36 protein-coding genes, 1 tRNA gene and 2 pseudogenes are annotated in these 46419 nt (G+C 44.7%); 16 read left to right on the plus strand and 23 right to left on the minus strand.

Features of this window, described 5'->3' with window-relative positions:
* Positions 1-321 precede the first annotated feature (321 nt).
* From AB5903_RS13210 to AB5903_RS13235, 6 genes are all read right to left on the minus strand, one after another.
* Positions 322-394: transfer RNA gene (locus AB5903_RS13210), tRNA-Phe, on the minus strand.
* Positions 395-628: 234 nt separating this feature from the next.
* Positions 629-1690 (minus strand): thiamine-phosphate kinase, encoded by a 1062-nt coding sequence (thiL, locus tag AB5903_RS13215; protein WP_005656857.1) that lies wholly within the window; start codon positions 1688-1690, stop codon positions 629-631.
* A gap of 111 nt (positions 1691-1801) precedes the next feature.
* A complete protein-coding gene (locus AB5903_RS13220) occupies positions 1802-2611 on the minus strand; it encodes a purine-nucleoside phosphorylase (protein WP_005656855.1) in 810 nt (269 codons plus the stop codon).
* Positions 2568-3671 carry a tetraacyldisaccharide 4'-kinase gene (lpxK, locus tag AB5903_RS13225; RefSeq protein ID WP_272709580.1) on the minus strand — a complete coding sequence of 368 codons (1104 nt, stop codon included), beginning with the start codon at positions 3669-3671 and terminating at the stop codon, positions 2568-2570. The genes AB5903_RS13220 and lpxK overlap by 44 nt, the downstream gene beginning before the upstream one ends.
* Positions 3672-3677: 6 nt before the next feature.
* Complete coding sequence (sppA, locus tag AB5903_RS13230) at positions 3678-5444, minus strand: signal peptide peptidase SppA (protein ID WP_118206981.1); 1767 nt, start codon at positions 5442-5444, stop codon at positions 3678-3680.
* A gap of 220 nt (positions 5445-5664) precedes the next feature.
* Positions 5665-6156, minus strand: a complete 492-nt coding sequence (locus AB5903_RS13235; RefSeq protein ID WP_147331263.1) for a DUF6575 domain-containing protein — start codon at positions 6154-6156, stop codon at positions 5665-5667.
* Positions 6157-6489: 333 nt separating this feature from the next.
* Between AB5903_RS13235 and AB5903_RS13240 the strand changes: the two genes are divergently transcribed.
* Positions 6490-7785 carry a tyrosine-type recombinase/integrase gene (locus AB5903_RS13240; RefSeq protein ID WP_368117911.1) on the plus strand — a complete coding sequence of 432 codons (1296 nt, stop codon included), beginning with the start codon at positions 6490-6492 and terminating at the stop codon, positions 7783-7785.
* Positions 7786-7957: 172 nt separating this feature from the next.
* Here the strand turns inward: AB5903_RS13240 and AB5903_RS13245 are convergent, their stop codons facing one another.
* Positions 7958-8833: a helix-turn-helix domain-containing protein gene (locus AB5903_RS13245; RefSeq protein ID WP_368117913.1), complete on the minus strand. Its 876-nt coding sequence runs from the start codon at positions 8831-8833 to the stop codon at positions 7958-7960.
* Between the two features lie 416 nt (positions 8834-9249).
* Between AB5903_RS13245 and AB5903_RS13250 the strand changes: the two genes are divergently transcribed.
* Both AB5903_RS13250 and AB5903_RS13255 read left to right on the plus strand, forming a co-directional pair.
* A complete protein-coding gene (locus AB5903_RS13250) occupies positions 9250-9402 on the plus strand; it encodes a hypothetical protein (protein WP_368117914.1) in 153 nt (50 codons plus the stop codon).
* Between the two features lie 387 nt (positions 9403-9789).
* The gene (locus AB5903_RS13255; protein ID WP_368117915.1) at positions 9790-10140 is read left to right on the plus strand and encodes a hypothetical protein; all 351 of its coding nucleotides are present in this window, start codon (positions 9790-9792) and stop codon (positions 10138-10140) included.
* Between the two features lie 534 nt (positions 10141-10674).
* Here AB5903_RS13255 and AB5903_RS13260 read toward each other — a convergent pair.
* The 11 genes from AB5903_RS13260 to AB5903_RS13310 form a co-directional block, all read right to left on the minus strand.
* Positions 10675-11721, minus strand: a complete 1047-nt coding sequence (locus AB5903_RS13260) for a DUF5106 domain-containing protein (protein ID WP_368117916.1) — start codon at positions 11719-11721, stop codon at positions 10675-10677.
* Between the two features lie 19 nt (positions 11722-11740).
* Positions 11741-12124 (minus strand): hypothetical protein, encoded by a 384-nt coding sequence (locus tag AB5903_RS13265; RefSeq protein WP_368117917.1) that lies wholly within the window; start codon positions 12122-12124, stop codon positions 11741-11743.
* 333 nt (positions 12125-12457) lie between these two features.
* Positions 12458-13534 (minus strand): clostripain-related cysteine peptidase, encoded by a 1077-nt coding sequence (locus tag AB5903_RS13270; RefSeq protein WP_368117918.1) that lies wholly within the window; start codon positions 13532-13534, stop codon positions 12458-12460.
* Between the two features lie 127 nt (positions 13535-13661).
* Positions 13662-13877, minus strand: a complete 216-nt coding sequence (locus tag AB5903_RS13275) for a hypothetical protein (RefSeq protein WP_368117919.1) — start codon at positions 13875-13877, stop codon at positions 13662-13664.
* A 9-nt stretch (positions 13878-13886) separates the two neighbouring features.
* Complete coding sequence (locus tag AB5903_RS13280; protein WP_368117920.1) at positions 13887-16751, minus strand: LamG-like jellyroll fold domain-containing protein; 2865 nt, start codon at positions 16749-16751, stop codon at positions 13887-13889.
* Positions 16752-16776: 25 nt separating this feature from the next.
* The gene (locus tag AB5903_RS13285; RefSeq protein WP_368117921.1) at positions 16777-17667 is read right to left on the minus strand and encodes a hypothetical protein; all 891 of its coding nucleotides are present in this window, start codon (positions 17665-17667) and stop codon (positions 16777-16779) included.
* Between the two features lie 93 nt (positions 17668-17760).
* Positions 17761-19341, minus strand: coding sequence for a hypothetical protein (locus tag AB5903_RS13290; protein ID WP_368117922.1), 1581 nt, complete (start codon positions 19339-19341; stop codon positions 17761-17763).
* Between the two features lie 189 nt (positions 19342-19530).
* A complete protein-coding gene (locus AB5903_RS13295) occupies positions 19531-20520 on the minus strand; it encodes a FimB/Mfa2 family fimbrial subunit (RefSeq protein ID WP_368117923.1) in 990 nt (329 codons plus the stop codon).
* Positions 20517-22025, minus strand: a complete 1509-nt coding sequence (locus AB5903_RS13300) for a tetratricopeptide repeat protein (protein WP_368117924.1) — start codon at positions 22023-22025, stop codon at positions 20517-20519. Before AB5903_RS13300 ends, AB5903_RS13295 begins: the two co-directional genes overlap by 4 nt.
* 19 nt (positions 22026-22044) lie before the next feature.
* Positions 22045-22626: a DUF3575 domain-containing protein gene (locus AB5903_RS13305; protein WP_368117925.1), complete on the minus strand. Its 582-nt coding sequence runs from the start codon at positions 22624-22626 to the stop codon at positions 22045-22047.
* Between the two features lie 49 nt (positions 22627-22675).
* Positions 22676-23002 carry a hypothetical protein gene (locus AB5903_RS13310; protein WP_368117926.1) on the minus strand — a complete coding sequence of 109 codons (327 nt, stop codon included), beginning with the start codon at positions 23000-23002 and terminating at the stop codon, positions 22676-22678.
* A gap of 151 nt (positions 23003-23153) precedes the next feature.
* Here AB5903_RS13310 and AB5903_RS13315 point away from each other — a divergent pair, with 151 nt between their 5' ends.
* Positions 23154-24146: a helix-turn-helix domain-containing protein gene (locus AB5903_RS13315; protein WP_368117927.1), complete on the plus strand. Its 993-nt coding sequence runs from the start codon at positions 23154-23156 to the stop codon at positions 24144-24146.
* 226 nt (positions 24147-24372) lie between these two features.
* Here the strand turns inward: AB5903_RS13315 and AB5903_RS13320 are convergent, their stop codons facing one another.
* Complete coding sequence (locus AB5903_RS13320; RefSeq protein WP_368117928.1) at positions 24373-25581, minus strand: tyrosine-type recombinase/integrase; 1209 nt, start codon at positions 25579-25581, stop codon at positions 24373-24375.
* Positions 25582-25937: 356 nt separating this feature from the next.
* Between AB5903_RS13320 and AB5903_RS13325 the strand changes: the two genes are divergently transcribed.
* The 6 genes and pseudogenes from AB5903_RS13325 (at position 25938) to AB5903_RS13350 (ending at position 34282) form a co-directional block, all read left to right on the plus strand.
* Positions 25938-27746, plus strand: a complete 1809-nt coding sequence (locus AB5903_RS13325; protein WP_368117929.1) for a hypothetical protein — start codon at positions 25938-25940, stop codon at positions 27744-27746.
* Positions 27747-27751: 5 nt separating this feature from the next.
* A complete protein-coding gene (locus AB5903_RS13330) occupies positions 27752-29986 on the plus strand; it encodes a hypothetical protein (protein WP_368117930.1) in 2235 nt (744 codons plus the stop codon).
* 457 nt (positions 29987-30443) lie between these two features.
* Positions 30444-30941 (plus strand): annotated as a pseudogene (locus AB5903_RS13335) (restriction endonuclease subunit S); the annotation flags it as partial.
* Positions 30942-31103: 162 nt separating this feature from the next.
* Positions 31104-32096 (plus strand): site-specific tyrosine recombinase/integron integrase, encoded by a 993-nt coding sequence (gene xerA, locus AB5903_RS13340; RefSeq protein WP_117666688.1) that lies wholly within the window; start codon positions 31104-31106, stop codon positions 32094-32096.
* A gap of 69 nt (positions 32097-32165) precedes the next feature.
* Positions 32166-33044 (plus strand): DNA damage-inducible protein D, encoded by an 879-nt coding sequence (dinD, locus tag AB5903_RS13345; protein WP_117742685.1) that lies wholly within the window; start codon positions 32166-32168, stop codon positions 33042-33044.
* Positions 33044-34282 carry a restriction endonuclease subunit S gene (locus AB5903_RS13350; protein ID WP_368117931.1) on the plus strand — a complete coding sequence of 413 codons (1239 nt, stop codon included), beginning with the start codon at positions 33044-33046 and terminating at the stop codon, positions 34280-34282. Before dinD ends, AB5903_RS13350 begins: the two co-directional genes overlap by 1 nt.
* Here the strand turns inward: AB5903_RS13350 and AB5903_RS13355 are convergent.
* The 4 genes and pseudogenes from AB5903_RS13355 to AB5903_RS13370 all read right to left on the minus strand — a co-directional run.
* Complete coding sequence (locus AB5903_RS13355; RefSeq protein ID WP_368117932.1) at positions 34206-34808, minus strand: restriction endonuclease subunit S; 603 nt, start codon at positions 34806-34808, stop codon at positions 34206-34208. The two genes, AB5903_RS13350 and AB5903_RS13355, sit on opposite strands and share 77 nt — an antisense overlap.
* Before the next feature lie 350 nt (positions 34809-35158).
* On the minus strand, positions 35159-36790 hold the full coding sequence (locus AB5903_RS13360; protein ID WP_181979053.1) for a class I SAM-dependent DNA methyltransferase: 1632 nt from the start codon (positions 36788-36790) through the stop codon (positions 35159-35161).
* Positions 36791-36792: 2 nt separating this feature from the next.
* Positions 36793-39957: a DEAD/DEAH box helicase family protein gene (locus AB5903_RS13365; RefSeq protein ID WP_195658599.1), complete on the minus strand. Its 3165-nt coding sequence runs from the start codon at positions 39955-39957 to the stop codon at positions 36793-36795.
* Between the two features lie 363 nt (positions 39958-40320).
* A pseudogene (locus AB5903_RS13370) lies at positions 40321-40594 on the minus strand (hypothetical protein); the annotation flags it as partial.
* Positions 40595-41199: 605 nt separating this feature from the next.
* Between AB5903_RS13370 and AB5903_RS13375 the strand changes: the two are divergent.
* The 6 genes from AB5903_RS13375 to AB5903_RS13400 all read left to right on the plus strand — a co-directional run bounded on the left by AB5903_RS13375 (position 41200) and on the right by AB5903_RS13400 (position 46132).
* Entirely contained in the window at positions 41200-41868 is a 669-nt protein-coding gene (locus AB5903_RS13375) for a hypothetical protein (protein WP_117945779.1), read from the plus strand.
* Between the two features lie 16 nt (positions 41869-41884).
* On the plus strand, positions 41885-43270 hold the full coding sequence (gene dnaB / locus AB5903_RS13380) for a replicative DNA helicase (RefSeq protein ID WP_368117933.1): 1386 nt from the start codon (positions 41885-41887) through the stop codon (positions 43268-43270).
* A 203-nt stretch (positions 43271-43473) separates the two neighbouring features.
* Positions 43474-43959: an HU family DNA-binding protein gene (locus tag AB5903_RS13385; RefSeq protein WP_368117934.1), complete on the plus strand. Its 486-nt coding sequence runs from the start codon at positions 43474-43476 to the stop codon at positions 43957-43959.
* 115 nt (positions 43960-44074) lie between these two features.
* Positions 44075-44176 carry a smalltalk protein gene (locus AB5903_RS13390; protein ID WP_016661691.1) on the plus strand — a complete coding sequence of 34 codons (102 nt, stop codon included), beginning with the start codon at positions 44075-44077 and terminating at the stop codon, positions 44174-44176.
* Between the two features lie 63 nt (positions 44177-44239).
* Positions 44240-44716, plus strand: a complete 477-nt coding sequence (locus AB5903_RS13395; protein ID WP_117666696.1) for an N-acetylmuramoyl-L-alanine amidase — start codon at positions 44240-44242, stop codon at positions 44714-44716.
* Between the two features lie 138 nt (positions 44717-44854).
* Positions 44855-46132, plus strand: a complete 1278-nt coding sequence (locus tag AB5903_RS13400) for a PepSY-like domain-containing protein (protein WP_368117935.1) — start codon at positions 44855-44857, stop codon at positions 46130-46132.
* Positions 46133-46419: the final 287 nt, after the last annotated feature.

A 46419-nucleotide genomic window follows, 5' to 3' on the forward strand; every position in this document is an offset into this window, starting at 1 on the left:
TGAAATTCTTCATGTTCAGACTGGCTAGGCTATACGCTTAAAAGAAAGCTTGCCAACCGGGGAAATCCGCTGACCCGAAAATACACACGGTCATGGAGAGAAGGGTAGCAAGTGATATTCTGTTGAATGCTTTCCACGAAAGATATTCACCATTCGAAAAATGTGCTGTAAAATTCAGTACTGTTGCCAGAATTGTCAGGGCAGAAAGTGTTGCCGGAAAGATATACTGTGAGTCAATCATAGTTAAAAGGATTTGGTAAGGCCATTAACGAAAAATCCTTGAATTTCAATGAAATTCAAGGATTACATCATTTTTAAAAGTGGTGCCACCAGGAATCGAACCGGGGACACAAGGATTTTCAGTCCTTTGCTCTACCAACTGAGCTATGGCACCATTTTTATCTCTTTTGCGGTTGCAAAGGTAGTGAAAGTTTTGGACTATGCAAGAGGTTAGGAAATAAAAAACGCTGATAATTCTCTATATAGTTAATTATCAGCGTATATTTTTTTAGAAGAGTATGGAATAAATCCGTTATTTATGCCTTCTTCTTTTATTTTATTCTTGAGGTTTTGTCATTTTCGGATTTCTATTTGCTATCCTCTTTTCCCCGGTTTTGAGGCATTTTGTCTATTCAACCTCTTCCTGCTGAGCGGCAGATTCCTCTTTAAGCGGATTCCAGCCTTGTGCCTTCAGTTCAAATTCCTGTCCGTCGCGGCTGATGAGGGCGCATCCCAGTTCCGGTTTAGTGATATGGCCTATCAACTTAATGCCTTCCATTTCGGAAACCTTTTCATGGTCGGCAATGGGCACGGTGAACAGCAGTTCGTAATCCTCGCCGCCGTTGAGGGCGCAAGTCGTCAGGTTCATGTTGAACTCCTCTGCCATGACGGCCGTTTGGTAGTCGATGGGAATATGCTCCTCATAGATGCGGCAACCGACCTTGCTTTGCGTGCAAATATGCAGTAACTCCGAGGATAGGCCGTCGGAAACATCCATCATGGAAGTAGGCTGAATACCTTCTTTAGCCAACTTCTGAATAATGTCGCGGCGGGCTTCCGGTTTCAGTTGCCGTTCCAGCAGATACTCTTTGCCAGCGAAATCAGGTTGTAAATCTTTGTCACCCCCTTTAAGGACGCTCTTCTCACGTTCCAGCAGTTGCAAGCCCATATAGGCTGCACCTAAGTCGCCGGAAACACAGATAAGGTCAGTCTCTTTGGCGCCGTTGCGATAAACGACCTTTCCTTTCTCACCTTCACCGATACAAGTGATGCTGATTGTGAGTCCCGTATAGGAAGAAGAGGTATCACCGCCTACAATATCCACTCCATATTCCTCACAGGCAAGGCGGATGCCGGCATACAACTCCTCCATATCCTCTACGCTGAAACGTTTGGACAGTCCCAGCGAAACGGTGATTTGCCGGGGTGTACCGTTCATGGCATATATATCGGAAAAATTTACTACGGCCGATTTATATCCCAAATGTTTCAAAGGTACATACGTCAAATCGAAATGTACGCCTTCCAGTAACAAATCGGTGGTTACCAGCACTTCTTTGTCCGCCGGGTAGGATAGGACGGCGGCATCATCCCCGATGCCGTACCGGCTTGATTCGTTTTTTAATTCGATACTCTCGGTCAGGTGGCGGATGAGGCCGAACTCACCGAGAGTTGCTATTTCTGTTCTCATCTTAATTAGTTGAAAGGTTAAAGTTGATAGTTAAAAGCGAATAGTTACCGCGTACTTACACTGCACGGCAACTTTCAACTCCCGACTATCAACTTTCAACCATTTATTTACTTACGCTCTGTTAATCAACTCCCTCATAATCTCCGTCATCTTCGGCTGTGCGGCATCCGCAGCTTTCTGCACTTCTTCGTGGGAAACCTCTACAATCTTGCCTTCCACACCTAAGTCCGTGATAACCGATACGCCGAACACTTTGATACCGCAGTGGTTCGCTACGATTACTTCGGGAACGGTAGACATACCTACCGCATCCGCACCCAGGATACGGAACATCTTGTATTCCGCCGGAGTTTCAAACGTAGGCCCTTGCGTGCCGATGTACACACCGTGTTGCACCTTGATACCCTTTTCAGCGGCAATTGCATCCGCCTTGCGGATAAGCTCTTTATCGTACGCCTCGCTCATGTCCGGGAAGCGCGGGCCATACGGAATATTCCTGCCGTGCAGCGGATGTTCGGGGAAGAAATTGATGTGATCGGTGATAATCATCAGGTCGCCGATTTCAAAATCGGGATTCGTACCGCCGCTGGCATTAGAAACAAACAAGGTCTTGATACCCAGTTCCCGCATTACACGTACCGGGAAGGTCACTTCCTTCATGGAATATCCCTCATAGAAGTGGAAGCGTCCTTGCATGGCCATAATATCCTTATTACCCAGCTTGCCGAAAATCAGTTTGCCGCTGTGTCCCTCTACCGTAGAAACGGGGAAGTTGGGAATATCCTCATACTTTATTTCATACTTCTCGGTAATCTCACCTGCAAGGCTGCCAAGTCCGGTTCCGAGGATAATTGCTGTCTCAGGATGCGTGTGCATCTTACCTTTCAGATAAGCTGCGGTTTCTTGAATACGTTCTAACATAGCCAATAATGTTTTGGTTAAATATATATTGTTGATTTTGTAAAAACTCTATTTCGATGGGAAGCACATAAATGTACGGCTTCAGCGTTTCGTTCAGGTTGGGATGGTTCTTCAGTCGGGTAGCATCTTTTTCTGTCGTGATAATCAGCCTGTTGTTTCCTTTCAACAGGTTAAATTGTTTCTCGATGACCTGCAAGTCTTTCTCGCCGAAGTCATGGTGGTCGCCGAACTCCAGCAGATTGACGCTGGGGGTGTAGGCTTTCACTTCTTCCACCAGTGGGGCGGGAGAGGCGATGCCCGTAACGAGTAGCACCTGTTCGTCTCCGGTGCAGGTAATTCTGCCTTTTGCCTTTTCGGGAAACAGTGGCATCAGCGAGCCATAGCGGAACCTGGAGAAATACAATTGCTGGTACGGATACAGATTCAACCTTTTGGTGATGATGTTGAAATCTATCGGCTTGATATCATCCGGACACTTCGTTACAATGACTATCTGGGCGCGGTTTTTCCCGCAGGCGGGTTCGCGCAGTCTTCCGGCAGGCAACAGGGCGTCGTCACACAGCAACCGGTGATAGTCGGTCAGTAGGATATTCATTCCTGCCTTTACATGGCGATGCTGGAAGGCATCGTCCAGTAACACTGCATCCACGGCAGGACTCTTCAATGTAAGCAACTGCTCGATGCCGTGACAGCGGTTTTCATCTACCGCTACCCGTATATCCGGAAACTTGCTCTTTATCTGATAGGGTTCGTCGCCGATTTTCTGTACGCTGCTTTCGGCGGTTGCCAGTATGTAACCTTTGCTCTTCCGTTTGTATCCGCGGCTCAGTGTAGCTACGTTTATGCCCTCATTCTGCAATAACTTTATCAGATACTCCGTATGCGGCGTTTTGCCCGTTCCACCTACGGCGATGTTGCCTACACATATCACAGGAACGTCAAAACTCCTTGACCGGAGCCAGCCCCAGTCAAAGAGTTTGTTTCGCAAGCACACCCCTGCCCCGTAGAGCCAGGACAAGGGATATAGCCAATGATGTATTTTTACGGATGCATCTTTCATTTAAATTTATTGTATGTTCAGTTCAAACGGTACGCGTGCCTGTATGCGGTCTATCTTGTCAAAGTTCTCGATGATGCTGAACTGACGGTACATATCGCTCATTTTGCCGTTCAGCATGCGCCCCTTGATATAATTTCCGGGATTCGTATTCATCAGGCTTTCCAGGAAACCCTCTTTCTTGGGATAACTCATTACGGTGTAAGCGTCTACACCTGCTTTTGCAATGGCAATCTCCAACGCCTTGTCCAGGCCGCCCAATTCGTCCACCAGTCCCAGTTCTTTGGCGGTGCTTCCGGTCCATACACGACCTTGCGCTATCTTGTCCAGTTCTTCCATACTGATGCCGCGTCCGTCGGAGCAGCGGGTCAGGAAGAGTTCGTAGCCGTTGTTGACGTACATCTGCATCAATCCCTTTTCACCGTCGTTCATGGGGCGGGTCAGGTTGCCGAAGTCGGCATACGGGTTGGTCTTTACTACGTCGAAGTTCACACCCAGTTTCTCCGTCAGCCCTTTGGCGTTGGGCATCATTCCGAAGATACCGATAGAGCCGGTCAGTGTGGTAGGTTCGGCAACGATGGTATCGGCATTGCAGGAGATGTAGTAACCGCCCGATGCGGCATAATCGCCCATGGATACGATTACCGGTTTCTCCTTTTTCAGTTGGTTTACGGCGTACCATATCTGTTCGGAACCGTATGCGCTGCCGCCCGGAGAGTTCACACGCAGCACTACGGCTTTTACATTTTCGTTATCTTTCAGCTTACGCAGGTCTTTGATAACCTTTTCGGAGTTGATACCCTCGTCGGTAGAGGCGGACGAACCGCCGTCAATCTCACCATACGCATAATATACGGCAATTACGTTTCCGCTCTTGTCTCTGGGCACGTTCTTTTTCACGTTTATCATGTCCTGAATGCCCAGTATCGGCATGTTGTCGTCCTTGTCGATGCCTGCCAGGTTTTTCAGGTAGTCGCGTACATCATTCTTATATATTAAGGTGTCCACCAGTCCGTTCTTCACGCTTTCCTCTGCGGGGTAAAACATCAGCATGCGGTCGGCTTCCTTGTTCAATGCCTCTACGGACAGGTTGCGCGATTCGGCAACGGCGTTCGTAATCTGTCCCCAGATGGACGACAGGTATACATTTATCTGCTCGCGGTTGGCTGCACTCATTTCGGTGGAGATAAACGGCTCTACTGCCGATTTGTATGTACCCACTTTAAACACCTGCATCTCCACGCCCACTTTCTCCAATAAATCTTTGAAGAACATAGGAGTAGCTGCCAGTCCCCGCCATTCGAGCATACCTTGCGGGTTCAGCAGGACTTTATCGGCCACGCTGGACAGGTAGTATAACCCCTGCGTGTAGGCATCACCGTAGGCTACGACAAACTTACCCGATTCCTTGAAGTCTTTCAGAGCATTGCGAATCTCTTCCAGCGAGGCGAACCCCGCTCCCAGTGAAGTAGCCTGAATATAAATACCTTTGATATCCTCGTTCTCTTTCGCTTTCTTAATGGAAGAGAGAATATCGTCCAGTCCGTATGTCTTGTAATCATCCTTCATAATAAGGTCCAGTGGGTTTTCCTGGCTGCGTTCGACCAGTGTACCGTTCAAGTCCAGCATCATGACGGAGTTCTTACGTACTTGCGTTTCCGATTCCGAGGATGAAACCATACTGAAAACTACGAGAATACTGATGAAAAACAACACAACGCTCGATATAACAATACCGGTTACGGTGGCGAGTGTAAATTTCAAGAAATCTTTCATTGTCTTATTGTTTTTGGGTATGCTAACTTTTCAAGCTAACAAAGATAAATAATTAGGTTGATATTTTCCCTATCTGTCGCATGAATTTTCAGTTTGTCACATGGGGGGCTTTTATTCTGCATTTTTACCGGGGGATATAAATAAAAAGAGCCTGCCGCTTTTTTTGTGCGACAGACCCCTTTATGTAGAGAATGCAGTGAAGAATTCTTTCTCCTTATATTTAAGAGAGGGAATTCTTTGTTATAGGTTTCTCGCTTTCCGCTTCAACAAATGAGATAAGAATATCTTTTATTTTTTCTTTGTTTTGAGAAATAGCAGCTAAATCAATATTGTCTTCGATTTCAAAGGCATAGTAAGAATTTTCCGTTGGAGTGTATTCTTCTGGCAAGTTGGCAATCGGCACAAGTTTAATGTTATGATAATGTATCTTATCATCAATATCTACGGTGTATACAAATCCGTCATTAGGTTGTGTTATTATGGAATGTAGCGTACTTTTCTTTTCTAAATACTGTTGTATTGAAAAAATATCGGTTCTGATAACGACCCACCTGTTATATTCATTATCTACATCCACCCAGTAGAATAAGTAGTTTTCTCCCTTGTTGCTTACGTAATGAGACAATAAAGGGCCATCATGGTAAATCAAGTCAGCAACTTTAATAAGTTTACTGAAATCAAAATTGATACTGAAACCGTTTATTGTCTTCATATCAATATTCATTGATTAAGACATCTATTTCCGACTGATATTTGAAAGCTGCATTCGCCATGTTTAACACATTTTTAGTGTCGCAAAGATAGGGAATATTTTTTAGCAGAAGGGTTTATCGGATATTTTCTTTTCCAAACATGTTTTTTATCATAAGAATAAAATGATCAGGTTCTTTAATAAATAATAAGCTGTATACTTCCTTGGCATTTAAAACAATCCCCCCTCTCATTTGTTGCTAAAACAATTTTTTTATTCATTATTTTAGTAACAAGTTCTGTGTTTAGGTGCAAAATGTGTACTTTTACGCAGGCAGTAATGCTTAATTGGTAAATGAACTTACAAAACAAGAAGAAAAAGTTGAGTATTCGTGTTGTCATACATCCTTGTAAAGCGAGCGCGGCGGGAGTTTACTCCCTTGCGATTCGCGTGCTGTACTGCCGTAAGAAGAAAGAATACTCTTTGGGGTGGCGGGTCCACGAGTCGAATTACCGGCGGGATGCCGACCGGGTGGTTTATTCGTCCGAGGGTATCCTCACTCGTAGGGAAGTGAGCCTCGTCAACCGTCTTATCAGGAACGAGAAAGAAGACCTTGTCAGGAACTACCGTCTGCTGGAGAGAACCGATCCCGGCTTTACGCTGGAGCGCCTCATGCTGAAACACCGGAAGGAGCAGTACGACCAGAGTGTGGATAAATTCATCCTGCAATACATCAATACCCTGCTCGAAGAGGGGAAGCAAAGCACTGCCGCTTCCTACACAAGCGGGCTGTACTCGCTGTTGCGCTTTTGCAGTTTGAGGGAAATCAACTTCAAAGACATCGACTATGTGTTCGTCACGGACTATATACACTACCTGCGCATGCGCGGCATTTCGGAGAACAGCATCCACATGTACCTCAGCAATTTCCGGGCGGTGTACAATAAGGCACGCAAGCAAGGCATCAGGGTATGTGGCGAAAATCCCTTTGCCGGGCTGAACGTGCGCAGGCAGGAAACGGTGAAACGGGCGTTGAGCAAGGAAGAGATAGCGCTCATCGCTTCGGCCGACCTGCGGCGGTATCCCCAGTTGGAAGCGGCGCGCGACCTGTTCATGTTCAGTTTCTACTGCCGGGGCATGTCCTTCGTCGATGTAATCCACCTCAAGCACGACGGCATTGTGCGCGACACGATATTCTACACCCGCAGCAAAACCGGGCAACGGTTGCAGATAGGACTGCTGCCAGCCATGAAGGAGATTATTGAAAAATACAGGACATCCGGCCCGTACATTTTTCCTTATATCCACGGGCAGTCACCGCGAGATGCCTACACGCAATACCGCTACTCTTTGGGCACGGTCAACCGTTACCTCAAACGCTTGGGCACATTGCTCAACATAGGCATTCCGCTCACCACTTATGTGGCGCGCCACTCGTGGGCCACCATAGCCAAGAATGAAGGTATCCCGATATCCTTAATCAGTGAGGGACTGGGACATACGTCCGAAAAGACAACCCAAATCTACCTGAATTCCTTTGCGGTCGATACCCTGAACAAGGTCAATGAAAACGTGGCGGATGCCGTATCGGATTGTATTAAAAATGCAGGTGAAAAATTCATCTGTTTACATAACACAGATAAAACCTAAAAAACGACTCAAATAAACCGAACTTTTCTACTTGCTTTCACTATATATACTTTGTCCCTGTTCTTTGATGTTGCAAAGGTAAAGGATATTTTTGGATATTGCGTTATCCAAATCCATCAATCAGTTATCCAAATTAACCAATCTGTTATCCAAAATTACAAAATGCTGAATATCAGTGTTTATTTTTGCTGCTTTTTTTAATTTCCTGCCTTAATTCGCTGGGTGAGCAGCCGAAATTGTTCTTGCAATACTTGTTGAAACCGGCTGCGGAGGTGAAGCCCAACTCGTATGCCACCTCTTTTATAGAGATGAAATCGTAATTGAGTCGGGATAGTATTTCCTTGTTTTTTTGTTTCTGAAGCCAGGATTGAACGGTTTCTCCAAACTCTTGCGTGAACTTGCGGTGAAGCTCGGAACCGCTCATGCCCAACAATTCTGCCAGTTCTTGTTTGCTGCGCACCCGGTCTTTGTGTTTGAGAACGGCTGCCTTGAAGTCTATCTCAATTCCCATTATAGGGTAGAGGAGTTGGATTATTTCGCTCTTTGTGTAGGCTGTGCGGAAGATGATGAACAATTCGCGCTCTTTGAGTTCGTGCAGGTGTTTGCAGTTGACGCCCGCCTGGAGATAGGACTCCAGCAGATGCAGGAACGTGTCCAAAGGGGCACGCACGGAAAGCGGTTCGAAGCATAGTGGTGTGTGCTGGACTTCGTCTAAATAGCTGCTAAGCATGTGCTTGTCGCACAATGAGATTGCATCGTGAAAGAATGACAGACTGATGTATGTGCCCGGCTGGATAACCGTGCCCGTGTAATGGGATGAAAGGGGAATGAAGATGAATTCGCCCGCACGGACTCTTGTTTCTTCCTTGCTGTCTTTGGTGATGCTGACTTCGCCTGACAAAATAAATATCAGGTGGTTGGCCTTAATCTCTTGTTGCCGGTTGTCGAAATGTTCTCCCGAAGCAGCTTCTTTCAGTGCGAAACCGGCGTCTTCCTCGGTCTTGTAGTTCACGCATGAGGTGTGTTCTTTAATGTAGTTCAGTTCCATTTTATGTACTCGATTTAAAGTTAATAATTTCGTTGTTTTATCACCATGTTTCATTTTTTGTTTCAGAAAAACGGATGTATCGAAGCAAAGGCTTGATTGTCATTTTGTCATTTATAACGGCATGTTGAGTTTCTTTTGTTGGTGTTTAAAGGGGGAAACTCTTCATTACTGCGTCTATTTTAAGGACAGAATGGCATCAGACCGAAGTCCCGATACATCCTCGTTTTTCTTTTTGTTTCAGGAAAATCGTTCATGCCGGATAGCATTGAAACGGATTTCTCTTTTTAATTGTCTGATTACTAATAAAATGCGCGTTAATAATCTGTTTTATGTAAACAGATGAAATTTCTAAAAACAGCAAAAGGAAAATTAACCTCTATAAACAGGTAAAAGATTACGAATAAAAACGAAAGAGAATGAGGGGAGTGGCAGGAGGAACGGTTACCGAAGCGGGTGTGAGTGGAAACATATACCCGTATGTACGTTATAATGATACGGAAGCCATTGTGCTGGACGCGAAGAATGTTAGTACGGATAGATATTTTCGCTGTATCCGCGACCTTGATTGAAACTGTAGGTTTTGTTTTGTTGTCCGTGGCGGTTGGAAAAAGTAAAAGTATTCGGCTGGTATTGATAATAAGGCTTTTGCCTGGACTTTAGAATTGGAATTAGAATGATAACGAAATTAATAGAACCCGAAAACAGTCCCTATGTTATGAATAAAAAAGGTTTGTCCCGACTTTGTTCGTGTTTTTGTTTGTTTGCACACAGAGGGATATGCTACGGAATCGCTTGCGGAGGCGTCTTGTTTTTAGCGATTTTCGTAGCCGTTTTCGGTTTTCCTGTATGGGTGTCGGAGCTCTTCGAGAAGCGGATGGAGGCACGTAGGAAAAAGAGTAGTGACAGAAGTATTGATAATCTTGACAATTGGTAGTTTTAATAATTGATAACCCGTAATGAAGAATCCTAAAAAAGAACCCCGTGATGTCATAGCCAAGCACGTCCGTTGGACCGAAGCATTGCGCGTAGTGCGCGCTTACCACCCCGAAGTAACCATTATCCTGCCCCAGGAGAAAACTCAGATTTATCCCGGCGACGATGTGCGGGGAATGATTGCCCCTGCCGTCGGCGTCATTCGCCATGCACTCGATGCAGGAGTGTGGCAGTGGCACGGATACACTGCCGAGTCGCGTGTGAAGCAGGTACGCACCCTGCTCAGCCATTACTTCCATTATCACGAGGATAGCATCCATCCGGCAGAACTCGACCTGATGATTGAAGATTTGCTGTTTGTGCATAAAGTCTGAGGAGAATTTCCTGAATAAGATTTGCTTCAATATTATTTTAAAGTAAAATTCGACTTATGCGTACTTGACACCTATACATCCACCATTAGCATACAAAAACAAAATAGAATGTCTGAAACAGGCTGGTCATTCTGAAAAAGAAGCGCGACAGTTAGCTTTAGAACCTATAGAGTTAGAATTATATTGTGAAACTGGCATGGCTTATTTGCCGTTCCCAGACAAAGGACAATAAGCAAAGACACCTCCTCCTTAATACCTCACAAGTACCATTACACTTGGTTAAAGATATAGGATTTATCGAGGCAGCAGTTATGCCTCGGTATATCCTATTCAAAACACCGTAGATTGCTCATCCAAGTCAGATGCTACCGGTCAAAAAATCAAACAGTAAAAACGGCAAAGAGATTATAAGTATAAAACCGCACAGCACCGATACGAGCGTACACGAAAAAATACCTTTAAAAAACATCAAACAGAATTGCTTCAACCGTCTCATTTCCAGTTATCCAATTTTAAACGTTAATATTATTTTTGTCACTTCATTGCAAGATAACCGATAATCCGTTCTAAAGGTGCATCCTTCAACAAAACCCTCTTCTCACCGTCCAATAAATAAAGCGTAGGTATCGCACGGATATCATAAAGTCCACGGCTAATATCACCACTCCTGTTCCACCCGACTATCCAACCGGAAGGCATGGAAGAAGCGTGCAACAACCACTCGGACTCATCATCCTCCGAGTAAATGGCAAGTACGCGAAGACTTCCCTTCTCTTGCAGTTCAACAATGGAAGGAACACCCGACAGCGTCAGCTCATAAGCATGGCAACTCGAACAACCCGGATTGTAGAAAAAAAGAAGCGTATAATCGGCACTGATACGGCTGAGACTGCCCGTCGTACAGGAAGCAGTGACATAAGAGAAGTCCGCAGCCTTCATCCCGGGACGATTCTTAAGACATTGTTCGAGGTGGTATCCGGCACGAAGCTTATAAGTCTCGCCCGGAAGCGGGGAGGCAAGCATATGCTCCAGCACCGGGATGTAATATTCATCATTCCTCAAAGGAGAATCGGGATTGTAGAGATACTTCTCACCCAGCGTACAGAAGCGGGCGTAAGCGACGCTGTCAGTTTCCATAAGAGACATCATGGCAAGTATCGCAGAACGAGACTCTGACACGTCAACATATTGCAGCGCGTCGACAAAGTTAGCATATAGCTGCTCGCTCTCACTGCCACGGATAAAAGACGTATCCGACAAGGAGTAACCATCCCAATAATGATTCACATAATAAGAAGCCCGCTGAACCGGGTCAAGCATCATGTCGGGGATAACCGGGGAGACATAATGCTCTACAACCGCCGAGTCCCGATCCGCAGACTGACGATCCACGGCGCCTTCGTTGGGATACACCTGCTTGCAGGCAAGGAATAGTAACAGAAAAAGCATGCCTATAAACGTGACCGTCAAGAAACTGGAAGCAACAACAGTGGTTAAATAAGGGTCATGCTTATGCACCCAGCACTCCAAACGCATACAAAGGATATCCAATAGCCGGTCCTTCAATTTAATTATCTTCATTACGATATAATATATAAAATCAATTCATACGGGCATAAGGATAAGCATCGACAACCAACGATACGGGAAACACATACAGAGAATCATCGCCATCCGGTTCAGGAATTATCACAGCCGGAAAATACTCACCCGCATCCAGGGCGGGAACGGAGATGATGATACGGGTATCCGAATACGTGTAAACAGGGTTCAGTTCTATGACACGGACATACTCCAGCGCAGAAACGAGGCAAAAACGGGCATTATCAAGCATAGGCATACAAAGATGATGACCGGAAATGACGACAGGAGCCTGCGGAGTCACGTGTCCGTCGCAACGCCGGCTCAAGGGATCGTATATCCCCGTTATCTCAGGAATGACAAGACAGTTCACATGCAGTAATTCGTTATTTATTATCTTCATAAGATTATTCGCATTAGTGTTAAAAGCGAATGCCCGAGTGTTTCGCAACACCACACGGCATTCATAAATTGAGATGTAAAATAAAAGGTCTAATGACCTTATGACGGGATTATTACTAAATTATCAGTACCTCTGTCAGTACCTTTACCATTGCCTATTTATTATAACCCATTCATCATGAAATGGTACCCGTTAGTACTCGCTTGCACTAACGAGTGCCAGCAAACAAACAAAAATAAAAGCTATCTTCACAGACAACCAGAGTTTTTCTACGGAAATCTGCCAGCGGGAGCAAAAAGCAACCGGGTATCATACAGAACAAGTCCTATCTGCTCATTGATATATAATGCCATACCAGCCAGTTTCCGAGTAATAAGCATTCAGTTCGGGAGAAGCGGCTCGAGGTATATAAACCGAAAGACCGCTATGGACTTTCAGTTCGCTGCCCAGCATCTGCGGGGTAGCGGCACGGTACACAACGGTACGTTCCATGGCCCGCTGGGCAACGGCATACTGTTCCGCATCCTCCGACTTCAGCCGGAGATAATCCCCCAAGTCCGAGTAGAGGTAAGTAGCCCCGCTGCTGCGGTCGTAGCGTTCAGTCTGGTAAGGCGACACCTCCTTTCTGTTAAGGAGGATAGGCCGCAATGCCTCGGCAAGCACGCCCATCTCAGAGGTACGTATCACGCTGATGGTAGCAGACCGGTCAAGACCCGTCAAGCCGTTGTAATGATTATAATACAGGCGGGCGAAGCCCGGAAGGTCGGGTTGCGGGAGAAAAAGGCAATCCCGCAGTTCACCGTAGATATCCGTAAAGCCGGGCGATAGTATCTCAGCTGCAGAGGCCACCACATAATCAGTCTTCTCGCGCAGTTCCCAGGCAACTTCAACGCCGGCCATAAAGCACGCCTCGAAAACGATAAAGTCAAAGTGGCAGTCGCCCAAGGCGGCAGCAAAGTCGCTTATCTCCATCTCATTGTTCCCGTCTGCGACAATGCTGCGGGAGTGGGGATACATGCCTTGGGGAAGCCACCCGGTACCATGGCTGAAAACAACCAGGCCGTAGCTCTTTGCAGGATAACGGGAAAGCATGTCAACAATCGTACGCCGAAGAGTAGAACCGGATGCTGAATTCTCGTCGGGATAGGTTTTTACCCTCTCAATCCCCTCCCGAGTTACCTCATACAAACAGGGAGCTCCCCCTTTGTCCTGATAAATAATAAGACGGCAGTCGGAACGGTCCCAACCCGAAGCAAGAGCATGTATCTTCGCGTCCGTCTCGGAAGACAAGTTGTTATCACCGCCCATATAAACCAGCACGGTACGGTGATAAAAGGCAGGAGCCTCAGAAGGAGCTTCCTCCATGCAGGCGCCAAGCAGAAACAGGCCTAAGGGAATTATTCTTTTCATTTTCATTCTTTTACGCAACGGGCTTGGGAAAGAGCGGTTTTAGATGTCGGGTTGTTAGCCCAACCATCCACTCAAGGAGCAACACGTTCCGGATTATTTTTAGTACGTTCCGTACAAGTTCATATACCTAATTATTGAAAATAGCCTCTTTGGGAGCAACGTCATAAATCTGGCGGGACTCCAGTGCTCCACCCTCGTCAAAAACCATGTAGTGGATAGCCTTAATTTCATTTTCCGGCATACCGGAGGTGTAACCGTCGGCTATATTGTCCTCGCAACTGGTGCAGGACAATATAACCGCTACGGCAAACAACTTGCAAAATTGAATAAAACTAATTTTCACAATATTCTCTTACCTACTAAAGCCGTAATATCCCATCAAGAATAGTTTTTTCACCGTAGCAGGAGCTAAAACCTTATCCCAGGCAAAAAACTCCATAAGCTGCCCTTCGAATCCGGGAAAACTACTGCCGTTGTTACCCAAAATAAGGTTGGATAAAGAAGCAGGCGCATCGCTGAAAGTAGCATTCTGCACCTCTTCGCCATTCATATAGACTATGCATTTACTACCGTCATAAGTCACGACATAGTGTATCCAGTCGTGTAGCGAACGGACCTGGTCGGCATTCAGCAACAATCCGGGCACAGCCTTCAGTTTCTTATTCTGGTAAGAAGGCTCAGTTACAAATTCAGTGATACCCGCGCAATGCTGCACATCAGCATAATACTTGAAACCCACGAAAGGCGTGGAAGCCAGGCCACTATTACCAAGAACCGTTTGTATATTCTCATCCATACCTCCCGTACGTTTCAGCATGAAAGAGAAAGACCATTTGTTGCCGGAAGCAGAATTTCGGAGGCTTATATGGCTGTCTCTTCCAAACTGGGCTGCCTGGCGCGACATCTCCTTGCCGTTAATGTCAGTTAGCCCCGAAACACTAACCATCGAGATACCACTGGATGATACAACCCGAGCCCTACCGGATTCTGGTGTCGTCGAAGTAGTGAAAGGAAAATACGTTATCAAAGAGCTTTTAATATCCTCGTCATCGAGTGTCCCACCATATTTATTCGCATCTGCCGGTGTCATTGCGGGTAAAAAACGTTTTCCCGTGGCATAAGAGCCATTGGGCAACGCCCCGTTCTCCTCCATACACTCTGCCACGGCAGGTGCGATGATTTTACGGAAAGTATTTTGGCCGAAATGCGCATCGCCTCCTCCTAAAGCCGTGGGATTGACTGGCACACCGTAAGGAACATGTACAAAACCGTCCGGATTCCATTGTTTATAGCTGCTGAACACAACGGAAGCATCTTTCCCACCATACCAGTCCATAAAACCACGTGTCGAAGAGTATGTGTACCACAAGCGCTTGTCAAATGTACCATAATTGGTGCGTGCACCGTATCCCCCGCTATTCATCTCCGTAAAGATGTGGTCTGTCATTTTTATAAACTCCGTGTAATGGTGGTCGGCGTTGAATCGGTCATGCTCTCCTTGGCACCATACGAATCCCAGGAATTTATTGGCAGTATTCAGGTCCAGTGCATACTTCAGCCTATCCAGCAAAGTCTTACAATAGGAACTCTCCACTCCCCAGCGGTATAGCACTTTTGCGGTGATTACAGGCTTCATCTCCTTATGGTCATAAGTACCGTACGGACGGCCTGCCTTAAACCCGGTGGCTGAGCAGGATACGGGGACAACCAGAATTTTCGTACCGGAAGGCAGGCGTTTGAGGAGTTCTTTCGCCAATGGCAAATGAATGCCCTTATAGTTACGTCCGTAACCGTTGGTTGCGTCATCTATGTCCTCAGCGTCAAAGGTCAGCGGAATAATGCTCATATTAGGGATATTTCCCCTGCCATAAGACAACTGGAAAATATCGGGATGCACCACATCCTCTGGGCCGGCCACCGAAACGTCATAGCCGGAAGCGTTGGACTGACCGGCAACCACTAATACCATATAACGGTTTTCTTGCGACGACGCCTCCTTTTGTGTCAGCGTGAAAGTCCTTGCTGACCCGCTGATCCGGTTAAAAATCAAGATTTCACCCGTGCGGGCACTCGCTTCCATATTCACCTTAGCTTCCACTGTAAAAGATCCGTCAATAGAAGAAGCTCTTGTCTCTGCTACCTTTTCCAGCCACCCACCTGTAAGGATGATATCACATTCGGCATTACTTTTCACATCGAAGCGGATAAGTCCTCCCGTCTCCTCGATAACAAAGGTAGAATCAGCTTCCGTATAAATACCTGTAGACGGGCTGATGTCCACACTTACAATGGGGCGGTCGCCCGAAACGGTAGCATTGATGTCGTCACCCACCAGCCATGGACGTACATCCATGGTAGTCACCAACGTATTGGCTTTCACCTCGTTCACAAGAATAGAATACCGATAGTTGCGCTGCAAAGGTATCAGCTTCTTTTCCTGTGCCAAAAACACGGTATAAGTCAGCGGAATTCCGTTCACATCGCCGGTAATTTCTACTGCGGTAGCCTTCAGCGAATCCGTAGACGCATTTTCATAGGTGTACAACCGTATGGTTCCATCCTTTGCCTCAATAGATTCAAAATCTTTGCTGCCACTCTCGACAAACGGTCCACCGGAAAAAATAACCGACGAGCTCATCGCACGGATAAGCTTGGCTGACAAGGGTACGAACTTCTCCGATTTATTCTGAATGTCGATACGGGCTACCGCACGATAGAGCGGGCACAATACAGAAGTTTGCATAGTCCCGAACACGATGTCGTCGCTAATGCCGTACATCACAAAAGGAGAGGCAGGCATCTCCTCAAGAACAGACGTACGGAACGCAAGCATATCCTCAGTAGTGGTACGGTCTATTTCAAGGGCCTCCAACCAGGAAGTATTATCCCCGTTTGCCACCACATACACCTTACGGGGCCCCTCGGTATCCATACTGATATCCACAGATGCGTAACCCTCAGGCGAGGTGTCGAAAGAAGTAATGTTCAATAGTTTCTTTTCAAGTTTGCCGGCCTTGAAAATCAGAAGGTCGACACGCCTTACGTCGTCTTCCCCGCTATCGGCTCTCGTCACCGCTTGTGTGACATTAAACAAGAGCTGGCTATGGTACTTTCCATCCGAAACAGAAACACCGGAAGTATATTCGTCGCTGCAACCGGACAGTAACAATATCACAAAAGTTGCTACCCACAAAGAGATATGATAGTTTGGTCTCATCTTTAATTATGCTTCTAATTGGTTATTATTTCCAGTCCGGAGTAGATTCTACAATTTCTTCGGTCCAAGGTACCACTTCCCAGTAAAAGTTGCCCGTGAAATTTTGTTCCTGGTCGTTAAGACTGTTGATAACCACATTATAACGGGTAGCCTTCTTTATTTCTTTCAAGTCGATATCAAAAACGGCACGAATGCCATTGTACTTGCCATATACGGATAGAACCAGACTGGAGCTATGATAAAGATAGATAGGATTGGAGGTATATTTCTGGTCGATATGGGGAAGTTCATCCGCTGCAAGTGATTCATTAAAAGCGTATGTGCCTAATGTAGCATTACGCACAATCATCGAGTCGATTTCAAATCCCTTATAGTTATTGACTATGTCAAGGCGTGAAACCGTATGCGTAAACTCTACCGGCAAATTGGTTGTCAAATACGGAGTATCCAATTGGACTTTGGACACCAAAGTAAATGGAGCCTGCGGAATATCAGAATCCATAAGGAGGGCTTCCTCATCAACGGATGTAGCAGGAGTACCGGGGCGCATATCAGTAAGAAAAGGAATGTTGGACACATTGTTGGCTACGAAATAGAGGATACGCGGCAAAGTGCCGTCCAACGTTAGGCTCAATTCTGCTTTTGCATTCCCGCCGGAAGTAACCGTTTCAGTAAACCTTTTCTCATAAGTATAAGCAGTTTCACCCGGCTTTTGAACAAAACTGAATATATTTACTGTGTTTATTCTGTTTTCGTCCGTTTCAGAAGCATTACTCGTAATACCTCGCACACTAAGGGGCAACACAATCTCTGAAGATAATATGTCATTGGTATCATCCACTATCGAGCTATCACTGCCACAAGCCTGAAGTAGCGAACCGACAAATAGCAGAAACAGTAAATATTTTGTAAACATAATATAATATTTTTAATTTATTAGCTAAAAGCAATTTGTGTAGCAACAGCAATCTCCTGCTGCTACACAAATTATTTAATTACAATATTATTCTTACTTTTTCACACAACGTACATATGATGTAGTATTTACCCCGTGTGTAACAGTATTCTTTGCCCAGCCATCATGCCAAGGTGCAACACGGTAATAGTCTGCTGTGGTACTCGCTACTAACTCTCCAGTCCATAGTGCAAATCCTTTTTGAGTACTAGTTGCTGGCACAGTATGAGTATTACTAGATACGTTAAAATGAGCTCCTATAAATGGCAATTCTATTTCGTTGTTGGCGCCTTGTATAAAGTTCCAATACCAGTCCCTAAGTTCCGCAGGAACAGTAATAGGATAACTAAAACTTGACTGCACCAAGGTTACCCCATTCGAAAAAGTAGTATTCTTAACCCATTTTGAATCATCATTAGGAACTACAGTAAGACCTGCCAATGCAGCGTAATCAGCCAAATTAGCAATACGATAACCAGCAGGGCATGCGTTTATTGCACCTAGCGCAGTAAAGAATTTACCAGCAATTTTTTCATAATTTGCCTTACTTTTTTGTACATACAGGTGTAATTTGTCAATACCATTTGTTCCTTCTGCTGCGTCCGCCTGTGTTAAGATAGCTGTTGCAGTTTCTTCATCTGTTGCAAGAGATCCGGATGTATTGAATGGCATCCATCTATTGCCACCTATCTCAACCAATAGTTTTTCAAGATTTGACTCCATCGGGGTAAAATCCACTTCCATTCCATTGTTATTCTGAGCCCATTCATCAATAGTTACATTCCAACCGAGCGAAGCCTCTCCTCCGTCTTCTCCGGATCCCACCGTCGGAGTAATTGTCAAAATATAGTTTTTACCTGCTTCTGGAGAAAATGTAGCCTCTCTTTCGCTACCATCAGGAGCGGTAATTCTCACTGCTACATTTGTTGACGGATAGAGATAGTGTGTAGTCTCAGTACCATTATACATATTCGAAGCATTACCAGTCAAAGTCCTTTCAGAAGGTTCAGTGACTGTAGCAAAATCAGTACCTGTCCCTCCATTGAAAAGATAACCATTTCTACGATAGTTAGCAACACTAACTTTATAATCTTTAAGATCACTTAGGTTATAACCGGCAGCAACAGTCGCTCCCAAACGTGAAGCGCGACGCGTCAGATTTAATGTTTGCGGTTGTATAGCACCTGCCTGTAGGGTAAGTACCTTGATACCAGAAACAGGAAGCCCATCAGACAAGTCGTAATCCAAGGTCGTATTTGCCAATATATTCCTGAAACTACTTTGCGTTGTCCTGCCTGCTCTTATAGGAGAGTTTGCATAAAGATATAGCCTGGCTTCTTCTCCGGCCGTAAACTTGTCTGCCGAAATTTTTGCAGTAAACCTAGTACCTTCAAATTTCGGGTCTGTCAGCTCAATTTCAGCACCTCCTGCCTTAAACAACTTAGCAGAACCTTGCACGATTGCCCCTTCTTTATCTATTGTAGAATAAGTAGTCTTTCCACCACTAAGGTCAATACTGATCAATGCGTCACCGGGAGCAAGGCTCGTACCGGAATTAAGTTCGTCTACCTCATTTGAGCAAGAGAAAAAGGACATGGCAGCCAACGAAGCTGCAAATAAATTTCTTACTTTCATTTTACTTTTTACTTTTTAAAATTTTAATACTTTACTTTTTTTCACTGAGAGGCCGGACAATCTATTAAACGGCCCCTCTACTTAGATTTAAACATTTCTATACCATAATCAAAATAATTTTAATTAGTTAATACTAAAATTACAACTACAACTCTGTTCTTCTTTCTTAAAAACCTGAAAACAATCATCCTACCAAATGGAACCGCCATCCTCCCAATCAGATATCGAAATATTAGAGATTACCACCGTGTTACCGTCAACCTCGATAAGAAGCTGGTAAAACTGCACACGCGTATGGGTCAGGTCTATATGCTGTTCCTCAAAATACTTGTTCAAAGGCAGGTCCTTGCCGACAAGAAGCGTTTCACCGTCGTAAAGACGGAGCACAGGAGCGCGACCGCTCTCCCAACGCAGGCCGTACATCTCGAAGCTGTACTCGTTCGAAACGGCAGTAGGCTGCAGTTTCGTCGAGTAAGTAGCCAGCTCCTCGGTAATACGCGGCGTATTGTAAGGGATACCATACAGGTTATCCACCTTCTCATCATTCAGGAAACCGAATTCAACCGGTACATATTCAAGGCGTACGTGCAGATTCTCACCGGATTTAGCAAAGAAATCCATCGTTTTTTTCCATCGGACAGTGGCGCTCAGCCATATATGCACATTCGACATGTCTACTGCCTGTGCATGTTCGGTATACCCGCCCTTTACCGTCAGGGACACCTTGCCGAAATAAAGGCGGTCGGAATTGCCGACCCGCTGGCTATCGTCAGAGCTTGAGGCGTACGTCCCCGTATAAGTGGGAGGGTTGACAACACGAACCGACAGTTCCCGCAGGCTCGTCTTACCCACCACATAGTCGCTTACCTTGCTACCTCCGTTCAGGTTGGCATAGCTATACACAATCCAATCACCGTCAGGAAGATTGATAGGACGTTTAGTGATACGTCCACCGGTTATCTGTTCGTCCACCCGGTAAAGAACCGAGTCTTTCGTAAAGATGAAGTCGGTAACCTCATTCAGATAAAGAGAACTCGCATCCTCACCCACATTGTTCAGATAACGGTATTCTATATAATTAAGCACACATTTGTCCTCATCAATGATAGAGCAGCCGGACAAAAGACAAATTGCGGAAAGCAGATAGCCGGAAAGCTTGAATAAACCACCCTGTTTCATTGTTTCGTATATTTATCAAAGAGGGCGTTGTCACGCTCTTTGCGAGTTAATTCTGAGTTATTATGTTCCACTTCCTCGGGCGACAAACCGGAGGATGACGCTTCTTTCAGATGGCGGGAAGCCTGTTCAAGGTCGCCTTCCAGCAGGTACAGCACACCCAAGTTGTTCTGTGCGCGAGGGTCTTCTTTGACACGCGAAAGGTACTTCGATGCGGAAAGCGTGTCACCGCGCAGCAAGGCAACCGCACCCGCGTTGATATTCGCAACGGGATCTTCCGGAAAAACACGGACAGCGACATCAAAAACATCCTTGAACTCCTCACTGCCAATCTCATAGCTGTTGGCAACATGGTACATCTCGTTAAGGCTCAACTGACCCGGACGGGTTTTTATAACCTCGCGGCCCTGTTCCACCGTAAAGTCCTTTACCGAATAACTCAGCTGGTAATCCGTGCGACGAAGCAGCGGAAACAGCTCGGCCAGCATACGGCGGTAAGGGACACCCTTGCCAACAGATTTAAAAAGCTGTTCCCGGCGGTCAGGATTGCTATTCTCCGCAATAATATCCAAAAACTGCTGTTTCTGCGCAAGGTCCGAATCACGGATAAGCGCCTCAAGCGTATCCCAGTCCTCAGGAATGGAAGAAGTCTCAACACGGACGCCCTTAAGGCCGTAGCTGGCTTCCAGATAGTTCTTCAGGGCAACAGAGCGAGCGGCAGCCAACCGAGCGTTCGAAGCGTACGACCCCTCCGGTGAGGAATAAGCCTTAAGTACGATAAGGTCAACCGTCGACATCGAGTCGGCAAGGACACTGGTAATCATGGAGCCGATCTTGTCCAATTCTATCTGGTTATTCTTATATGCAGGAAGTATAGTCGACTTGCCGCTTAAAAACTCAAGGCGGGCATTCCCACTTTCCACACGACGTTTAATGGGTTCAGCTTCAGGAACGACAAAATTCGAGCGCGGACGGACCACGTAACGGTGTGCAGGCAGGTCAAACTCCAGAGAATCCGCAATGGTACTAATTGTACCGGGAGCGTTCTTACCGCAGCAGTCGCAAACGCTCTTCAAGACAAGACGGGAGTTTTTCATCCACGAGGCCAGCGGAAGCCGCTCGTTGTACAAATACCCGCCGGAAGACACCGGATTGACGGAAACCGCAGAATTGCGGGACATCGCTTTGCCCCCAAGCAGCGCCTCGCGGTAAGCAACCCTGGAACGCCTCTTACCATCCACAACCAATGGATTGAATTCATAAGCATTACCAAAATCATCCGTCAACATCGGAATTATAGTCACACGGTCCATACCGCCGATATCCATGCCGGAGGTCGAGAGTCTCATATTCATCAGAAGGCTGTCCTCCACAGTGCCTTTAAAGGTCACGTCAGTCACACGCAAACCGTTCAGCGAGAGCGTGTCGGGCACCGACTGGCACAGGGCCAGTGCGGGCGAGACAAGGGAACACACACACAATGATACTATAGAACATACTTTTTTCATAAGCAATAACATTTACTTTTTATTCGATTATATAGATCAGCGACACGGCGAGCTTGGTAGGACCCAAATAGTTGGACTTATTGTTACCCGTGAATTTACCGCAGCTACGGCACTCGTAACGGTCGTATTTAAAGTAGGTATAACCCACTCCCAGCTCCGCTTCCACCGCCCATCGGCTTCTGAAGACCCATTGATAACCATACCCCACTCCAAAACCATAAAGGTTGCCACGATAACGATATTTAGCCAGGGTGTTTTCCGTCAAACCGAATGGAAGGTCGATAGCACCGGCATTATAATTGCCCCAATGCGCATGGGCGCCAAAGAAATGACCGTTAAAACGCTCACAAAGCCAATATCGGATTTCGGGCTGGATCAGAATATGCTGGATTTTACTGTTTGTATTCTTATTAAAAACCCACGGGTTCAAGTTACCCGAAATATCCAAGGTCAGCTTACGCGACAAACCTATCTCAGCTCCTATATTCATCGTACTTGTGGCATCATAAAGCAAATTCGTTTTCAATGCGACATCCTGAGCCCGGGCTGATACAGCAACTATGCTTAACAAAAAAAGAAATGATACCAGTTGTTTTCTCATACTAAAAACTATTATTTTATTAATATAGATTATCAATCACAGCAACAGTTCAGACACAGGCGGTGTCGGACAATGACGGGACTACATCCGAAGGCAGCGTAAGTTTGACATAGTCATCACCAAGGAGCGTGCAGTACAACAGAAGCGAGCATTTAGCTACAAGCGCCTCGGTGAGACGAACACGACGGAGCCACAAACCGGACTCCCCGAAAACCGCCTTCACCACCGAGCCACGGACCTCAGGAACGAGATGCTGGAGATTCACTGCCGACTGCTCGTACACATCCCAGAACCCGTTGCCGGAAGAAGGGAGCAGATAAACATGGTAAATATTTTCCGATTCCAGACATAATATTTGTTCAAGATATTTTTCCATATAAAAAACTGTTTTTAATGTTACACTTTTTCCCTCGCACACACGCCACAAAGCCCATAAGCCGTTTTCAGTTGTTACTCTCTGTTTTGGAGAGTAACAACTATTCTTATTAGTTGATTTACAATATATTGCAAGAATAACACGTTTCCATGTGAAAAATAACACTGTATATAAAGAGGTGATATTCACCAAACGGTTGTATTATACATATTTAATATATAAGATGCAGAAACAAATGCAGAAACATTCTAAAAAACATATGACTATGAAACTACTCCATGTTGAAGAACACATTTCATGCAGCCACTACATGCCGAGTGGAGAAGCGGGGTTCAGGTATATTGAAATGTCGCAGGGGACTTTTCTGGACCATGAGATCGCAAGCTACAACTATCTGATTTTCGTGATGGCGGGAAGCCTGGAAATTTCAGGAGAGACATTTACAAGAGAAAAGGTACGCGGGGGAGAGTTTTTCTTCGTTGTGAAAAACTGTTGCTGCAGCGGGAGGATACTGGAAGACGCGAATGTGATGGTATGCAAGTACGACCACTTGAAAAACCTGTGCGACAAGTTCACCTTCATGAAGCTGGCAAGCTTCAAGAAGGAGAGATTCGAGTTCGCGCCGCTGCCTGTCAAAGAGGTGCTGGCAAAATTTCTGGAACTGATGACCATATACCTGCAGGCGGGAGGGAACTGTGTGCACCTGCATGCAATCAAGCAGGAGGAGTTGCTATGGGTATTGAGGGCGACCTACGAGAAAGAGGAGCTTGCCGCCCTGTTCTACCCCGTCATCGGGAGGTCGCTGAACTTCCGCGACAAGGTGATGTCGAACTATAAGAGCGCCGGGACCGCGCAGCAGCTGGCAAGGTTGTGCGGATACTCAAGGCAGCAGTTCAACAAGCTGTTCATGGTAGAATTCGGGGAGTCGCCTTTCCTCTGGATGCAGAAACGCCTTATGCTGCACATCAAAACCAGGCTGGCTGACGAGGACATCCCGCTCGGAGACATCGTCGAGGAGTTCGGGCTGTCGTCATTGTCCCATTTTATAAGGCTGTGCAAAAAACACTTCGGAAAGACTCCTGCAGAACTGAGGGTGGAACTGATTGAAGAACAGTTAAATCCATATAAATTTAAGGTTTTATAGCGCAAAAGCCACATTGGTAACTATAACAGTCACATTGGTGTCAGCAATATGGGGATTATTCCGTAGTTTTGCAACGTCATTCAGAAGAGAGGAAAAAGTGACTGTCTAAAGCACAAGATTTTTCCCTTATTATCCTACGACACTCTCCAAAACAGAGATGAACATACAGACATGCAACAAATGTAGCAAAAAAAACACTAAAAATCATAGAAGTAAGTCAGAATATTTATAGGCAACTCACCAATTTATTGGCATCATCAATGACGGAACTGTCAAAATCCTTAAGATAGATACGCGTCAGACGCTCGGAACTATGCCCCATACCTTCACTGATAATAGCTATGGGGATTCCTTTTTGTTTGGCAATATTGGCCCATGAATGCCTTGCTACATAACTGGTCAGATTGACGCCTAACGACAACTGCTGAGCTATCTGTTTCAAGTTACGATTCAATCGCACATACGCGTTCTTATAAGATTTATATAGATTATAAGGAGTGTCGCCTTCTATCATACCAAACACATAAATACTATCAGAGCTATATCTATCCATAATTTTCTGTATTTGCTCAGTTACCTCAACCTGCAAAGGCCTTCCGGTTTTACTACGTTTATATGAAATAATCCCCTCTTTTATATCCTCATGCTTCAGCTTTACAATATCCACAAATGACATTCCACGCGTATAAAAGCTAAACATGAAAACATCTCTCGCTAGGGCAAAGTGCGGCTTATCCGTCAAATCCGTTTTAACTATCTGTCTCATCTCATCACAATTCAGAGCTCTTTTGGCAGTTTTTACCTGCTTCAGATGTAAAGAGTAAAACGGACTATTCGAGGCGCATTTCACACCCTTATTCAGCGCTTTATTATAAATCGCATGTAAATTATGTATATAATAGTTCACCGTATTATCACTGACGCCATTGGCCTTCAACTTATCACAGTACTCTACTATCATACCCTGCGTCATATTAGCAAACAAGATATCCCGTTCACTAAAATTCTTCCGTAGCGAATTTAATGTCCATTGATAAGAATTCGACGTACATATTTTCCCATTAGTATGCAACCTCGCTATTTCATACTCAAAGAACTTATAGAGATATTTCACTTGCTGCCCCTCATTATAATAGCTCAAAACATCTTTAACAGTATATTCCCGCTTTTCAGATTCAAGCAAGATTACTTTTTCTAATATTTCAGATTTAATATCCTTTGCTTTTGTATTTGCATCTTTTACCTGTCTGGTGGTTAGTGTTCCTGTAGGAGAATAGACAACCTTTTCCTGTTCAGAATTAAAACAGTCGCTTTTCACCCCGTACCCGACATAAATCGCGCGTTTTCGACGCTTATGAATAATTTGAACTACTAAAGGAAATCCTCCGGATTTATACTCCCTTCCTTTCTCCAGTATAATTTTTACTGATGCCATATCTTTACTTTTTTTAATGCAATAATTGAAGTCTATTACTCAATAGTTCAAAAGATTGCAAAATTATAAATTAGAAACGAATTATAAATTCAAAATCATAAAACCGGTCAATTAACGAGTTATATTATAAAAAAGATGAGTCTGTGATTATATTTTCAACAATTTTAAACTCCCACTTCCTATACCACACATCAGAACCAACATCTACCGAGAAAAGAAAGTCGTATTGATAACTTAAACAGCCAAATATGCAACTACAGAAAAACAAAACATACTACCTTTGCAGCGAAATCTCTTCTTAAGGGGTTATACAATTTTCATTCCTTAAAATAAAACGTAATTTAACCGAATTATTTATGCGTACCTCAAAAGTAATTTTTATTTATTGTTTTCTTCTACCGTTCTTGTGTTCTTGCACCCGGGACGAAATAGAAGACAATAGTTATCCGTTAGCCGAATATGACGGCACGGGTGTTTTGTTTCGTTTAAAGGCAGACTCTTTTGACGATACGGGTTCCGCTACCCGCACCCTGGATTTGACCGCATCTTTCGATACTCTTTGTGCCTATATTCTCAAAGAGGGCCAAATTGACATCGACCGTGAAGTTAAATTCCCCGATCCTGCAACAATTATGGTGGAAGGGCTCGAAACCGGCACCTATAACCTTCTTATATTAGCCATGAAAGGTAACTATAAAGAGGATGGAGCCCAAATACATAAAATAGAGAAGAGTTCCTCACCGTGGCTGTCTTTTCCTGAAAATACGCCGGCGAAGCCTCTGAAAGCCCAATATTATTATACGAATCACCAATTCTCGGTAATAGACGGAAAAACCAAGATAGAGGAAATACGCATTCCCCAGGCTGTAGGGCTGGTTTCTTTTGACGTACAATACAAAAGCGATTACGTGCGCAAATCGGTTCACGACTGTCAATTTATTCCCTCGGAAGACAGCAGGAGCTATTCTGCCCTGCATGCAGACGGCAGCCATTCGGGACAGCGAAGCATAGCATCCTTCTCTTTATCGGAACAAAAACAGTTCTTATTTTTCCCTACCGTAAAGGATGGTTTTTCCGGTCAAGTAGTAGTAAATACAATCAATCACCGAAAGGAAAGTTTTGACACGGAGTATGATACAAAGGCAACCTTAGATGCCGCCAAGCATTCTGCCATACATGTGCAGGCTGTACATCCGGACGACAATGTGGGTATTAACCTTGCCGATGAACTCACTCCTCTAAATTATTATACGATTCTAAGTGATGAAGAACCTGCTTCAGTCTATACCAATGCAAATCAGCGGTCATTTCGTATAACCCAACCTTTGCAGATAAATATGGAGAACGATAGTTTGCACATGAGATTTTACTCTCCCGTAGGCATAAAAGAGGTTACAGTCATGGCAAAAAGTCCGACTATGGATGAATATGTGGAGTTCGTTTACATTGACAACATTCCGGCATTTGCCGACATTAAGACATCGATAAAGGTATTGGAGAAAGGATTATACCGCACTGAATCAGGGAAAATTCAACAACTTTCAGCAGAAGAGGTGAATCCGGCTTCCTTGAGTTTTAAGATAGCTTGCAACGACCCGTATTGGACTAAGATTTCTCAGATAAAAGCGAAATGGTACATCAAATTCGTACTTAATGGAGGAAATCCCGTAACAGGTGTTCCCAACAATAACTGGTGGGGAATACGCCCTGTACATTGCAGGGAAGCTGTTGCACTCTATTTGAATATCGGATATATGTGTACGCTGGAAAAGTTCCAGCAGCGGGTTTCGACGTTCCAAGGAAAACTTCTTGACAATAACAGGTATCCAGTTGACACATCAACGCTTATATCCAGACTGGAAAACCTTTCCGGATTCGACATCGGACTTGTATATAGTGGCAATGGTGTATCAGGATTAGGTGGGGGCAGAACATGGGGAGTCTATCAGAAATCTTTCCTTTATCATTACGAAAACAGCGGCGGATGTTGTTCCACTATTTTTCACGAATTAGGTCATTGTTTAGGCTACAGCCATAATAGCACTATGACATACGGACAGTGGGCTTCGGGATGCGCTGATGTGTTCTACAAGAATAACATAAAAGATTTTCCTGTCAATTCCCACACAATATTAAAATCAAGAAGTAATCCCAATATCTACTAATAGTTATGAAACATTTGTCTGTTATTATATCTGTATTATTTTCAATACTTTGCATCGGATGCTCTAAGGAGGATTTTGATACTGGAAAAACAAATGATATTCAGAATGAGCATTCGCTCCGGCTTTTGGTCTATACACCGAATTCGGAAACAGTTCTTAATACGGACCTGTTAGGAAGCATAGAGGCTTATCTGTTCAAAGAGGGAGTTCTGTCCGACGTTTACAAAAATCTGACAGTGGATAAGAACGGATACACTACAATCAGCTCGTTAGCCGAAGAAGGGCAAATCTATTTCTTTGTAAACACCGGTAAGCTGCTGAATGGAATCACAGAGGAAATAGGCCGATTGAAAGAGACCGAACTGCTTGCCACTACAATATCCTCTTCCTCTCCTCAAGCAGATGGAGAGAAACCGGTGATGACTGGAAAGGCAGACTTAACCGGAAGCCAAGAAAGTTCCACCCAAGTATTGCTTACACGAGCCATTGCCAGAATAGACTTAAAAATAGCTGACGATGCCGACATACAAATCAATAGAATAAGTATGGATAACATACATTGTGAAGCATTCCTGTTTCCTCAAAACCCGGTCAGTTCGCCATCCGGTGCAGCATTGGCAAAAATAGATACAACATTCGATACACCACTGAGCCCGGGTGAACATACCGGATTAGTCTACCTGTATGAACAGGTGGGGGACGGTATTCCTGTAGAGCTGCATGGCACCCTTGAAGGAGATCCTGTCACACTTTCACTGGCACTGCCTGACACAATCCATAGAAACTGCATTTATAAAATAAAGTTATTTTGCGGAGACAATGCTAATTTGCAGGCAAGTATATCCGTGGAAAATGAAAGTTGGGAAACCGAAGAAACTATCACGGCAAAACCTTCTTCCAGTATTCTGGTTAATAGTGAACTTTCTACTTTGTCTGAAGGGGCATATTTAAGTGCAACAAAAGATACGGTTTACCTCCCGAGCAAGGAGTCAACGTCAATACTTGTACTGGATAAGGTGCCGGAAGATGCAGAATTCACAATTGATGGTACGACAGCCTCCATTACTCCGTATACGGAAACTCGTGCCGACCTTCAAGGGAAAAAGTTCTTGGTACGCACTTCTTGGAAAAAACCGGGTACTGAGACAGAATATGTGTACCTGAATATGCACAGCAAGAAGCAGCCGGAGCACTACAGTGGGCGGTTGGTAATTGTCCAGGCCACTACAACGACCTTCAAGGGAGAATTGTATAATCATCTTACAAACACCCCTCCCTATAACATTCATTTCAATAAATATATCGACAGTGTTTTAGGTCAGATGGAGGTGCCTAAGAACTGTGAGGTTATTGTCAGTGGTGGCAGTTGGCTAAGGGCGATACCCCAAGGAGAAGGAGTTTATGAGATTCAGGCAGGTTACAAGCCTAACGATCCGGAAGCCAATGGTAGCACTCAGGAGTGTGTGCTCACCGTGAACGGCCCGAATGGCATACATGAAACATACACCGTTACCCGGCTGAATCACGGCTTGCCTGTTGTCCTTATGGGTGACACTTACTGGTGTCGTTTCAACTTACAAGGAAACTCAAAGAGTTTCGACGACCAGATAACCGTCAGTGAATCTGAAACAATAGGTGATCTGTCTGCCTATTTTGCCTCTTGTTCTGACGAGGAATTTGTACGTTTAACCGGCAGTCAGTACAAAGGGCGTTATGCGCAGGGAATGAATTTAAAGTATGACGTATCCGTCTCGCGTTTCTATTTCGATTCGTATGGGGCGCTCCAGAATCCGGCAATCATAGGAAATGGACCGGTAAACAGTCATTGTCCGGACGGATACCAGCTTCCTGCTTCGAAAGATTTTGAGCATTTGTTAAAATCGGGGGCTGTTAACTACACGCTTAATGGCGCACCGGTAAATTACACTACGGGTAGTGGAAGACCTGCCGTTATTTCAGCCCATAGCCGAGGAGATGTAGCTTGGGAGGGAGGTCTCCTTGCAACAGCCAATTACATTCAAATCGCTTTTGACGAAAACAGTCTGGTTTTGGGAGGATTAGGCCATCAATTTGAATCTTCAAAACCAATTGCTTCAAAGGTATTGTGGGCAACCATAAGTGGAGGTAACAAAAGCTGGACTCATACAGGGACTACAGCCAAGGCGGAAGACCATAATGCAAACAAATCCCGTACGGTTCGCTGCATTAAGACGCCACCGGCTTTTATAATAGAAGAATAATTCGGTGTTGATTCTTGGTGGCTTTGCTTTAGTATGATTGGGGAATTTGAGCAGAGTGACGCTGTGCTGCCTGGCGGTAGCAGCAGGTTATGCCTAGGAAGTGGCGAGAACGGATACATTGCCGAGTCGCGTGTGAAGCAGGTATGTATCCTGCTCAGCCATTTTCCACTATCAAGAGGATAGCATCCATCCGGCAGAATTCGACCTGGTGGTTGAAGATTTGCTGTTTATGTCTACGGGTTAATGTAGAAGGCTATGATGAGAACAGAATTAACGATAATAGATTTAATTAATTGAAAACATACTTTTGTTGCGCTTGAAATACAAAACAAAATAAAGCCTGTCTCAGCTAAATCAGAATTTAGAGGCGATGGCAAAACAACTCTATGATTATTGGTTTGTGCAGTTTGATTTTCCCAACGAGGAGGGCAAGCCGTATAAATCAAGCGGGGGTGAAATGCTTTGGAATGAGAAGTTAAAACGTAAGATTCCTGTTGGCTGGCATTGTGGGAATCTCTTTGAAATTGCTGTTTTTACAAATGGTTTGGCTTGTCAGAAATTCAGACCAAAGGATAATGAAGTACCATTACCTGTCATCAAGATACGAGAAATGCACGATGGTATTTCTGTTGACACTGAAAAGGTAACGTCAAATATACCAGAATCAGTAAAGGTGTATAATGGTGATGTGCTATTTTCATGGTCGGCATCACTGGAAGTTATGCTCTGGGCTTATGGGCTTGGAGGACTTAATCAGCACATCTTTAAGGTTACATCTGCAAATGATTTCCCGAAGTCATTCTACTATTTTCAACTTTTGGATTATGTCGATGTATTCAAGAAAATGGCAGAAGCAAGGAAAACAACGATGGGACATATTACGCAAGACCATTTACAACAAAGCACAATCGCCATACCTGATAATAAAGATATTGCGGATAAATTCGAGGAATTAATATCACCTATTTTCAGGCAGATAATCAAGTTGCAAGAGGAAATCTCAAATCTGACTAAGCAGCGTGATGAACTTCTACCACTTCTGATGAATGGTCAGGTATCGGTAAATTCTGATTTAGCAGCCTCTTATATTATATATAAGAACAAAATTATCAGAATTATGAAAGAAAACATCATTCAGGCGATAGTTGCGGAAATGCAGCGTGACTTGGATTGCCGACAAATGGCACGGCTTAAAGCTGTGCTTACATCAGAACTGCATAATGTAGAAATCATTGAAAAGAGCGATTGTGCCACACAGCAAACGCAGGAGAATGAACTTCTTCTTAACTCTTTTATATCAGCCAAAAAGATAGAGGGATGTTCAGATAAGACATTAACTTACTACCGTAATACCATTGAACGGTTGTTAGTCACGCTTTCATTGGCAATTTGTCACATTACGACAACAGATATTCGTACTTATCTATCCGATTATCAAGAAGAACACCAATCGAGCAAAGTGACCATTGACAATATGCGACGCATCTTTTCCAGCTTCTTTGCATGGTTGGAAGATGAAGATTATATCGCTAAAAGCCCGGTAAGACGCATTCACAAAGTTAAGACAGATTCACTTGTAAAAGAGGTGCTTTCTGACGAACAGTTGGAGCAACTTCGAGATAGTTGCACGACCAAACGAGACCTTGCTATTATAGACTTTCTTTCATCCACGGGCATCCGTGTGGGTGAGTTGGTCAAACTGAGCCGTGAAGATATAGATTTCCACGAACGGCAGTGCGTGGTGTTCGGAAAAGGTAACAAAGAACGTGTCGTTTACTTCAACGCCCGTACCAAACTACATTTGCAACAATATCTTAATGAGCGAACAGACAGCAATCCAGCCTTATTCGTTTCCCTCAATTCGCCACACTCACGACTGACTATCAGCGGTGTGGAAGTTAGAATCAGAAAAATGGGGCAAGCCCTTTCTATGCCAAAAGTTCATCCTCATAAGTTCCGTCGTACCCTTGCAACAATGGCTATCGACAAAGGTATGCCCATCGAACAGGTGCAGCGATTACTTGGTCATGTACGCATAGATACCACACTACATTATGCTATTGTGAATCAAAACAATGTAAAGTTAGCTCATAAGAAGTATTTGGGATAATAACCGTGCTGATTTCTGCTTTAAAATTTGTACTTTTGCAGTCTAATATGGAACGCTAATAAAAGCACTATGGACTTGCAGAGAATCAATAAACATAAGCAATCGTTTGATGACATTTGCCATTATATCGAAGACGATAATGGAGCGGATAAAATAGAAGTATGGTTTGCGAGAGAATTGCAGATTATATTGGGGTATGCAAGATGGGAGAATTTTCAAGTAGCATTGACTCGCGCTGTTGAATCATGTAAAACGCAGAATATCAACATAGACGACCATTTTCGTGAGGTCACGAAAATGGTTACTTTGGGTAGCGGGGCTAAGCGTGAAATACAAGATTTCATGCTGACTCGTTATGCGTGCTATCTTGTCGCACAGAATGGCGACCCTAAGAAAGAAGAAATAGCTTTTGCACAAGGTTATTTTGCCGTACAAACTCGACGCGCAGAACTTATTGCGGAGCATATAGAACAATTGTCGCGACTTGAAACAAGAGATCGTCTGCGTTCTTCCGAAAAACAATTATCACGTAATATTTATGAGCGCGGAGTGGATGATAAAGGTTTTGGACGCATTCGTTCTAAAGGTGATGGTGTGTTATTCGGTGGGCATACAACAGAAGATATGAAGAACCGGCTTGGCATTAAATCGACACGCCCATTAGCAGATTTTCTTCCAACTCTTACAATTGCAGCAAAAAACCTTGCCACAGAAATGACAAATTACAATGTCGAACAAAAAGACCTTTATGGTGAGCATAGTATAACTACCGAACATATGGATAACAACCGCAGCATCCGACAAATGCTCGGTCAGCGAGGCATACGCCCGGAAGAACTGCCAGCAGCTGAGGACATCAAGAAGGTAGAACGACGCGTTGCTTCCAATGAAAAGAAAATTGAGAAATCTTCTTCAAAACTCCCAAAACTTAAACCTGAAGACAACTAATGAATAAGTTATCATCAATCGCATATTATGTAACTGATAAAATAAGTAGTAATGATATTTCTTTATCCGAATACGTTACTACAGATTGTATTTTACAAAATAAAAAAGGACGAGAGGTTGCATCTAATCTTCCGCCACAGCCTTGTTGTCTCACTCGCTACCAACGTGGCGATATATTAATAGCAAATATCAGACCATATCTCAAAAAGGTTTGGTTTGCAGATATAGATGGTGGAGCCTCTTCTGACGTGTTGGTTTTTAGAGCTAAAGAGGGACATTCACCAAGTTTTCTTTATGCCGTACTACTTCAAGATTCTTTTTTTGACTATGTAATGCAAGGAGCCAAAGGAAGTAAAATGCCTCGTGGAGATAAAGAGCAAATTCTAAGATACGAAATGCCAATACTTTCTTGTTCGGAGGAAAGCATTGGCACATTTTTCTTGAATCTTGACCAAAAAATCAGACTCAATGAGCAGATAAATCAGAATTTAGAAGCGATGACAAAACAACTTTATGATTACTGGTTTGTACAATTTGACTTTCCCAATGAGGAAGGCAAACCATATAAGTCAAGTGGAGGGGCTATGGTTTGGAATGAAACTTTGAAGCGAGATATTCCAGAAGGTTGGAATGATTGCGTGTTGGGAGACTATATTGGTCGTATTACTAATGGCTTAAACCCAAGAAAGAACTTTGTATTAGGAAATGGAAACAACTATTATGTAACAATCCGAAGTTTAGCAGGTACAACTATAGATTGGAATAACTGTGATAGATGTGACGATGAAGCATTAGCTAAAATCAATTCACGTTCACAATTACAAATTGGTGATATTATTTTTAGTGCAATAGGGACAATAGGTCGTACATATTATATTCTTGAAGAACCAAGTAATTGGAATATTAGTGAAACTTCATTCACTCTTAGGGCTAAAAATAATGTACCTAATGATTTCTTTTATGGAATGTTACGTTCAAATGAAATACAGATAAAATCAGATAAAGCGGCTATGGGTAGCACCTTAAGATGCTTAGTAATGGATTCTCTGTGTTCATTGCTATATGTAAAGGTTCCAGAGAAGATAATGTGTACTTTCTCTGCAAAAGTATCCCCATTATACAGACAAATTCATCAAAACAATAAAGAAATTGCAGAATTAACTAAGCAGCGCAACGAACTTCTACCGCTCTTGATGAACGGTCAAGTATCGGTAAATTCTGATTTAGCTGACGATTAAGTTCTATTTTGAGGTCAATAGTGCGAAGTAACTTACCTATGCGTTTTTGTTCCTCCAATTCGGGAATCCATACAATGCAATCTTTGATTTTATCAGGTGATGTATGCCGGATTTTAGTTTGTTGAGCAGCAGCACTTAGCTGCTGTTTAACAAGATTTGAGGATATAAGATAAAAAGCGAAATCCTTGTCTAACAAATGTTCTTTGCAAACAATTTTTGCCACATCTTGGCTTTGAATATATTTACCGCTTTCGGGAATGATAGCGGTAGAGCCAAGCAACCCAATAGCCTGTTCTGTCAAAGGTGTTATAATGTCTCCCTCTTTCATTAAAAAATCCGGTTTGAAGTCGCCAATGTAATAAAGATTGTCTTTAGCCTTATTCTCTTTAAAGCAATTATTTTGGTAATCGAAATTCCCGCAAGTCAAGCGCACATATTCACCCTCAGCGGCATAGAACTCGCCACTGAGACTCGCACCTCTTGTTACATCAAGTATCTCTCCTAATTTGTATTTTTTCAATTCCATTTACCGTGTTGCTTTTTTAATATAATCTTGAATCAAAGATAGATTGACCTCTATCTCTTTGCGCTTAGCTAAAAGGTGGTTCAGATACTCTTCCGCTTCAAACATTTTTCGTGCTCATGTATTTGCTCTATTAACGGTCCGCCAATAAATGGGGATGAACAGTTTCTACGGCAAATTTTGCATCCTCTATTTGCCGCTATAAACATGTCAAGCAAATGTCGAATAGCTTTAATTTGTTCCTGTGCATCTTTCGACGAACTGCGGGCAACACGTAATGCAACGATTATAGCTATTACACTAATTATTGGGCTTAATAGAGTAGCCCATTGGGTCAAACTATCAAGCATGGTTTATTGATTGAATTTCAATGTCTTTAATTGAGCTATTATCTCATTTTCAAGCCGATGGCTTTCGGCAAACTGCTCGGTGAGTGTTTTTTCGTAGTCTGCCATACGCCTCTTGAACTCCTCTTCTGTAATATCAACATATTCAATCTTAATGTCGAAATACTGTCCGGCAGAAAAGCTATACCCTTTTTCTGCCACTTCTTCGTAGGATGGAGTAACAGAGAATTGCTCTACCACCTTCTCGTTTCGGAAAATATCTACAATCTGCGCTATCTCATCGGAACGGAGATTCGTCTTTTGGTTCTTCCCTATTTTGATAGTCTCACCAAGTTTGCTCGCATCAATAAATACAGGCTTTTCGGTCTTGTTCTTATCGATAAAAACCACACTGACATTCGTACCCGTGTTAGCGAAGACATTACTCGGCATACTTACCACACCTTTCAGAATCTTATTGTCCACAAGGTGTTTGCGAATTTTGAACGCAATGCCACTCTTGGCTGTAATGAATCCGGTAGGTACAACGATAGCTCCCTTACCCGTGTCTTTCAAGCTGTATAGCAAATGTTGAAAAAAGCAGAGGTATATTTCCATCCCCTTCTTGTCTTTGTTGGGTATATTGGGAATGCCTGCAAAGAAACGTCCGCGATAATGGTCGGCTTTGAGGTCGGAATGGTACTCGGAGAAATCGAGCTTGAAAGGCGGATTACTAACGATATAGTCAAATTTACGCAATTCGTGTCCTTCTTTATGATAAGGGTGTTTCAGCGTATTGCCTTGTATAACGTGCGTCAAAGAATGGCTCATACTGTTCAGTATAAGATTCAGCATCAACATAGTAGAGGATTTGTCGCTGATATCCTGCGTGAACACCGTGCAGTTCTGCTCTCCAATTTGGTGGGCAAGGGCAATGACAAGCGTGCCTGTCCCGGCTGACGGGTCATAGCAAGTTACACTTTTAACATCCTCGCTCTCATCGACGAGTAGTTGCGCCATAATGGATGCGATTGCATGGGGCGTATAGTATTCGGCATAGTTGCCGCCACCATTGGAATTGTAGTCCTTAATAAGGTATTCAAAGATGGTGGAGAAGAAATCATATCCGGCAGCAAAAGCCGCTTCAAAAGAAAAACTTGCCACATCTCCGATTAACGACTTGCAAAAGCCGTTTTTCTTGGCAGACCCTCCGGTTACTACCTCCGAGAGAGGTTTCATAATGGAAATACGGGTTTCATCCTCATTGAGAATATAGAAAATCTCCTCATTGGTATCGGCAATAGCCTCCAATGTCGCATCAAACAGAGTTGCAAAATTATCCTCATTCTGACGTTTGGCAAGATACGGTATCAGATGCTCTTTCTTCAATACAATAGTGTCGAGCATCATATCGCACATTTCCTCGTACTCCTCATCGGGCAATCGCTCCAATGCTTCGTAGACGTCCTCTGCATCGGCAAGTTCGGGCAGTGTCCGTTTTGCTTCATAGATAAACTTATCATTGAGAAACTTATATAGGAATGTTTCTACGATAACCGTATATTCATTTCCGCTGTTGCCAAGACCAATATTGTTTGTCGTACTTTTCAGACGGTCAATAAGGTCTTTTGTCTGTTGCTTTATGATGTCAATACTCATAATCAGTATATGGTTTGATATTCTTTGAAAATAACGTCACTGACATATTTACGAGCCGGGCGTTCCGTGGAAATCTGCGCATCCTTAAAACGGCGGGTGACGTAAGTTAATATATTTTTCGTGAAGTAAGCCGGAGTTTCAACAATCGCTTCGTTGTGGAAGAATGCATCGTCTACATCTTCTTTTATAAGAAGCAAGACAGCCGTTACCTGCTCTTTCTTTTTTGTCCAAGCATAGGTGCGAGGTTCGGTATGCTCCCGTTCCTCTCTGTCCGATTGCTCGGTCAAACGTTTTTCGACACGCACGAACTTTGTGTCACCGTTATAGGCAATAGCCCGCAACGCATCACGCTCATTCATTTGGCGAATGCGTTTCAGTATGCCGTTAATGTTCTGAACGCGGTCGTGCATATTAAATTCTCCCTCCGATTCCATTTCTTTTTTCTTGAAAAGAGCAAGAAAGTCAGCGAGTATAGAACGATATTCCGGGTCATCAGGATCAACGCAAGCATTCAATTGGTTACGAGTGTGAGCTACCGATTGTTTGTATTGCTCTTGAAGTTCAAGTTCTTCTTCACCTTTCTTATAGAACGAAAAATGTATATTCTCCAAAGCAGCATTCAGTAATTGTTTCACGCTTTCGCGGTCATTTGAGTTTTGCTCATACGAGAGGAGGTCAAGACGATTGCGTGCCGCTTTGATAAGATTTGATATTTCGGGTATATCAACAATGTCTTTCGCTTCCGGGCTTTCCTGCGAGATCAGCATATTCTGCATACTGCGCAGTGTTTCTAAACTTTTGTTGATGACTCGGACAGTGGCAATGTCATCCACCAAATTGAGTTGCCGAGAAAAAATTTGAGGATTAGTCAAGTCATAGTCTGTCAAAGTTACTTTTGCATTTGCAACATTTTTCATTGCTTCCTCAATGGTAACAAATAGCTTATCCATTGAAGATGTATTTTCTTGACCAACTTCTTTTTCAAGCTCTTCTTGATAATCCTTGTTCGTCTTACTGTATTCTTCCTCGATATTGGCAAAGTCTACTACATGCCCGAATTTCATAGCCTTGTACGGACGATTGACACGTGTAAGCGTTTGCAGCAGGTTATGTTCCTTGACCATACGGTGCAGGTACAATTTCTTCAATCGTGGAGCATCAAAGCCGGTTTGTAGCATTTGGAAAACAATGAGCAAGTCAATTTTCCCGTCTTTGAATAAATCAATCCATTTGGAACGGGTAGATTTGTCAAAACTGTCATGCAAGATAAGCGCAGCGCGATAACGTCCTTTTTGCGGTGAAGTTTTCTTGACCTCCATTTCATTTGCCGAAATACTACGGTAAATTATTTGTCCGTCTTCACCTGTATAATTGTCAAGTTCAGAATCATCTGCATAGTTTTCCAAAAACAGCCGATACATCATTATCGCCTGTTCTTTACTGTTGCATACGGCAAGTGCTCCCAATGATGGGTCAGAATACTTGCTTCGGAAATCCTGCAAATCATTGATTATATAGTCGAGTAAAGGATGTACATAGTTCTCGTGGGCATAAACATCAATTTCTTTAACAGTTTGCTTTTTTACCCTTATGCTGTTAAGGGCTTCTTTCATCGTTATCTTAAAGTTCGAACCGATGTCTTCGCGTATAAGTCGAAGCGTGTAACCATCTGATATAGACGCGTTATAATAGTATGTATGAATATAATCCCCGAAAATATCTTTGGTATTGTATCCTTCACCGATTATTGGAGTACCTGTCAATGCTATTTTTATAGCATTCTCATCGCTCGCAATCAAATTTTTCAAAAAACTGCCTTCAGGATTATAGTTTCGGTGTGCTTCATCAATAAAGTAAATGCGCTTCACCTTGACATTATACGCATTTTTGGCAAGTGCCCGACTGTCCTTGGAGAATTTGTGGATATTGACAACCGTTATCTCTAATTTACCCTCTTTGTTTTGGGTAGTCACACCATCCTTTATCAGCTTGGCAAAGTCTTCTTTACTTTGAACAGGATTGACTTTCAGTCCCCTGCGAGTAAACTCTTTTTGAGCCTGTTCCAAAAGGTCGATACGGTCTACAATAAAGAAAAACTGCGGAACAATGCCTTGCTGAGAATAATAATCGGTCAGATATTTGACATTGAAATACGCCAACGCAGTCTTTCCGCTACCTTGCGTATGCCAAATAATACCCTTTTGCTCCCCTTTATCAAGGTGGCGTTCAATCGCTTTTGTGGCGAACACTTGCGGATAGCGCATAACATGCTTTTGTAAACCGTTTGGGTGGTCTACATAAGCGATGCCATAGCGCAAGAAAAAATAGAAACGTTCAAAACTGAACAGGCTTTCACAGAGGCGCTTTGTTGGCGTTTCGGCTTTGCAGTTCGTTTTGTAGTCGCTATTGTTTTTGTATTGAGGCACATTATTGTCACGCAGCAATATTTCCTCGTCTTCAGGAGTAACGGGATGGTATCTTTTCTGAATAGGGAAACTGTTTTGTCCTTCCTCGCGAAAGCAATTATAGAGGGTATTCGTTTTACCGATGGTTGCATAATAAGCTCCTTGTTTCAATTGCTCGTCATATTCCATATCGTTGCTGAATACCATTATTTGCGTGATATTCAAAAAACGGCGGAAACAAGGATTGGCAAACCTCGTCTTCATACGCTTGCGCTCGGCATCAACTCCTTCGTGATTGTTCTCCTTTTTTACTTCGATAAAAGCCAGAGGCAAACCATTGATAAAGATGGTTATGTCCGGGCGAAAGTTGTCGCAAGACAAATCACCGCAAGTCATTTCGGTGGCTACTTGAAACGTGTTGTTACGAATGAAGTTCGTGGGCGAAGATAAATCGATTATTTTGTTCGTTGTGTCAAGTAATATTTCTTTGTAAAACTGTCTGCCGAGATCATCATTGTTAAGCGACTTCTGAATGCGGTGAAGCATGGCGTCTGCATCATCCTGTGTAGATAGAGGGTTCAAGCGCAAATAGGCTTCCGAAAACGGTTGGAGTAAGATGTTTGTGAGAGTATCGGATTCCGTTTTGGGTATTGTCACATATTTGGTGAACAATCCCCTTTGGGATATGTATTTATATCCCATCCCCATAAGATGCATAAGAGTGGGAAATTTCACTCTGCTATCTTCACAAAATGCACCCATTGCTTATTTCGTATATTAAAGCAAAACACCTTCGCTATCTTTGCGAGGCTGACCAAAGCCTATCAGACAGTGAAGGTGTTTTTATATCTTGGTGTTAATATTTTATTTCAGGTCATTAACGCATTGTTTAGCAAATGCAAAGTTAGCACTTTTTATTGATATCCATTGCACATTTGAGAATTAAGTTTACAAGAATCTTGCAGCACGACCTCGGTCATGGCGGTTGTGTTTATGTCGGTCGGCATGGCAACTTTACCGTACCCGTCTATCGTGATTATATTCCTTTTTCTTTTCATCGGTGTTTCGTTTTAAGGTTGTCAAATGGCACCTGAGCGGTAATTTTTGCGTATAGTTGGGCGGCTTTATCTTTTGGGGAACATTCAACAGGCGGATATTGGATTCGGTATTAGTCTTCTTTCTTCGGGTGATAATCCACAGATTGCCCTCAAAGAATGTTTGGAGATTGTCGGTAGTCAGGTTCTTCACATCGGAATAATACCGCTGGAATGTTACCTTTGCCCTGCTGTATCCCATTTTTTTTGGCAAACTCGGTATTGTGTTACTCGAAGAGTTTCGGTAGGGTTTCCCGCTTGACACCGATACTGGGATAGGCATCCTTGAGTTTGGCGGCGGTGACTTATACCGTCCGTTGCGGCAGGGAACTGAGGCGATGTTGCATGTGAATGAATGTACGGTTATATGCAAATGGAACTTTCTCACCACCGGAGTCTCTGTTTCACAACCATTAATTCAGTGAAATAAAATACGTACTTTCCTTTCTAATTGTTTGTAAAGTAAATATTTACATGATTTTACGTGTAAATATTTACTTTTCATGCCTCTTCGTTATTTGATATTTTTGTGTATTCATCGTGCATTGGGGCAGTGAAACGCTTCCGGGCGGTGTGGTATAAATTTTAAACAATTAGAAAGAATAATGAAATCAATGAAAACACATCGTCTGTCAGGGGCGGACACATCGTCTGTTACACTCGTATACATCATCCGTAGGGGTGGAACGCATCATCGGTTCTGCCGCTCTGCGTCGCCGTTCCGTACCGCTACGCCGTAGATATACGATAGTATATCTTATCTTCTATTGAATTATATTGTGTACGCTGCGTGGCCGGAAGCATGGCTGCCGCACGTGCATAACCGGTTGACGTAAAGGCATGTGCCGTGACCGCCGGAGCGGTCGTTTTCCGGTTTCGACATTTATCAATATTTATCTGTAACTTTAGTATGAAAAACAATTTGCTTAGAATGGGCTATGTCATGGTTTCGCGTGCATTGCTACAAGAGATTTGCGAGAAAAAAGGTGCGGCATGCTGCGAGGAAGAAGCCTTCCTGCGGGTGCTGACAAACGTCAACTTCAAGCCTGCCGTAGTATTCTGCAACGGAGCCGGGGTGCAGTGTGCCCGTGGAGAGTCCGTCATCACTTTTATGGGCTGGGCGGACATATTCGGCTGGACAAGGGCGCGTACCCGGCGCTTTTTCGACCGGTGTTTCGCTGCAGGACTTATCGAGCGCGTGCCGGGCTGTTGCCCCAGCCACATCCATGTGCCCGGCTATGATGCCTGGACGGGACAGCCGGCATCCATTGGGAAGGTTATGAACGCTGCCGGCAGCTTTTCCGCCGCTGCCGTCCCCGTTGCCGCCAAGTCGAAATCTTCCGCCGCTTTCGAAGAGTCGCTGAAGGAGTTTCTTGCCTATTACGGCCGCACCACCCACCTGCCGGTGGAGAACGGCAGCTATGTCCGCGCCCTTTGGAAAAAACTCTCCACCCGCGAGCGCGAACTTGCCTACCGGAAAGTGGAAGATTATTATTTCAGCCTGAACAATACGCATTTCTGCTACCAGGCTGCCAAATATCTGGAATATAGAATCTTTGAAAACGAATTTGTCAATTAATCGCCCTTTTACCCTTATGGCAGAAATCCTCAATCCTCATGATGCCGACCTGGAGTCGGTAATCTTAGGCGCTTGTCTCGCCGAAAGTACCGCTATGGTGCTTGTAAGCGGGAAGCTGTGCCCCGAAATGTTTTACGAAGCGAAGTATGGCGAAATCTTTGCCGCCCTGCTTGCCATGCACCGCGCGGGCAAGGCGATAGACATCATTACGGTGCGTGCCGAGCTTGCCGCCCGTGGCAAGCTGGAGTTCGTGGGCGGCGCCTTCGAGCTGGCGCGTCTGTTGGGCAGGGTGGCATCGTCCGCCCACCTGGAGTATCATGCGCTTATCTTGCGCGGCATGTATATCCGGCGCGAGATGATTAGCGGCCTGCATCGTTTGCTTGCCGTAGCCGCCGATGAGTCGGTGGATTTGGGCGATGCCCTGGCCGGACTGCATCAGCTTATCGAACACCTGGAAGGTAAAACCGACTTTGCCGGCTGCCTGCGCGACATGGATCGCCTGATGCTGGATACCCTTAGGCAAATGGACGGCAGGGTGGCGAACAACCGCAACGGCATCACCGGCATCCCCACCGGCCTGCGCGACCTCGACAGGCTCACTGCCGGCTGGCAGCGGGGCGATCTGCACATCATAGCCGCCCGTCCTTCGGTGGGCAAGACTGCCTTTGCCCTGCATCTGGCACTGGTGGCGGGACGTGCCGGGAAGCAGGTGTTGGTGAACAGCCTCGAAATGCAGGGCGAAAGGCTGGGCGACCGCTGGCTCTGCGCACAGGCTGCCTCGCTGGATGCCGGACACCTCAAAAGCGGGCAACTCAGCGCCGACGAGCAGCAACAGGCTCTGGAAGCCGCCCGGCAACTGTCGTGCCTGCCTGTGTATGTGGACGACAACCCGAAGGCGAGCATGGATCATATCCGCTCGTCGGCTCTGCTGCAAAAGAGCAAGGGGCATTGCGACCTGCTGATTATCGACTATCTGCAACTCTGCGATATGAAGTCGGAACAGAAGAACCGCAACCGTGAACAGGAAGTGGCGGAAGCGAGCCGCAAGGCAAAGCTGATAGCCAAGGAGCTGGATATTCCCGTTATCCTGCTCTGCCAGTTGAACCGTGAGTGCGAGATGCGTGCCGACAAGCGGCCTGCACTGAGCGACCTCAGAGAGAGCGGCGCCATCGAGCAGGATGCCGATGTGGTGATGTTGCTCTATCGTCCCGCACTGTACGGACTGACGTCCGAGCGCAAGAGCAAATTCCCTTCCGAAGGGTTGGGCATGGTGATTCTTGCCAAGCACCGCAACGGCGAGACGGGAGATGTATATTTCGGGCATAACCCCACGCTGACGAAGATTGGCGAGTACGAACCCACACTGGAGTGGATGGCGAGAAACGCACGCTCTTCCTGTTAGAAAAAAACTTCGTTTTTACCGGAAAATAAATGGCAAAATACTTGACTTTGCCTCTCTGATTTCGTATCTTTGTAATGTGCTCGAGAAGGGAAGTAATTATTGGATAAGGCGTCTTAAATCTTTTGTTTGTTGTGTGGCCCGGGCTTTTTCTTTTAAGAATTTTATTTACTGTTTTTTTTAATCTAAACCTAAACTTTATTTTTATGGATGTACTTGTAGAACGCTTTCAGCGTCGTAGAATCGTGAGCGATAAAAGCTCTCCCATGTTGTATTATCTCCGTCAGAAACCCAAAACGTGCGGAACGGTGGATATTGATGTCCTCTCCGCCAGTATTCAGAAGAACTGCGCCATGACAAAAGGCGATGTGAAGCACGTGATAGAGGCTCTTGTGGAAGAGATTCAGGCAAACCTTGCCAACGGCGACAAGGTGAAGCTGAACCAGCTCGGCACGCTTCACATGACGTTCCGCTGTCCGGGTGTGGAGAAGTCGGAAGACTGCACGGTGAGGAATATCTCCAAAGTGAATATCCGCTTTGTGCCCGACAAGGAGCTGAAGCTTGTGAACGGCAGTACGGCTGCCACCCGCAGCCCGGCAAACGTGGCTTTCTCGCTGGACAAGCCTGCGGACGGCAGTTCTTCCGGTGGTAGCGGCGGCAATAGCGGCGAAGAGGAGAATCCGCTCGGATAGTCGGTTTCCTGCTGATTTTCGGATTTTTTTTTCATCCCGTTTTCCTTTTTTATGCGGAACAGCATTCGGGCACGCCCTTATCATAGTTTTTAACCTAACCCTTAATTTAAATCTTATGGCAACAAAATCAAACTGGTGGGACAAGCTCCTTAAAATCGTAATCGCCGTAGCTTCGGCTGTTTTAGGCGCTTTAGGCATGAACGCAATGCCCGCCTGATTGTACTTCATACGTAAATTACGTACTTAATTTTTAAGTTACTTAACTTTATACTTAATAAAAGTGAGATTTATCAACCTCATCGTCATTCACTGTTCCGCTACCCGCTGTGACCGTAGCTACACCGAACATGACTTGACAACAGACCACCTGCGCCGGGGCTTCTCCGGCGCAGGTTATCACTATTATATCCGCAGGAACGGCGATATAAAGACGCTCCGTCCCATGACACAGCCCGGTGCGCATGTCCGCGGCTACAACGCCCACAGTTTGGGCATCTGCTACGAAGGCGGACTCGATGCGCACGGACATCCTGCCGATACCCGCACCGATTTTCAGAAACACTCCCTGCGGGTGCTCGTAATGCTGTTGCTGCGCGATTATCCCGGCAGCCGCCTCTGCGGTCACCGCGACCTCAGTCCCGACCTGAACGGCAACGGCGAGATAGAACCCGAAGAGTGGATAAAGGAGTGTCCCTGCTTCGATGCGGCTGCGATTGTGCGGGAAGCAGCGCCGCCTAATCCGGGGTGTGCGGGGTGAGGGGAGATGTTTTTTCAGTCTTTCCAGTTTCTTTCCAGATTTGCCCCATACTTTTGTGGCATGAGAAGAGGTTGTATCAATGAAGCCTCTTATGATAAAGAGAAAAACAGTGTCTTGAATTTATAAATGAAAAAAAGAATGATTATGAAAAAACATTTGTTTGCCATGGTTTGTATGGCTGTGAGTTTGTGGAGTTGCAGTAATGACGATGCACCTGTTGTCGGTGGTCCGGAAAACGGTAAGGTGAGTGCCGAGGCGCAGGCTGCTTTGTTTCAGCTCTATCCGAATGCTACCGATGTGAACTGGTCGGTGAAAGGCGAGTATGTGGTGGCGGATTTCAATATGGCGGCTACCCGTGCGGCAGCAGGCGAATATGCGGCCTGGTTCGACAATGCCGGCCGGTGGTACATGACGACGGACAGTGAAATCCTCTTCGACCAATTACCCGCAGAAGTGAAAACCGCTTTCGGCGAGAGCGAGTACTCCGCATGGACCGTCGACGAGGTGGAACGGATTCAGCGCAATGGCCTGGAAGATGTCTATGTGATTGAAGTGAAGAATACGGTAGACGGCGTGGCAACGGAAATCGACCTTTATTATTCGAAGGACGGCGTACTGGTGAAAAAACTGGTCGACATGGACGAAGATTATGATTACAGCGATTACATCCCCGTAGCTCCGGCCGCAGGTGTGGACGCGTTCCTGAAAGCGAATTTCCCCAATGCCCGCATTCTGGACATCGACCGTGAAGATAACATGACGGAAGTGGAAATTCTGGATGGAAAGGTAGTGCGCGAACTGCTGTTTGACGGGGCGGGCAACTGGCTGTTTACCAAGACCGAAATGAGCTATGCCGCATTGCCCGCTGTGGTGAAACAGGCGTTGGACGCTTCTGAATATGCCGGTTACCGGGTGGACGATGTAGACCATTATGTAACTTCGGCAGAGGAATATTACCGCCTCGAACTGGAGTCTGTCATGGGTGACGTGAAAGTAAAGATTACCGCCACCGGCGAATTGTCGCCGATGGAGCAGAACCCTGCCGGACCCGGAAATAACGCCGGCGGCATACTGACCGACAAAATCAAGGAGTTCATCACTCAGAAATATGCGGGAGCGCGTATCATCGAATCCGATATGGAGAAAGGCATGACGGAAGTGGAAATTTTTCACGAAGGACGTGAGAAAGATGTGTACTTCAACGGTGCGCAGGATTGGGTGAGAACCGAATGGGGCGTACGGGTGAATGAACTTCCCGCGGCAGTGCTCGATGTTATCAGAAAAACGTATGCGGATTATAGGATAGATGATGCGGATTATGTGGAAACACGTACCGAATCGTATTATCTGGTGGAACTGGAACGGGGAGAAAACGAAGTCAATCTGCGTATTCTTCCAAACGGAACGATTCTTTAACGGCGTGATTCTTTAAACGAAAATGGCTTTGACAGCCTCTGATATGTGCGCGCGTACGGGCGCGCATATATTATATTGTGTACCTCTTTTCATCCCTTTCTCCCTTCTGCTGGCGTTCAAAAAAAATATGTTCTTCAACATGTTTATCAATCAGCGTGTTACGAAAAAGTTTTCATATTCCGTGTAAAAAATCCCCTTATATATTTGGCTTGTATGTTATAAAGTCCTACTTTTGCACCCGCTTTCGAGAACGGGAGCAGCGATGTATTGACATTCTGACAGGAACG

This window comes from Bacteroides sp. 2201st1_D9_2201SCRN_220225 (assembly GCF_040928965.1).
GTDB classification, from domain to species: domain Bacteria; phylum Bacteroidota; class Bacteroidia; order Bacteroidales; family Bacteroidaceae; genus Bacteroides; species Bacteroides stercoris.

Excerpts from the sequence above, each read along its gene's own strand:
- thiL (WP_005656857.1), bottom strand. The coding sequence starts at position 1,690 with ATGAGAACAGAAATAGCAACTCTCGGTGAGTTCGGCCTCATCCGCCAC.
- AB5903_RS13220 (WP_005656855.1), bottom strand. The coding sequence starts at position 2,611 with ATGTTAGAACGTATTCAAGAAACCGCAGCTTATCTGAAAGGTAAGATG.
- lpxK (WP_272709580.1), bottom strand. The coding sequence starts at position 3,671 with ATGAAAGATGCATCCGTAAAAATACATCATTGGCTATATCCCTTGTCC.
- sppA (WP_118206981.1), bottom strand. The coding sequence starts at position 5,444 with ATGAAAGATTTCTTGAAATTTACACTCGCCACCGTAACCGGTATTGTT.
- AB5903_RS13235 (WP_147331263.1), bottom strand. The coding sequence starts at position 6,156 with ATGAAGACAATAAACGGTTTCAGTATCAATTTTGATTTCAGTAAACTT.
- AB5903_RS13240 (WP_368117911.1), top strand. The coding sequence starts at position 6,490 with ATGAACTTACAAAACAAGAAGAAAAAGTTGAGTATTCGTGTTGTCATA.
- AB5903_RS13245 (WP_368117913.1), bottom strand. The coding sequence starts at position 8,833 with ATGGAACTGAACTACATTAAAGAACACACCTCATGCGTGAACTACAAG.
- AB5903_RS13250 (WP_368117914.1), top strand. The coding sequence starts at position 9,250 with ATGAGGGGAGTGGCAGGAGGAACGGTTACCGAAGCGGGTGTGAGTGGA.
- AB5903_RS13255 (WP_368117915.1), top strand. The coding sequence starts at position 9,790 with ATGAAGAATCCTAAAAAAGAACCCCGTGATGTCATAGCCAAGCACGTC.
- AB5903_RS13260 (WP_368117916.1), bottom strand. The coding sequence starts at position 11,721 with ATGAAGATAATTAAATTGAAGGACCGGCTATTGGATATCCTTTGTATG.
- AB5903_RS13265 (WP_368117917.1), bottom strand. The coding sequence starts at position 12,124 with ATGAAGATAATAAATAACGAATTACTGCATGTGAACTGTCTTGTCATT.
- AB5903_RS13270 (WP_368117918.1), bottom strand. The coding sequence starts at position 13,534 with ATGAAAAGAATAATTCCCTTAGGCCTGTTTCTGCTTGGCGCCTGCATG.
- AB5903_RS13280 (WP_368117920.1), bottom strand. The coding sequence starts at position 16,751 with ATGAGACCAAACTATCATATCTCTTTGTGGGTAGCAACTTTTGTGATA.
- AB5903_RS13285 (WP_368117921.1), bottom strand. The coding sequence starts at position 17,667 with ATGTTTACAAAATATTTACTGTTTCTGCTATTTGTCGGTTCGCTACTT.
- AB5903_RS13290 (WP_368117922.1), bottom strand. The coding sequence starts at position 19,341 with ATGAAAGTAAGAAATTTATTTGCAGCTTCGTTGGCTGCCATGTCCTTT.
- AB5903_RS13295 (WP_368117923.1), bottom strand. The coding sequence starts at position 20,520 with ATGAAACAGGGTGGTTTATTCAAGCTTTCCGGCTATCTGCTTTCCGCA.
- AB5903_RS13300 (WP_368117924.1), bottom strand. The coding sequence starts at position 22,025 with ATGAAAAAAGTATGTTCTATAGTATCATTGTGTGTGTGTTCCCTTGTC.
- AB5903_RS13305 (WP_368117925.1), bottom strand. The coding sequence starts at position 22,626 with ATGAGAAAACAACTGGTATCATTTCTTTTTTTGTTAAGCATAGTTGCT.
- AB5903_RS13310 (WP_368117926.1), bottom strand. The coding sequence starts at position 23,002 with ATGGAAAAATATCTTGAACAAATATTATGTCTGGAATCGGAAAATATT.
- AB5903_RS13320 (WP_368117928.1), bottom strand. The coding sequence starts at position 25,581 with ATGGCATCAGTAAAAATTATACTGGAGAAAGGAAGGGAGTATAAATCC.
- AB5903_RS13325 (WP_368117929.1), top strand. The coding sequence starts at position 25,938 with ATGCGTACCTCAAAAGTAATTTTTATTTATTGTTTTCTTCTACCGTTC.
- AB5903_RS13330 (WP_368117930.1), top strand. The coding sequence starts at position 27,752 with ATGAAACATTTGTCTGTTATTATATCTGTATTATTTTCAATACTTTGC.
- xerA (WP_117666688.1), top strand. The coding sequence starts at position 31,104 with ATGAAAGAAAACATCATTCAGGCGATAGTTGCGGAAATGCAGCGTGAC.
- dinD (WP_117742685.1), top strand. The coding sequence starts at position 32,166 with ATGGACTTGCAGAGAATCAATAAACATAAGCAATCGTTTGATGACATT.
- AB5903_RS13350 (WP_368117931.1), top strand. The coding sequence starts at position 33,044 with ATGAATAAGTTATCATCAATCGCATATTATGTAACTGATAAAATAAGT.
- AB5903_RS13355 (WP_368117932.1), bottom strand. The coding sequence starts at position 34,808 with ATGGAATTGAAAAAATACAAATTAGGAGAGATACTTGATGTAACAAGA.
- AB5903_RS13360 (WP_181979053.1), bottom strand. The coding sequence starts at position 36,790 with ATGAGTATTGACATCATAAAGCAACAGACAAAAGACCTTATTGACCGT.
- AB5903_RS13365 (WP_195658599.1), bottom strand. The coding sequence starts at position 39,957 with ATGGGTGCATTTTGTGAAGATAGCAGAGTGAAATTTCCCACTCTTATG.
- AB5903_RS13375 (WP_117945779.1), top strand. The coding sequence starts at position 41,200 with ATGAAAAACAATTTGCTTAGAATGGGCTATGTCATGGTTTCGCGTGCA.
- dnaB (WP_368117933.1), top strand. The coding sequence starts at position 41,885 with ATGGCAGAAATCCTCAATCCTCATGATGCCGACCTGGAGTCGGTAATC.
- AB5903_RS13385 (WP_368117934.1), top strand. The coding sequence starts at position 43,474 with ATGGATGTACTTGTAGAACGCTTTCAGCGTCGTAGAATCGTGAGCGAT.
- AB5903_RS13390 (WP_016661691.1), top strand. The coding sequence starts at position 44,075 with ATGGCAACAAAATCAAACTGGTGGGACAAGCTCCTTAAAATCGTAATC.
- AB5903_RS13400 (WP_368117935.1), top strand. The coding sequence starts at position 44,855 with ATGATTATGAAAAAACATTTGTTTGCCATGGTTTGTATGGCTGTGAGT.